Genomic DNA, 56,458 nt, shown 5'->3' with positions numbered 1-56,458 from the left:
CTTTTCCGTCATGGCGATGACGGCGTTCACCTCGCCGTAGCCGATTCTGGCGCGCGGGGTGTGGGCGACGGTCTCGAACCGGCCCATGACGTCTTCGTAGTGGGGGATGGTCAGGGCCACGGAGAACAGGCCCACGGCCCCGAGCACCGCCCGCCGGGATGGGTCCATGTCCGCGCTCCCCAACTCGATCAGTCCCTCCACCGTATCCGCCGGGGTTGCGGACGAGAGGGCGGTTTTCCTCAGGCCGGCCTCCGTGGCCGTCACGGGCCGGTTCAGGCGGCGGGAGAACGCTTCGAGGATCGCGGGGTGGACGCGTTCCCTGGGGTTGGTGCCGGCCAGCCAGTGGCAGACAGCGGAGTCGTCGTACCGAAGGGATAACCCGGTCTCCGTGCCCACTCGGTTGACCGCTCGGGCGAACTCGCCGTTGGTCCACCGCGCCTCACTGATCAGCGCACCCAGAGAATCGTTCGGGGTCCGTGTGCGAACAGTCATGTCATGACCTCCCCTTGAAATTCAAGGATTTCAACTCCCCACCCTGGCACGGCCGTTCCATGCCCCTTAGCGGCACGGTTGACTCGCTGCCGCCGGACCAACGGGCCCCGAACCGCTGATCCGTGCACGTCGTCACACCTGCGCATGTCCCCCGAACGGAGAAGCCCGGTGATCCGACGCCAGGCCGCCAGGTGACGGGTCGCCGCCGCCTGAGACTCCCGCCCCGCCGCGTGCTGAACCGCTCCCGCGCGGCGGGGCACCGCGCACCATCCGAACCGAACACTGGAGGAAGCGTGTTCCAGCATTCCGACCGGCTCCCGACCGGGACGCCGCTGCCCATGGGCCACCACACCGCCGTTCCCTGGGGCGTCCAGCGCATGGCCCCGTACCCGGCCACGGCCCCTGGCTGGACACGGGCCGAGATCGACCCGGACAGCCAGACCGCCCGCTACTTCGACGCCGCCGGCCAGGTCATGGAGATGCCCGGCCACGGCACCAGCTCCGGAACCAACCCCAGCACCAACACCGGCAACCCGTCGGACGGGTCCAGCGGCGGCGGCTCCGGCGGCGGGGACTCCGACACCGGGAACGACACCGACCAGTGACCGGGGTCGGCCCGGTGCTGGTCGTCACCATGATCGACGACCCCACGGCCGACCTGGTGATGAGCGAGCTGCACGACCGGGACGTCCCGGTCGTGCAGCTCGACTCCGGGGACTTCCCCGCCACCTTGTCGTTCGCGGCCACTCTCACGCCTCACGGCATCGAAGGCTCCTTGTCCACCCCGACCCGTACCGCTGACCTCTCCCGCGTCCGGTCGCTGTACTACCGGCGCCCGTCAGGATTCGCGTTCACGCACCTTGACGAGCAGGACACCCGCTTCGCCGTCACCCAGGCCCGCTACGGCCTCGGCGGCGTCTACAAGCCGCTGTCGACGCCCCTGTACCGGGTCGACGGCGTGTCCTGCACCGTCGAAGTCGCGGAGGTCACGGCGGACCAGGTCGACGACCGGGTGGCCGGCACCGCCCACCTGTTCCAGCACCGCGTCGACAAGGTCGCCGATGTGCGCGTGACGGTGATCGGCCGGGAGGTGTTCAGCGTCCGGATCGACTCCGATCTACTCGACTGGCGCACCGACTACGACCGGCTGACCTACAGCGTGGTCGAGCCGCCGCCCGGAATCACCGACGCCCTCCACCGGTACCTGGACCACTTCGGGCTGGTCTTCGGCGCATTCGACTTCGCGGTGGACCGGGCGGGGGCATGGTGGTTCCTCGAATGCAATCCGTCCGGCCAGTGGGCGTGGATGGAACCGGAAACCGGACTGCCCATGGTCGCGGCCATGGCCGACCTCCTCGAACGGAAGACCGCGTGAGCGACGACAAGACCCTGCGCGAGGCCTTGGCCGACCGGCTCGCCGCCGGCGGTCACCTGCGCTCGCCCCAGTGGCGCCAGGCCGTGATCGACACTCCCCGCCACGAGTTCCTTCGCGGTGGTTACTTCCGTCGAGTGGACGGCAGCCGCCCGACCGGCTGGGAGCCGGTCATGCCCGACGATCCGGCATGGCTCCCCGGCACGTATGACGACGACTCGTTGGTGACCCAGGTCGCCGGCACCATCGCGCCCGCCGACATCCAGGGCCGGATCTTCCGGACTCCCACCAGTTCCAGCACGCTGCCGAGCTTGGTCGTCCGGATGCTCGAAGAGCTCCACGCGGACGACGGAATGAGGGTCCTGGAGATCGGCACTGGCACCGGCTACTCGACCGCTCTTCTCTGCCACGGCCTCGGCGACGACAACGTGACGTCGATCGAGGTCGACGAGGGCGTGTCCACCCGTGCCCGGAATACCCTCGGTGCCGCCGGGCACCACCCGCGGCTCATCGTCGGGGACGGCCTCGGCGGAGACCCGGACGGCGGCCCGTACGACCGGATCGTGGCCACCTGCGGAGTCCTGGACATCCCGCCGGCCTGGCTCACCCAGACCCGGCCCGGCGGCCAGATCCTTGCCACCGTGTGCGGCTGGATGTACTCCTCCGAACTCACCCGCCTCACCGTCGACGACGGCGTCGCTCACGGCAGGCTCCTGGGCGGCCAGATCTCCTTCATGCTCGCCCGCCCTCACCTCCCACCCCCGCTAGGGATGGTGCCCGACCTCGACGACGGCGAGGAACGCGAAGCCGTCATCGGCGCTGACGCCCTGGACGACTGGACCACGCGGTTCGTCGCCCAGATCGCCGCTCCCCGCACCCAACGCATCCAGATCCCCGGCGACGGCGGCGAGACACAGCACGTGTTCCTCGACGTCGACGCCGGATCATGGGCCGCCGTCCACCGCCACGGCGACCACTGGACCGTTCGCCAGGGCGGCCCGGACCGCCTCTGGAACCAGATCGAAGACCACCTGGCCCGCTGGCACAAGGACGGATCACCCGACCTCGACCGCTTCCGGATCACCGTGACCCCGGACGAACAGACCATCACCTGGTCGAACTGACCAACGCACGCTCCCCGGTCAAGGCCCTGGCGACAACAACCCGCCGGGGTCTACCGCTGCCGTCACCGCGCGCCGGACGCGGACGCGGAAAGGTCTGCCCTGTACCGGGGCCGCGACGGCCTGCCGGTACGCCTGCCAGACCTCCCGCTCCTTCGTGTCGAGCCGCGCGCTCACATCTGTCGCCATGTCGTGTCGTCCCCCCGGTCGGTCGGAGCAGTCCAGGCAGCCGTGATCATGAACGTACGAACCCGCCCCGCGCTCGACGCGAGGCGGGACGGGTTCGTCGTACGGGTACCAAGGCGTACGGGCACTACGCGGCGAGAACCGCCGCCGCCTTCTCCGCGCCTTCCTGCACCCGGCGCAGCATGTCCGGGCTCATCAGCGCGTCGGGCGTGGCGACCAGGCCCATGACGCGCATGAAGGTGGCGGTGACCTCGCCGTCGACGGTGGCCGCCGCGTGCAGCGCCCCCATGTACTGACCGGCGGCCTGCCACTCCTCGGTGCGCTCGCCCTCGACCTCGGGGTAGCCGAGGTCGGCGCTCGCGGAGAGCTGCCAGGGCAGCTCGATGGTCTGCGCGACGTCCGCCAGGAACGCCTTCGGGTCGACCGGGCCGCGGCCCAGGTGCTCGCGGAGCACCAGCGCCTCCAGGGCGGAGACCGTCATGCCCTGCCCGTACACCGGGTTGAAGCTGCACGCGGCGTCGCCGAGGACCAGGAAGTTGCCGGGGAAGCGGGACAGCCGCTCGTAGCGGCGGCGCTGGCTGGCCGGGTAGCGGAACACGACGCCGTCGTCGACCGGTTCGGCGTCGTGGATGACGTCGTGGATGTCGGAGACGGGGAGCGTACGGGTCCACTCCAGGAAGCCTTCGAGGTCGGCGGGGGCGCTGTCGCCGAGCACGCCGGTGAGCGAGACGACGACGAGGCCGTCCTCGATCCGGGAGAGGAACGCGCCGCGCCGGTGGCTCGGCGAGGAGACCGGGTTGATCGACAGGTCGCCGTCGAGCACCGACTCGTCGCGCAGCCGGAAGCGGCGCGTGGTGTAGCTGAGGTCGATCCGGATGCGCTCCTCGTCGGGGCGCTCGTAGCCGAACTGCTCCAGCCACAGCGGGGTGCGCGAGCCGCGGCCGGTCGCGTCGACGACGAGGTCCGCCTCGATCGTGCGCTCCTCGTCGCCGTCCTGCTGGCCGTGCACGCGGACGCCGGTGATCGTGTCGCCGGCCTCGTCGGCGACCAGGCCGACGATGTCGGTGCGCTCCAGGAGGGTGACGCCCGGCAGGGCGGCGACCCGGTCGCGGACCCGGCTCTCCAGGACCGGTCGCGTGGCCGAGACGCAGATCAGCCCGGTGGTGCCGGGGGCCAGCTTGCGGCCGTTGAAGAACCAGCGCAGCTCGCCGAGGTCGCCGGTCGGGATGCCCGCCTCGACGGCCTCCGTGGTGAAGCCGGGGAACAGCTCGTCGAGGATCTGCTGCCCGCGGGCCAGCAGTCCGTGCACGTGCCGGCCCTGGCCGACTCCCTTGCGGGCCGTGGTCGTCCCGGTGATCGCGTCCCGCTCGACGACGATGACCTCGTCGTAGGCGTCGGCGAGCACCCGGGCGGCCAGAAGACCCGCCATGCTGGCACCGAGCACGACCGCGCGCTCGCCCACCCTGTTCGTCATGGACTCAAGACCTCTCTCGCGGATCGGGATGCCGTCAGGCGGCGTTGCGGGGGGTGTTCTGGTAGGCGGCGAGGAACCACTGGCCCTCGCGCTTGACGACGACCCAGGAGGCGTTGACGGCACGCTCGGCGCTGGGCTCGGTCTCGCCGGGGGCGAGGATGCCGCCCTCGGTGATGAGGATGCCGGAGTCGCTGGTGGCGAACCGGAGGTCGGCGGGGGTGCCGGTGACGCGGGTGCCCTTGAAGGGGCCCGCGAACGCCTGGGACATGAAGCCGCGGATGGCCTCGCGGCCCTTCTGGAAGACACCCGGGATGATCATGGAACCGTCGGGGGTGAAGACCTCGGCGAAGGCGTCGGCGTCGTGCGCGGCCCAGGCGGCGACGATGCGCTGCGGCAGGGCGGCGATGGCGGCCTTGTCCTCGTCGGTCACGACGACGGGGGTCTCGGCGGTCTGCGTGGTCATGTCTGCTGCTCCTGGTGGGTCGGCCGAGTGGCTCAGATGTAGAGGGTGTTGGGCTCGAGACCGCACAGGACGCGGCCGTACAGCTCGTTGTTGGTGTTCGGGTTCATCAGGGCGTGCAGGCTGACGGCCTGGATGTCGCGGCTGATGCGCTGGATCGGAACGTCCTTGTAGATCGAGGAGCCGCCGGAGGCGGAGGCGAGGATCTCGACGGCCTCCTTGGCGAGGCGGACGACGGCGCCCATGTCGGCGCGGGCGCGGGCCCGCTCCTGGAGGCTGAACTCCTCGCCCGCGACGCCCTTGGCGTCGACCAGGTCGGCGAGCCGGAAGGCGTGGAACCCGGCCTGGTCGATCTTGAGGCTGGCCTCGGCGACCTGGTGGTGGGTGAGCGGCGCCTCGGCCTGGGACTCGTACGCGGTGTAGGTCAGGGTGCGTCCGGGCAGCCGCTCCAGGAACGCGTCGAGCGCGCCGCGGGCGAGACCGAGCACGGTGCCGACCGAGGAGGCGGCGGCGACCGGCAGCAGCGGGACGCGGTAGACGGGGCTGTCGGCGTTCAGCTCGGAGGCGTACTGGCCCTGGAGGATGGCCGGGAGCGGGATGATCCGCTCCTGCGGCACGAACAGGTCCTGGGCGACGGTGCTGACGCTGCCGGTGCCGCGCAGGCCCGAGGTGTCCCAGTCGTCGACGATCTGCAGGTCCGACATCGGGACGAGCGCCATCACCGGCAGGTGCTGGCCGTCGGGCGTCGGCTGGACGGCGATGATCTCCTGCCAGTGGGCGTGCTGGGCGCCGCTGACGAAGCTCCAGCGGCCGTTGACGACGATGCCGCCGTCGACCGGCGCGGCGAACGCCGACGGGCTGAGCGTGCCGCAGATGCGCACGTCGGGGGTGGCGAACACCTCGTCCTGCACGCTGTCGGGGAACAGGCAGGTCATGAAGGTGGGGATCCAGTAGACGGAGGTCGTCCAGGCGGCGGCCCCGTCGGCGCGGCCGAGCTCGGCGGCGACCTCGACCAGGGTGCGGGTGTCGGTCTCGTAGCCGCCGTAGCGCTTGGGCACGCGCAGCTTGAACAGACCCGCCTCGGCCAGCGCGGCGATCGTCTCGTCCTGCAGCCGCCGGTCCTCCTCCGCCCCCGCGGCGTTCTTCTTCAGCAGCGGGGCGAGCTCGCTGGCACGCCGCACGAGGTCGGCGCGGGTGGGGATGTCGGCGGTGAGCATCGTGGGGTCCTCCCGGATGATGACGGAGCGTCGGTCGTCGGTCGGTCACCGCAACGGGACCGTGCCGCCCCCGACGCTCACATCGCGGCCCGCCCCGGAACACCTCCCGGATTGCGCAACTGCCCGCTCGCGACGACTTCGGCAGGTCCACGCGGGGCCTCCGGCGCTGCCGCACGCAGCAAGAAGCCTCCAGGTCGCGCGGCTGCCACGATGAGGCGCATGACGGATCAGCAGCACGCCGGAGCAGGCCAGGAGAAGACGCCGGGTTCGACGCCGGGTTCGCGTCCTCTGACGGGCGACGAGTACGTGGAGAGCATCAGGGACGACCGCGAGGTCTACCTGTACGGGGAGCGCGTCAAGGACGTCACGACGCACCCCGCCTTCCGCAATCCGGTGCGGATGACGGCCCGCCTGTACGACGCGCTGCACGACCCGGCCCGCCGGGACGTCCTCACCACCACCACGGACACCGGCAGCGGCGGCTACACCCACCGCTTCTTCACCACGCCGCACAGCGCCGAGGACCTGGTGGCCGACCAGCGCGCGATCGCCGAGTGGTCCCGGATGAGCTACGGCTGGATGGGGCGCAGCCCCGACTACAAGGCCGCGTTCCTCGGCACGCTCGGCGCCAACGCCGACTTCTACGCCCCGTTCTCGGACAACGCGCGCCGCTGGTACCGGGAGTCGCAGGAGAAGGTCCTGTACTGGAACCACGCGATCGTGCACCCGCCGGTGGACCGCAGCCTGCCGCCGGACGAGGTGTCGGACGTCTTCGTGCACGTGGAGAAGGAGACCGACGCCGGTCTCGTGGTCAGCGGCGCGAAGGTGGTCGCCACCGGTTCGGCGCTGACGCACCACAACTTCATCGCGCACTACGGCGTGCCGGTGCGCAAGAAGGAGTTCGCGCTGGTGGCCACGGTGCCGACCGGGGCGAAGGGCGTGAAGCTGATCTGCCGGCCGTCCTACACGGCGACGTCGGCGGTGATGGGCAGCCCGTTCGACTATCCGCTGTCGTCGCGGCTCGACGAGAACGACACCATCCTCGTCATGGACAAGGTGCTGATCCCCTGGGAGGACGTGTTCATCTACGGGGACATGGCCAAGATCCAGATGTTCTCGGCGCAGTCCGGCTTCCTGGAGCGCTTCACCTTCCACGGCTGCACCCGGCTCGCCGTGAAGCTGGAGTTCCTGGCGGGCGCGCTGGCGAAGGCCCTGGAGATCACCGGCACCCAGGACTTCCGCGGCGTGCAGACCCGGCTCGGCGAGGTGCTCGCCTGGCGCAACCTGTTCTGGGGGCTGTCCGACGCGGCCGCCCGCAACCCGGTGCAGTGGAAGAACGGGGCGGTGCTGCCCAATCCGGAGTACGGCATGGCCTACCGCTGGTTCATGCAGATCGGCTATCCGCGGATCAAGGAGATCATCCAGCAGGACGTGGCGAGCGGCCTGATCTATCTGAACTCCAGCGCCGAGGACTTCAAGAACCCCGAGATCCGCCCGTACCTCGACAAGTACGTGCGCGGTTCGGGCGGGGTCGAGGCGGTCGAGCGGGTCAAGGTCCTCAAGCTGCTGTGGGACGCGGTGGGCACCGAGTTCGGCGGCCGCCACGAGCTGTACGAGCGCAACTACTCCGGCAACCACGAGAGCGTCAGGACCGAGCTGCTGTTCGCGCAGACGGCGAGCGGGCAGATCGACGGCTACAAGGCGTTCGTCGAGCAGTGCCTGTCCGAGTACGACCTGGACGGCTGGACCGTGCCGGACCTCGACTCGTTCTCCTCGCTGCGCGACGCGCGCGGCGGGCTGCTCGGCGGCTGAGCCGGGGCGGGCGGGCGCCGGACGGACACCCGCCCGCGGTCCGCCCGCTCAGGCGCGGCCCAGCAGGTCCGCCAGGAACGGCGCGACCACACCGGGCAGCACCTTGCAGTCCAGGACGAGCGTGCCGGGGCGGCCCGCCGCCTGCCAGTCCCGCACCGCGTCGAGGTCCGCCGTGCGGCGCACGGTCACCGCGGCCGCGCCCAGGCCCCGGGCCACGGTCGCGAAGTCGGTGTCCGTGAACGACGTCGTCGCCGGATCGGCGCCCCGGGGCAGGTACATGTGCTCCTCGAAGCCGTAGGCCGCGTCGTCGTAGACGACGACCAGGGCAGGACGGCCGCTGCGCACCAGGGTGTCCAGCTCGGGCAGCCCCATCAGGGCGCCGCCGTCCCCGGCCGCGACCACCGTCAGCCGGTCGGGCCGCCCCACCGCCGCGCCGACCGCGCCCGCCAGGCCGAGGCCGATGCTCTGGAACGCGGCGCCGGTGAACACGAACCCGGCCGGGTCGGGCACCGGCCAGTACATGGCGGGCCAGGCGATGAAGTGGCCGCCGTCGAGCACCACCGTGCGTTCCTCCGGGAGCAGTTCGGCCAGCGCCCGGGTCAGGGTGCGCGGGTCGATCCGCGCGCCGGTCGAGGCGTCGTCGTGCCGGACCTCCGCCCAGCCCGCCCGCGCCTCGGCGACGGCCCCGGCCCGCCGGTCGCGCCAGTCGGCGGCGGCCGGGCGCCGCTCGCCGACCGCGTCGAGCAGCCGTACCGCCACGGTGTGCGCGTCGCCGCGCACCATCAGGTCGGTGCGCGCGGCCCGCGCGCCCGCGTTCAGGTCGACCTGGACGACGGTGGCCGCCGGGTCGAGGATCCGGCCGCCGTGCAGGGTGAAGGTGTCCAGGCTCGCACCGAACGCGACGACCACGTCGGCCTCGCCCATCAGGGCGGCCGCCCGGGGTGCCGCGAAGCCGCCGCAGACCCCGAGCGACCAGGGGCTGTCCCGGAACAGACCGCCCGCCATGACGGTGGTCGCGAACAACGCGCCCAGCCGGTCGCCGAGTTCGCCGAGCACCTTGCCCGCGCCCGCGTGCCAGGCGCCGAGCCCGCCGAGGATCAGCGGGCGGCGGGCCCGGGACAGCGCGTCGAGCGCCGCCGCCAGCTCCCGCTCGTCGGGCCCGGCCGCGGCCCGCGCCGTCGTCTCCGGCAGGCCCGCCGGGGCATCTGCGGTGTCCGGTACGGGAAGCGGACGGTCGATCAGATCGCCGGGCAGCAGCACGGCGACCGGCATCCGGCGCTCGCGGGCCGTCCGTACCGCCGCCGCCGTGTCCGCGAGGGCGGTCGCCGGGTCGGCGAGCCGGACGACGGCGACGTCAAGCGCCGCGAGCAGCGCGCTCTGGTCGACGTCGTGCGCCCGCCGCCCGGTCAGCGGCGCGTCGCCGCAGAGCAGCACGACCCCGCTGCCGTGCTTGGCGGCGTCCGCGAGCGCGGTGAGCGCGTTGGTGAAGCCGGGCCCGTGCGTGGTGGTGCAGATCGCGACCTCGCCGGTGGCCCGGAAGTGGGCGTCGGCCATCGCCATCGCGCCGCCCTCGTGCCGGGCCGCCGTGTAGTGCACGCCCGCCGCCGTCAGCGCGGCGGTGGCCAGGATGTTCCCGCCGCCCACGACTCCGAAGGCGTGCCGGACGCCGCTGTCGGCGAGGGTCCGGCCGACGGCTTCCGCGAGTGTGGTCATTGCGTGACTCCCAGTTGCGTGAAACAACTTACCGATCATGGAAAAGGGTGCGCCGACGGGCGGCGCGCCCGGGCGGTCACGGTGTTCCGCGACCGCCCGGGGCCTGGTTCGTGCGGCTCAGGCGAGTTCGAAGATGACCTCGCCGACCGTCATCTCGATGCGGTTGGTGCGCACCAGCTCCCAGCCGCCCGCCTCGAAGACGGACTCCCAGTCGTCGATCGTCGGCAGGAAGGTGCCCATCAGGTCGTGGCCGAGCTCGAACCCGAGGGTGAAGACGGGCAGTTCGGTGTCGGGCAGCGAGGTCCTGGTGGCGTCGCCGATCAGCAGCCGCTTGGCCGAGGGGAAGACCTCGCGCAGTCGGCGCAGGGTGGCGACGCAGTTCTCCCGGGGCCAGAAGTCGTGGCCCATCATGAAGCAGGTGAGCAGCTCGATGTCGGCGTACTCGGGGCGGGGCTCCAGGCGCAGCACGTCGCCCTGGAGGAACTCGGCCCGGTCCGCGAACCCGGCCTCGGCGGCCTCCTTGACGGCGACGTCGATGGAGGGCTGGGCGATGTCGACGCCGACGCCGGTGGCGCCGGGGTGCCGGTCGAGGATCTGCATGAGCCGGGCGCCGCTGCCGCAGCCGAGGTCGGCGACCCGGGTGATGGGGAAGTCCACCCGGTCCATCGCGGCCCAGAAGGTGGGCGCGTAGGTGACCTGGTCGATCTCGCGACAGGCGTAGGCGATGGCGGCGGCGTCACGGCGGTAGTAGTCGCCGGTGCGGTTCTCGTTGCGCAGCACGGCGGGGATCTGCTGGAACAGCTCGGCGCTGCCCCGGGTCAGCCAGTGGAAGAACGACTTGTCGCGGTACATGTCGTCGAAGCCGTCCAGGGCGCGCACCACGGCGCCGTCCCGGTGGACCAGGCCGACCGCGGCGAGCGCGCGGAACAGTCCGGTGGTCGACTGCGGGTCGAGTCCGGCCCGTACGGCGAACTGCGCCGTGTCCAGGGTGCGGGCCCGGTGCAGCTCGTCGAGCGCGCCGATCTCCCAGGCGGCGGCGATCGCCCAGGCCGCCACCGCGGAGTTGTAGATGGAGGCAATGCCGCGCGCGTTGCCCTGTGCGATGTCAACAGTCACTGCTCTCAGCACCTCGTCCTCGGGGCGGTTCACCGGTCGTCTCGCGTGGTCTTCCATGCTTCAAGCGGCCGGTGGGCAGGGCATCTCTGACGTTGCTGAGCCCACCGGCGGCGGGTCAGCCGGTCAACTGCCGTTCCAGGGCGAGCTCCTCGGGGGTGAGGGGCAGTCCGGTGAGCCGCTCGGGGTGTCCCTGGGGCGGTCCGTCGGGGGCGGGCTCGTCGGTGAGGGGCACGGTCAGCACGGTGCAGCCGATCCAGACCCAGCCGAAGTCGGAGAGGGACCAGTAGGCGGACCGGAAGAGCCGCCGGGCCAGCCGCAGGGCCGACCCCGTCCTGGGGCCCTCGGGCGGGTGCGGGGAGTGGGTGGTGGTGGTCACCACGTGACCGTCACACCCGGCCCGCGGCCGGCGCATCTCGCGGTGTGCGCAGGTCGTCCCGGGTGTCGTCCAGGGCGGACTGGCCGCGCCTGCCCTGCTCCAGGGTGAGCGCGAGCTCGAAGGGCGCCGAATCGTCGCCCTCGCGCAGGAGGGCGGCGGCCCGGGTGAGCTGCCCGGCGATCCGGTCGAGGACGTCGGCGACCGGCCCGGCGTTGTGGGCGAGGACGTCGCCCCACACCCAGGGGTCGCCGCCCGCGGTGCGGACCGCGTCGCGCAGGCTCTGCTCGGCGAGCCCGAGGAAGGCGGCGGAGCTGTCGGCGAAGCGGCTGGAGAGCACGGCCGCCACCAGGTGCGGGGCGTGCGACAGTTCGGCGACGACCCGGTCGTGGACGTGCGGGGCGAGGTCGAGGCGCTGCGCGCCGCAGGCCGCGAGCAGCGCGTCGAGGGTTTCGAGGGCCCACTCGGGGGTGGTCTCGTACGGGCACAGGACCCAGGTCCGGTCGGCGAAGCGGGCGGCGTCGGCGGCGTCCCGGCCGGCCGCGTCGGGTCCGGCGAGCGGGTGCCCGGGGACATAGCCCTTGAGGTCGCAGCCGCGCAGTTCGGCGTCGGAGGCGACGATCTCCTTGGTGCCCGCGGTGTCGGTGTAGACGTGGCCCAGGCCCCGGCTCTGCGCGCTGTGCAGGACGTCGACGACGGCGGACGGCGGGGTGGCGACGACGACCAGGTCGGCCGGCGGGCGTTCGGGGGTCCAGGGGGTTCCGGCGCCCAGTGCCACGGCCTCGGCGGTGGCGCGCGGGTCGTCGTCGACGAGGGCGACCTCGACGCCCGCGCCGGTGAGGGCGAGGGCCACGGAGGTGCCGGTGGTGCCGCAGCCGATGACGACGGCGGTGCGCAGCGGGGCGGTGGTCATGGGAACTCCTGGCGGCGGTTGCGGGGTGGGGTCTGGGGTCGGTGCCTGGTGGGCCGCGCGGTAAGGCGGTCGGGGTGCGGCGCGGGGCCGCGGGTCGCCGGTCCATGCCGCTCAGTGCTCGCAGTGGGCGTGGGCGAACTGGCCGGGGGTGCGGCCCTCGCCGGCCGGGCCGCGGTAGGCCTGCGCGATGTCGAGCCAGCGGTCGGCCTCCGCGCCGGTGGCGACCAGGGCCAGGTCGTCGCGGTGGCGGCGGCGGGTGACGAGCAGGCAGAAGTCCTCGGCGGGGCCGGTGATCTTGTCGCTGGCGTCCTCGGGGCCGTACGCCCAGAGCTCGCCGTTGGGGGCGGTGACCTCGATGCGGAAGTGCTCGGTGGGCGGGGTCAGGCCGCGCGAGAGGTAGCCGAAGTCCCGGGTGAGGAAGGCGAAGAAGACCAGGTGGCGCAGGCCCTCGCTGGGCTCGCGGCGGATGCCGAGGGCGTCGGCGATGTCCTGGCCGTGGCCGAAGATCTCCATGATTCCGGCGGAGGCGAGGACGGCCGCCGGGAGCGGGTTGACCAGCCACGGCACGACCTGGCCCTCGGGGACGGCGGCGAGCGCGTCGACGGACTTCTGGCCGAGGGCGCGGAAGCGGCCGAGCAGCTGGGCCGGCGGGAAGCCGTTGAACTGCTTGAGGGCGGCGTTGACGGCGCCGTCGAAGTCGCCCGCGGCTCCGGCGGCGAGCTCGGCGAAGCCCTCGGGGTCGGCGGCGGCGGTGCCGGCCAGGTGGAAGATGAAGGTGAGGTGGGCGATCTGGTCCGCGATGCTCCAGCCGGGGGCGGGGGTCGCGGTGTGCCAGGCCTGCTCGTCGAGCGCCTCGACCAGGCGGGCGGTCTCCTCGATGTCGGTGGCGAGGGCCTTCAGGACGTCGTTCGTGGCGGTCATGGTGGTGTCTCCTCGGACGGGAAGCGAAAGGGAAGCGGTACGGGGGGTGGGGGGGTACGGCGGGGGCGGTACGGGTGGGGTGACGCGGGGTCAGTGCGCGGCGGCCGCCGTGGGGTGGGGGGTGCGGCCGGGCGCGGGGAGCCGGGTGCCGATGTCGACGGCGGCGGTGAGCGCCGCCCAGGAGGCGAGCTCGACCAGTTCGCGGTCGCCGGGGTGGGCGGCGCGGAAGTCGGTGAGGTCGGCCTCGGTGATCTGGTGGGGGTTGAGGGCGATCAGCAGGGCGAGCCGCCCGGCGGGCAGTTGGGCCTGGTCGAGCGGGGCGGTCGCCTCGGCGAGCCAGCCGCGGCTGGGGCCGGGCACGGCGCCGTCGTACGAGGCGAGGACGGTGTGCAGGAGTTCGCGGACGGGTTCGGGGATCCAGCGCTCGGCGGCGTGGTCGACGGAGGCGACGGCCCGGCCGAGTGCGTCGGCGATGGTGGGGGTGGCCTTCGCCCAGTCGAGTCCGGCGGGCAGCGGTGCGGCGGGCAGCAGTCCGAGCGCGGCGCCGGGCGTCACGGGTGCGCCGCGGTCGGCCCGCATGGCGCGGGCGACCAGGCGCATCACCGGTCCGCGGCCGGCGGTGGGGGCCGCGTCGGGGACGGGCGAGTCCGGCAGGAAGAGCCGGACCATCCGGTTGAGGTAGTGGAAGGTGACGGCGGTGCCGAGGACCTCGGGGGCGTCGGCCGCGTCGAACGGCGGCTCCGTCTCCCCCGCCTGGCCCCCGATGGCGCCGCTCGCCCAGACGGCCAGCGGCCGGTGGACGTCGGCGCCGGGCAGGGTGGCCCGCTTGGCCTCGTGGACCTCGACGCAGTAGGAGCAGTCGTTGGCCCGGGACACCCCGGCGGCGACGGCCTCCTTGGCGGCCCGGGAGAGCCGGCCGTCGGCGAGGAGGGTCTCGCGGAGCAGCAGCCAGGAGGCGGCGAGCGTCTCGGGGGCCGGGGAGTGCAGGGCCAGCGGCGGGGCGACGACGCCGAACTCCCGGCGGGCCTGGGCGTAGACCTCGGCGACGGTGTCGCGGGCCTGGGACTGCGGGACGGCCGCGATGTGCCGGATCTGCCGGAGCGAGCTCTTCAGCATCAGTCGTACGAGCGGTCGCATCGCCGCCTCCTTCTGCGGGTCCGGGTTGCGTGACGCAACCCACTGGTCATGAATTGAGTTTCGTGAAGCAACTCACTGGTCGGCGAAAAGCCGTCCGAGCGGGTCACACCGTGACGAGGCGCTTCTGCTTGAGCAGCGGCAGGACGCCGTTGCGGCCGCTCTTGTAGCCGGTGGGCGCGGGGGCGCCGTAGCTGACCGCGACTCCCCTGGCCTGGGCGGCGGCCACGATGTGCGGCACCGCGCGCTCGGCGAGGGCGGCGATGGTCATCGCCGGGTTGACGGTCAGGGCACCGGGGACGGCGGAGCCGTCGGTGACGAAGATGCCGGAGTGGCCGCGCAGTTCGTTGGTGTCGTCGAGCGCCGAGGTCGCCGGGTCGTCGCCCATCCGGCAGGACGCCAGCGGGTGGACGGTGTAGGCGCCGACCAGGTCGTTGGTCCACGGCATCACCTTGGCGAGGCCGTCCTTCTCCAGGATCTCCTTCACGTCGGCGTCGGCCTGGTTCCAGCCGTTCCAGGTGTTCGCGGTCGGCTTGTAGGAGAGGTTGCCGCGGCCGAGCATCTGCTGCGAGATGCGCATCGAGTTGCCGGTGGCGGGCGGCGGGCCGAAGACGCCCTCGTTGTCGTCCTCCGTCATGCAGAAGATCGTCAGCCAGGACTTCCAGTTCTTGAGGATCTCCTTCTTCTCCTTGCCGAACCAGGTCGGCCCGGAGGCGTCCGGCACCTGGGCCAGGATGGTGCCGAGGCCCGGCGGGAAGTAGAGCTGCTCGAGGGAGTAGCGGGAGTACTCGGGCAGCGAGGCGTCGAGCTTGTCCCAGCTGGCCACGGTCGGACCCTTGCCGATCGCGTTGGCGCCGTACGGGAGGTTGCCGTCGCCGCGGGTCAGGCCCAGGATCTCGGCGGCCTTGTCCTCGTTGATGATGGCGGTGTTGAGGCGCTCGCCGTTGCCGGAGAAGTAGCGGCCGACCGCGTGCGGCATCTTGCCGAGGTGGGCCTCGCTGCGCTGCAGGATGACCGGGGTGGCACCGGCGCCCGCCGCCATCACGACGATCTTGGCCTCGATGACGCCGGAGCCGGTCTGCAGCCGGTAGTCCTCGTCGTCGACGATGTTGTAGTGCACCCGGTAGTCGCCCTCGGGGGTCCGCGACAGGTGCTGCACCTCGTGCAGCGGGCGGATCTCCGCGCCGTGGGCGAGCGCCCCGGGGAGGTAGTTGACGGTGAGGGACTGCTTCGCCTCGAAGCGGCAGCCGGCCATCATGAAGTTGCAGTTGACGCACTTGGAGTTGTCGATCGCGGCGGCGAGCGGGTTGGCGGTGCGCCCGGCGTGGTCACAGGCCGCGGCCCACAGGCCACCGGCGTAGGAGGCGTCCTCCCAGCCCTGCTTGCTGACCGACAGCGACTCCTCGATCCGGTCGTACCACGGGTCGAGGGTGTCCCGGCTGACCGCCTCGGGCCACATCCGGCGGCCGATGCTGCCGTGCCGGTCGAAGACGAACTTCGGGGCCCGGGGCATGGCCGCGAAGTAGACGACGCTGCCGCCGCCGACACAGTTGCCGCCGAGCACGCTCATGCCGTCGCCGACGACGAAGTCGAAGATCCGGGTGTAGGAGGAGCCGAGCTTGTAGTCGTGCTCGAACTCGTCGTTCTTCAGCCAGGGCCCGCGCTCCAGGACGGTCACCTTCGCGCCGCCCGCGGCCAGGTGGTAGGCGGCGATGGCCCCGCCGAAACCGCTGCCGATGACCAGGACGTCGGTCTTCTCGATCGTGGTGCTCATGCTGGGCTCCCGGAGGGGGTCGTGTCGGGGTGGAGGTCGGCGAGCTGCCGGCCGTAGCCGGCTTCCTGGAAGCGCCACAGTCCGTCGGCGTCCGGGGCGGTGATTCCCATGGCCTGCAGGCCCGGGTGGCCGGCGGCGAGGGCGTCGTCGGTGTGCACGTGGGCGGCGGAGTCGAAGGCCATGTTGCAGAAGAGGGAGAGCAGCACCCAGAAGTCCTTCTCCGGGTGGCCGATGGCGGTGAGTTCGACGATCAGGGCGACCCGGTCGTCGTAGTCGAGGGCGACGAAGGCCGGGACGTCGGTGTCGAGCGTCAGACCGGTCTTGGCGGCGTAGACCACGGCGTGCTCGTTGACGAGCTTGGCCAGGTCCTCCAGGCCGTCGTGGATGCCGGTGGCGTCCCAGCGCAGCAGGTCCAGCGCACCGCCGGTGACGGCGCCGCCGCCGGTGCTGACACCGGCGATCGCCCGGTCACCGGGCCAGCGCTTCTCACCCGGGACGATGGTGTCCGCGTATGCCTCGAGGGTCTGGGTGGCTTCTTCCCCGATGTCGACCCTCCGCTCGGGGATTCTCCGTGCTCTGTGCAACTCGTGCTCCGGTGTCTCGGGGTTCCTGGTGGCGTGAGAAGAAAGTTAGAAGCGCCAGGTCTTTTCAAACAACCAACCCGATCGGCGTTCGCCCGAACGTCAGTCCCTTGATGCAACTAGCCGGAGTCGCATTGTCTCCGTACGGGCCCGCCGAAAAAAAGAGGTCGTTCACTATGCTCGTCCCGATTGCACAGTTCTCTGCGGTGGTCCGGGCCATTTCCACGGAGTTTCGGGGGGCGGCCGGACACACCTCGATCTCGCCGGAGAGGAAGGGGAGAGGTGGACCGCGACGAAAGAACTCTGACGCTGCCGGCCCGCTTCACCCACCGGCTGCCGATCGAGGCACTGCTGCCCGCCGACTCGCCGCGCCTGAACGGCCTGGACGAGGAGCACGTGCGGCGCCTGGTCGGCATCTACGACACGCTGCCGCCGGTCCTCGTGCACCGCACCACGCTGCGCGTGGTCGACGGCATGCACCGGGTCGCCGCCGCCGCGCACCAGGGACTCACCTCGGTGGAGGTGCAGTACTTCGACGGCGCCGATGAAGAAGCGTTTCTTCGGTCGGTGACCGCCAACATCACCCACGGGCTCCCGCTCTCCGTGGCGGACCGCAAGGCGGCGGCCGAGCGCATCCTGCGCTCCCGGCCCGACCTGTCGGACCGGTCCGTCGCCGCCTGCACCGGCCTGGACGCCAAGACGGTCGCCGCGATCCGTCCCCGTTCGACCGCGGACAATCCGCGCTCGAACATCCGGATCGGCGCCGACGGCCGCGCCCACCCGCTGGACCGCACCGCCGAGCGGCTGCACGCCGCCGAGCTCATGACCCGCCGCCCCGACCTGCCGCTGCGCGCCATCGTCAAGGAGACCGGACTCTCCCTGGGCACCGCGCACGACGTGCGCCGCCGGCTGCTGCGCGGCGAGACCCCGGTGCCCGAGGGCCGCCGGACGGCGGCCGACCGCCGCGCCGCCGCGCGCACCGCGCCCGCCGCCGGACCGCCCGCGCCCCGGAACCCCGCCGCCCACTCCCCCGGCCCCGTCGGCGCACCCGCCGCCCCGGCCGCCACCGACCCGACGGTCACCGACCCGGGCGCCCCCGACCCGACAGCCGCCGCCGGCCGCTCCCGCGGCTCGATGGAGCTGCTGCGCCGGCTGTCCGGCGACCCGTCGCTGCGGCACTCGGAGTCCGGCCGGCACTTCCTGCGCTGGCTGCACACCCACGTCATGGTCGACGAGGCATGGCGGCGGCAGGCCGCCGTCGTCCCGCCGCACTGCACGGACACCGTCGCGGAGCTGGCCCTCCAGTGCTCGCACGTGTGGAAGAGGTTCGCCGAGGACCTCGCCCGGCGGCGGCTGACCGACACCACCCCCGATCCGTCCCGGCACGCGGCTTCCGCCTCTCGGCAGGGAGCATGATCCAACGACAGGGAGAAACGGTGACCACCACCGCCATCGAAGCCGCTGTCCTTCGAGTGATCGATGAAATGCATGCGAATCTCGGCCAGGAACTCACGATCGACGACATGGCCCGCACCGCCATGTTCAGCAAGTTCCATTTCACCCGGGTTTTCCGGGACGTGACGGGCACCTCCCCCGGTCGTTTTCTCTCCGCCCTGCGACTTCAGGAGGCGAAGCGCCTCCTCCTCGAAACCGAATTCAGCGTCGCCGACATCAGCAGCCAGGTCGGATACAGCAGCGTCGGCACCTTCAGTTCCCGATTCAAGTCCTGTGTCGGCGCCTCGCCGAGCATGTTCCGGGAATTGGACGGATTCATCCCCGAGCTCGGCCCCGCCCCGGCCGCCGCGGCCGAGGTCCCCACCGTGCACGGCACCCTGCGCGGCCGGGTCCACCTGCCCGAGGACCGCGAGCCCGGCCACTGCTTCGTGGGCCTCTTCCCCACCCCCGTCCCGCAGGGCCAGCCCGCGCGCTGCGCCGTCCTGGACGGACCCGGCTCCTTCGAGCTGCGCGACGTACCGGTCGGCACCTGGTACGTGCTCGTCCACTCCGTCCCGTACGGCCGTGAGCACCTGCCGTCCGGCACCGGCGACGCGGACATCGTCTCGGTCGGCAGCTACGGGCCGGTCACCGCGCACGAGGACACCCTGCTGATGCCCGCCGAAATCACGCTGCGCCCGCTGGACGCGCTCGACCCGCCGATCCTGATGGCCCTGCTCGACCTGCGCACCGGCGCGTTCGAGCGCATCGCGGGCTGACCCGGCCCCCGGGCCCGTACCGCCGCACACCCCGCACACCCCGCACACGAAGAGGGCCGGTCACGCGTCCGCGTGACCGGCCCTCTCGTCGTGCCTCTTGTCGTGCTACTCGTCGTGCCCTTCGTCAGACCCCGACGGGCGCCGCCGCCCGGTCCACCTGGCGGACCGTCATCGGCAGTCCGCCGCGCATCCGCAGCGACATCATCGGCTCCGCGACGCCCTCGTGCCCCGGCTCCACGGCCAGGTCGAGGTCCCGGGTGACGAGCGCGGTCACGAACACCGCCTCCATCATCCCGAGGTTGCTGCCGACGCAGAACCGCGGCCCCGCGCCGAACGGGATGTACGCGTAGCGCGGCCGGTTCGCCACCCGCGACGGGTCGAAGCGGCCCGGGTCGAAGGTCTCCGGGTCGTCCCACAGGTCCGGGTGCCGGTGCATCGTGTACGGGCAGACCAGCACATCGGCCCCGGCCGACACGGTGAAGCCGCCGACCTCGTCGGCCGCCTGGGCGATCCGCGGCAGGATCCACACCGGCGGGTACAGCCGCATGGCCTCCTGCACCACCTGCGTCGTGTACGACAGCTTGTGCAGGTCCTCCGCCTCCGGCAGCCGGCCGCCTTCGAGGACCGCCCTGGCCTCCTCGCGCACCAGGTCCCGCACCCGCGGATGACGGGCGAGCAGCAGCAGCGTCCAGCCGAGGGTGCTCGCCGTCGTCTCGTGCCCGGCCAGCAGCAGCGTGACCAGCTCCTCCTGGAGCAGCCTGCGTCCGGTGGCCGGATCCGGGTGGGCCCGGGCGGCGAGGATCATCCGCGCGAACGCGTCGTCCGCGCCGTCGCCCTCGCTCATCCGGGCGCTCCGGTCGGTGACCAGCGCGTCGACGGTCCTGGTCAGCTCCGCGCGGGCGGCCCGGAACCGGCGCTGGGTGCCGAACGGCACCCAGGTCGGCACCAGGCCCTGCGTGACCATGTCGAACATGGCCTGGTCCTGCACCGATTCGAAGGCGTGCGCGATGCCGCCGTGCCCTTCGAGGGAGGTGTCCATCAGGGTCCGGCCGAGCACCCCGAGGGTGAGCCCGGTGATCTCCTGGAGGACGTCGACCGGGGTGTCCCCGGCGCGCCCGCGCAGCAGCTCCACGAGCCGTCCGGACTCCTCGGCCACCGCACCGGCCTGGGCGGCGACCCGCCCCGGCTTGAACGCGGGCTGCACGGTGCGGCGTTGGGTGCGCCACAGCTCGCCCTCGCTGGTGAGCAGCCCGTCGCCGAGCACCTTGCGGGACTCCACCAGGCCGATGCCCTTGTGGTAGTTGGCCGCGTTGTCGGCGAGGACGTGCTTGGCGTAGTCGGGCCGGTTGAAGATGTAGAGCTTCTTCGGGCCCATGTTCACCCGCACGGCGTCGGCCAGCTCCGCCGCGTCCCGCATCATGCCGAGCCGGTCGACGGCCAGCTTGCGCAGCAGCCCGGGCAGCGCCCAGACGGGTGGGCCGGGCGGGTGGACGCTCATCGTCGGCCTCCCGGCTGCGGGACGGGGCGCGCCACGGGCTGCGGCACGACCTGCCGGAACCGGCCGCCGTGGAACACCAGCGGCTCACGGCCCGGCAGTTCCTCCAGGTCGAGCACCCGGCCGACGTGGATGGTGTGGTCGCCGCCGTCGTACGTACGCCAGCGGGCGCACTCGAAATGGGCCGCCGCCCCCGCGATCACGGGGGCGGCGGTGGTCCGGCCGGGCAGCCAGTCGACGGCGTCGAACTGGGCCGCGCCGAGCGGCCGGGAGCGGTCGGCGAAGTGCCGGGACACGTCCTCCTGCCCGGCGCCGAGCACCGACACCGCGAAGGTGTCGGCCTCGGCGAGGACCCGGTTCATGACGGCGTCGTTGCCCACGCACAGCAGCACGAGGGCCGGGTCGAGCGACACCGACGTGAAGGAGTTGGCGGTCATGCCGCGCGGGACCGCGCCGCCGACCGTCACGACCGTGACGCCGGTGGCGAAGGACCCGAGGGCCCGCCGCAGCCGCGCGGGATCGCCGGTGACGGCGTCCCGCGGCGGCGCGGCGGTCAGGATGCTCATGCCGCCCGCCCGGCCAGCGCCCGGCCCTGGGCGCTGTACGGCTCCAGGGCGCGGGCGAGGCCGTCCGGGATGCGCACCGGCACCGTGTTGGTGTTCGGGCCGCGCATGCACGCGATCCGCTGCCGGCCGCGGGCGATGAGCACATCGGCCCCGCCGGTCACCTTGACGTAGTCGAAGGTGAACTCCAGCTGGGTCTGGCCCAGCTCCGAGAGCCGCATCCGGATGGACAGCTCGTCGAAGGCGGTGATCTCGGCGAAGAACTCGCAGTCCACCTTCAGCGTGAACAGCTTGAGGTCGTCCTGGACCTCGGCCAGCACGTCCGGCGCCTTCTGCTGCAGGAACAGCTCCCGGCAACGGCCCTGCCAGCGCAGGTAGTTCACGTAGTACACGTTGCCGACGAGGTTGGTCTCCTCGAAGCCCACCGTGTGCCGGTACTCGAAGTAGTCGTCCGACATGGTCTAGGACCGCCCTTCGGGAAGAGGTGTCTCGTGGGTGAGGAAGGCGAAGACCGCGGGCTCCAGGGCGTCCCGCAGCGCGGTGACGAACGTCGCGATCCGCAGGTCACCGGCGGCGAACACCACCCAGGCGTCCTTGCGGCGCGGCAGCACCGTCAGCGGGGCGCCCGCCATGATGCCCGCCTTGCGCAGGCACTCCACGGCCCCCCACACGCGGGTGGCGGCGGTGTCCGGCGCCTCGCCGGTCTCCTTGGCGACCAGTTCGGCGACCGGCGCGTGGTCGCCGAGCAGCCCGCGCCACTCGTGCGCGGAGCGCATGCTGACCGCCTCGATGTCGCAGGCGACCTCGGTGTCGGAGACGGCGCTGAGGGTGACCCCCAGGCCGTGCGCCGCCGACATCGACATGTGGCGGCCGGGCTCCAGTTCGGGCCGCCCGTCCGGCCGGTGCCGGACCGCGACCGGTCCGCCGAGGGCCCGCGCGGCGGCGTCGGCGGTGAAGCCGCGCCGCTGGGCGACGGACCCGGCCGGGGCGTCCCCGTGCGGCTCGACGGCGACCGCGATCCGGCTGCCGACGACGTCCTCCAGGGACCGCTCCAGGTAGGGGCCGAGCAGCGGCGCGACCCACGGGCCCGACCCGTCGGTCTTGCGCACCGCGTGCAGGGTCAGCCCCTCCCAGCGCTCGACGACGGTGCCGTCGGCGTCGCGCACGGCGATGTCGTACACATAGGTGTCGCCGTCCCGGCTGCGCTCGACCGCGGTGTAGCGCAGCTGGTCGGGGACGTGCGCGCCGGAGCCGAGGGCGTGGATCCGCTCGACGCCCGAGGGCAGCAGGGTGGCGTCCGGGACGCACACCTGGTTGCCGTGCATGAGCGCGTCGCGCATGCCCGGGTCGGCGAGCAGCAGCTCGCCCGGCAGGAAGCCGGCGAACCAGCCCTCGGGCTGCTGCTGGACGGCGACCTCGGCGTCCACGTGCCGCGCGGCGGCCCGGTGGAAGCGGCGCAGCCGCTGGAAGCGGGCGCCCTGGAACAGCACCCCGCCGTACAGGTCGGTGGCCGGGTCGAGCGGCACCACCGGGGTGTCCTCGGGCACCTGGAGCGGCGGGCCGTCCGGCGCCGGGGTCCCGCCGAAGATCAGCCGGGCCCGGAAGTGCTCGGCGACGAAGCCGGTGTCCTCGGCGTGGATGGCCACGTCGACGGTGTCGGTGTCGGTGACGGTCGCCGCGATCCGGATCCGGGTGCTGCCGTTCGGCGGCACCACGATCGGGCGCAGGAACCTGGCGCCCTCGATGACCGGGGCGGTGCCGGTGCGGCCGGTGACGGCGGACGCGACCTGGGTCATCGCCTCCATGCCGATGACGGCGGGCAGCAGCAGGTTGCCGTCGAGCAGGTGGTCGGCCAGGTACGGGTCGGTGCCCGCGTTCAGCTCGACCTCGGTGACCAGCTCCACGCCGTGGTAGCGCACCAGCGGGTCGCCGGTGAAGCGCAGCATCGGCATCGGGGGCAGGTCGCGCCGTACGGTGTCGATGCCTTCGGTACGGCCGCTGATGACCGTGACGACGGGCGCGTCCGGGTCCTCGATCAGCCGCAGCAGGATCGCCACGCCCTGGTCCGGGGAGACCGGCACGATGCCCTCGCGGGAGAGCGACTCGACGACGGAGAGCTTCTCGCCCATGCCGACGCCGGACCACACCGACCACTCCATGCAGCGGGCCCGGAGGTCGGGGTGGGTGCGGGCCACGTCCTCGGTGAGGTCGGCCAGCCACTCGTTGGCGGTGGCGTAGTGGGCCTCGCCGCGCAGTCCGGCCCGGCCGATGATGCTGCCGAAGCTGACGAGCAGCTTGAGCCGCTCGGGGCCGACCGCGTCGAGGACCGTGCGCAGCCCGTCGACCTTGGGGGCGAAGGTGCGGTCGAAGTCCTCACCGGTGAGCCCGGTCAGCGCGCCCGGCCGGTTGAGCCCGGCGCCGTGCAGCAGACCGGTGATCGGGCCGAGCGCCTCGGTCAGTTCGGTGACGGCGGCCGTGACCTGCTCGGTGACGGTGACGTCGGCGCGGGCGTAGTGCACCCGCACGCCGCTGCCGCGCATCCGGTCGAGGTTCTCGGCGAGTTCGGCGTCCTGGGCCGGGTCGGACCGGCCGAGCACGGCGAGCGCGGCGCCGGTCTTCTGCGCCACGGCGAGGGCGCACTCGGCGGAGATGCCCTTGCCGCCGCCCGTCACGAGCAGCACGTCGGTGCCGTCGAGCGGGACGTCGGTGCGCTCCGGCTTCACGGGCAGCGCCCGCAGCGTCGGCACCCGGCGCGCCCCGGCCTGGTCGTAGTGGACCTCGGCGAACCGGGTGGTCGCCGCCACCTCGGCCACGACCCGCTCCACGACGTCCTCGGTCTGCGGGGTGTGGACGACGGTGGTGCGCAGGTGCGGGGCCTCCAGGTGCAGCGTCTTGACCAGTCCGGCCGCGCCGCGGCCGTCCTGGACGAGGACGAAGCGGCGGGCCCGGTCACCGGCGAGCGCGCTCTTGGCGGCGGCCAGGACCTGCTCGACCTCGGCGCGCGGGCAGCCCTTGGCGAGGACGGCGAGCACACCGGAGCCGAGCCCGGCAGCGGCGAGCGCGGTACGGAGCTGCTCGGCGTACGGGTGGCCCGCGGAGCCGAACAGTTCCCAGGCGCCGTCGGTGCCGTCGGTGACGCCGTACGGCCGGGCGACCTCGTCGAGGTCGACGGCGAACGGCCGGGCCCACGGGGCCGCGCCCGCGACGACCGGCGTCTCGGACTCGGGGGCGGCGCCGCCGGTGCTGACCAGGGTGTCCAGCGCCTCGGCGAGTTCGGCCAGGGTGGCGGTGGCGAAGTTGGTCGGCACCTGGGCGGCGGCGATCCCGAGGCGGGACGCCGCCTGGTTGACGATCTGGCCGACGGTGATGGAGCTCATGTGCAGGTCGTCGAGGAGACGGCTGTCCGGGTCGACGAGGTCGGCGGGCAGCTCGGCGCGCTCCGCGACGAGCGCGCGCAGCACCTCGATGGCGTCGCCGCCCTCGGCGCCGTCGGCGCCGTCCGTCGCGGGCTCCGCGGCGGCGGCCGGGGCCGTCTGCGCGGTGTCCCGGGCGGCGGCGGCCTGGGGCGCCGCCTTGGCCGCGGCCTTCACGGCGGCCAAGGCGGCCCGCTCGGCGCGCGGCGCGCGCTCGGTCTGCGGCAGGTCGCGCGGGGCCTGCTCGCAGGGGTTGGCGAGGAAGGAGAACTCCTGGCCGACCTCCAGGGGCCGGATCAGCCGGTCCTGGAACAGCCGCTCCAGGTCGACCGGCGCGCCCGCGACGTACGCGGCACCGGCCACCTGCAACAGGCTGCGCAGCGACTCGTCGTCGGTGTTGAGCGCGACGGCCGGGACGCCGGTGGTGGCGCGGGCCAGCGAGCTGAGCACCCGGCCGGGGCCGACCTCGACGAACAGGTCGATGCCGCGGGCGGCTTCGCTGACGGCCTGGGTGAACTTGACCGGGCCGGTGATCTGCTCGGCGAGCAGCGCGGCCAGGTCGGTGGCGGGGGTCAGTTCCTCACCGGTGACGGTGGAGACGACCCGGCCGGCGACGGTGCCGACCTCGGCGTCCGCGAGCCAGCCGCCGAAGGACGCGGCGGAGGCGGCGACCAGCGGCGAGTGGAAGGCGTGCGAGACGTTCAGGCGGGTGCAGGGGATCTCGGACCGCTCGGCCCTGCGCTGCACCTCCTCGATCTCGTCGACCGGTCCCGCGACGACCGTCTGCTCGGGGCCGTTGTATCCGGCGACGACGACGGACAGGCCCTCGATGAGCTGCTCGGCCCGCTCGGGCTTGACGCTCAGCGAGGCCATGGTGCCCGAGGCGCTGTGCTCGGCCATCGCCTTGCCGCGGACCCGGGCGGCCGCGAGGAGGGTGTCCTCGTCGAGGGCGCCGGACCAGTGCAGGGCGGACAGTTCGCCGAGGCTGTGGCCGACGGCGACGGCGGCGTCGAGGCGCAGCGCGTCGAGCACCCGCAGGCCGGCGGCGGAGCCGGTGGCGATGCGCGGCTGGGCCACGTCGGTGGCGACCATGTCGCCGGTGGTGGGCAGCGCGGCCCGGTCGAAGACCTCGGCGGCCTCCGGGAAGCGCCGGCGCAGCGCGCCGCCGCCGGTGCCGGTGCCGGAGCCCTGGCCGGGGAAGAGGAAGCCGATCCGGGCGGGCCCGGTGGCGCGGCCGAGGAAGCTGCGGCCGTCGGCGGCGGTGTACGCCGTCTCGCCGGACTCCAGCAGCCCGGCCAGGTGGGTCAGGCGGCGCTCGGCGTCCTCCGGGGAGGTGACGACGACGGCCGCGCGGTGCGCGAGGCCGCGCAGTTCGCGCTGCAGGGTGGCGGCGAGGTCGGCGACCTGGCCGTAGGAGACCTGCGCGGCGAAGGCGGCGACCTCGGTGAGCCGGGCGCGCAGCGCCTTGGCCGAATCGCCGTCGACGACGAGGAGTTCGGCGTCCTGGAGGGCGTGCGCCAGGGTGGCGGAGCGACGGCTCGGGGCCGTACGGCGCCGTCCGGCGGGCTCGTCGAGGACGACGTGGGTGTTGATGCCGCCGAAGCCCATGGCGGTGACACCGGCGCGCCGGGGGGCGTTCTCGGGCCATGCCTCGGCCTTGCGCAGCGCCTTGAGGTTGGCCTTCTCCTCGCCGAGCAGCTCGTGCGGGTCGGTGGTGCCGATCGCGGGCGGCAGGGTCTGGTGGTTGACGGCCATGGCCGCCTTGATCAGACCGGCGACACCGGCGGCGGCCTTGGTGTGGCCGATCATGCCCTTGATGGACGTGATGGCCGCGAGCGGCGCCTCGGGGTCGGCGGCCCGGCGGGCGCCCATGAGGGCGGTGAGCTCGGTGGCGTCGCCGACGGCGGTGCCGGTGCCGTGGCCCTCGAAGAGCCGGACGGTCTCGATGCCGAACCCGGCCTTGTCGTAGGCGCGGCGCAGGGCCAGCTGGTAGCCGCTGACCTCGGGGCGGGTGATGCCGCCCTGGCCGTCGGACGAGACGCCCCAGCCCGCGATGGTCGCGTAGATGCGGTGGCCGGCCGCGAGCGCGTCCGCCTCGCGCATCAGCACGATCATGCCGCAGCCCTCGCCGGGCCAGAAGCCGTTGGAGCCGCGGTCGTAGAGCTTCATCTCGCCCTTGGCGAGGGCACCGGTCTTGGCGAAGCCGATGATCTCGAAGGGGTCGATGGACAGGTCCACGCCGCCCGCGACGGCGACGTCGAGGTCGCCGTTGAGGAGCGCGGTGCCCGCGGTGGTGACCGAGAGCAGCGAGGACGAGCAGGCGCCGTCGACGGTGTAGCCGCCGCCGTTCAGGTCGAAGTGGTTGCAGATCCGGCCCGCGATGGTGTTGGCGAGGCCGCCCGCGAGGGTGTCCTCGTCGATCGCCGGGAACGGCTCCTTGTACGCGTGCTCGACGTCGTCGAGGAACTCGGCGATCCGCTCGTCGTCCCAGACGTCCTGCTCCTTGAGCGCGGACGCCATCACCCGGCGGACGTACGGCCAGCGCAGCCGCATCACGTTGGCGCGGGAGAACTCGCCGGTGAGGGTGTTGCCGACGACGACGCCGGTGCGCTCGCGGGGCAGGCCCTCGCCGCCGGCGAAACCGGCGTCGGCGAGCGCGCGGCCCGCGGTGTCCAGGGCGAGCCAGTGGGTGAGGTCGGTCGACCGGAAGGTGCTGCCCGCGATCTTGTGGGCGATCCGGTCGAACTCGTAGCCCTCGATGACCGCGGCGTTGCGGGCGTAGAAGGTGTCGGGGGTGGTCGGGTCGGCGTCCCAGTAGTCGTCCAGGTTCATCCGGACGTCGGGCAGCCGGCGGAACGCGCGCCGTCCGGCGACGGCGTTGTCCCACAGCTCATGGGGGTTGGTGGCGTCGGGATAGCGGCAGGCCATGCCGACGATGGCGATCCTGGTCATGCGGTCACCGGTATCTTCTGGGTCTCGGTCTCGGCGGTCGCGGGGGCCGGGCAGGCGCAGGCGCCGGCGGGGCAGGCGCAACCGGCCGCGTCGGCGGCGGTCGCCTCGGACGTCCCGGCCTCGGTCTTCGCGGCCTCGGCGGCGGCGTCGGCCTGGGCGACGGAGTGGGTCACGGCGGCGAGCGCGAGGGCTTCCTCGGCGCGCTTCTTCGAGACGATGTCGGCGGTCCACAGGAACGCGCCGCGGACGGCGCAGACGATGGCGGTGGCGAAGAAGATGCCGTACGCGACGCTCATCGCGGTGAGCACGCCGTACATCGCGGCGACACCGCCGCCGAAGGCGATCTGGCCCCACTTGGACGACGGCGTGGTGCCCGGGTCCGTGATCATGTAGTTGGTGAACAGGACGAAGGCGACGCCGGTCATCATCGCGAGGCCCGCGGGGATGGACGTGTCGAACAGCACGCCGCGGACGACGGCCTGGAGGGCGAAGCCGCCGACCCAGGCGAGGATCAGCCACATGCGCTCGGTCAGCTTGGCGTTGAGCATCGTGCCGAGGGTGAGGATGACGGCCGGGACCAGCCAGTCGAAGCCGCCGTCGAGGTACTCGGTGAAGTGGTACGGCGGGGCGATCGAGGCCCACGGGAACACCAGGAGGATGACGGCGATGCCGAAGTTCGACGGGTTCATGAAGTGCCGCAGGCGGCCCTTGACCGGGGCGCGCAGCACCCACTTGGTGCCGACGGCGACGAGGACGCCGAACACCATGACCCAGACGAGGTCGTTGACGTAGGTGAGCATGTTCACGGCGAGCGAGGTGATGTGCGCCGGGAGCAGGAACTCCATCACGCCCTTGGCGCCGCCGCCGAGGAAGCGCGGGGTGCGGCCCTCGGCGCGGGCGCCGAGCAGCTCCAGCAGGATCTCGAAGGTGTAGCCGGTGGCGAGCGCGATGAACGGCCAGGTCCAGGGCTGCTCGAAGCCGAGGACGGTGTAGCCGACGATGTTGAGGACGGAGATGGAGATCGCGAACCGGCGGAGCGCGGTCACGACCTTCGGGTTGTGGCGCGGTGCGGTGGTCTTCTGCGCGGACATCGTCACTTCTCCTTGACCTGGGTGCCCAGCTCGAGGCTGTGCCAGCCCGGCGTGAGCTTCAGCTTCTGCTCGTGGATCTGTCCGTCGCGGTCACGCCAGGTGATCATCGCGGGGACGGGGCCCTTGACGTCCTTGCCGAGGCCGAGGTGGATGTCGGTGGCGCGCTTGCCGGAGTGGCCGCCGCCGCCGTCGAGGCGCGTGATGCGCTTGGAGCCGTCGGGGAGTTCGACGCAGAGCTCGGCGCCGACGACGGGGGCGCCGTCCGGGTGGGTGAGCTTCAGGCCCAGGTAGGAGCCGGTGTTCTTGGCGACGTTGTGCAGGAAGACCGGCTCGCCCCACTGGCGGGCGACCGCCAGGTCGAGACGGCCGTCGCCGTCGGCGTCACCGGTGGCCAGGCCGCGGGTCGGGACCGGCTCGCCGATGCCGAGGGCGACGGAGAGGTTGTGGTACTCGCCGGTCTCGGCGTCCTTGGCGAAGAAGCGCATGCGCTGGCTGCCGGCGAGGTCGTCGCCGTGCTTGACGTTCGGCCACCACAGCGGGTTCGGGACCAGCGCGTCGTTGGCGGTGGCCAGCTCCTGGAGCTGCGGCCAGCGGTTGGTCTTGCCCTTGACGAAGCCGAGCGCCTGGGTGATCTCCAGGTCGCCGTTGTTGTCGAAGTCGCCCATCTTGACGTCCCAGCCCCAGCCGGACCAGGCGAGCTTCAGGTCGGTCGAGCGGTCCTTGAACGGCGCCTCGCCCTGCTTCAGCTTGGCCTGGACCTCGGAGCGGGACTCGGCGGTGTCGATGAACGCGAAGTTCGACTCCTGGATGCCGAAGGAGGTCGTGATGTTGCTGACGAACATGTCGTACAGGCCGTCGTTGTTCAGGTCGCCGAAGTCGACGCCCATGCCCTTGAAGGAGCTGCGGCCCATTTCCTTCGACTTCGGCACGGTGCCGCTGTGCACGGCCTTGACCTCGGAGAACTTGATGTTGCCCGGCGTCGAGGTGTTGTAGAGCAGCGCGGAGGTGCCGAAGTCATGGGCGAGGAACAGCTCGGGCAGCCGGTCGCCGTCGAGGTCGGCGGCGGACGCGCCGAGCGACCAGCCCTTGTTCAGCTGCTGCGGGATGGCGCCGTCGACCTTCTCGTAGCCGTCCTTCGTCCACCGGAAGATGTGGGCGCCGCCGCCGTTCTGGGCGTGCGAGAGCGACGCGTTCATGGTGACGTCGCCGTCCTTGGACGGGTCGAGGACCGGGCTGTCCGGGAAGTAGTTGCCGACCAGGATGTCGTTGTGGCCGTCACCGTCGAAGTCGGCGACCGCGGCGGAGTTGGAGTTCCACAGCGGGCCGGTGTAGGTGGCGCCGGGCTTGCCGGGCATCAGCTCGGTGGGCGTGAAGGAGGCGGCGGTCAGCGGCTTCCCCTTCTCCCCCTTGTTCACGAAGATGACCGGGGTGCGGCCCCAGTAGTAGACGAGGAGGTCCATGCGGCCGTCCTCGTTGTAGTCGCCGGGCATGCAGCCCATCGGCGCCATCGTCTTGCTGGTGCCGAGCGGCCCCGGGTTCAGCGCGAACGGCGCGTACTTGTCCTTGCGGGTGGGTGCCGGGGTGACGACCGCCTGGTCGATCCGCACGTCGTTCACGCACAGGTCGTTGTCGAGACCGTCGCCGTCGAGGTCGTTGATGGCGATACCGGCGCCGACCGAGGAGATCCACGCCTCGATGTGCTGGTACGCCTTGTTGACCTTGCGGACCTCCTGCTTCTCGAATCCCGCGGGCATCGCGATCGACATCGGCTCGAAAGCGAAGTTCTTCGCCAGCTTGTCGATCTCGGCGGCTGAGGAATCAGGCAGCCGGACGCCGTAGAACGTGCCCACCATGACGGCGAGTGCGACGATTCCCGGTGAATTCCTGCGAAGCCAGTTCTTTGTGACCGTCACTGGTCGGCACCTTTCGAAATGAGCGAGTCGGAAGCGAGTGCGGCGGCGATGTCGAGCCGCCATTTCTCGTAGGCCGGGGAGGCTCCCCCGACGGCCTGGGCGGGCCGGGTCTCCCGGCACAGCTCCGAGGCCCGTTCGGTGGTCGTGCCGCACACGACACGGGCCGCGAGATGGGTGTGGTCGATGACCGTGCCGGCCTTGACGCGGGCCTCGGTGGCGAAGGCCGCCCCCTGGGCGAGCGCCCAGCGGTGCTCGCCCGCGCCCTCCACGAAGCGGGCGAGCTCGTCCTCGGTGACCCCGCCCGCGTAGGAGCAGGCGAGCCCGGCGCCCGCGTACAGGTCGCTGTGACGGCGCTCGTCGTAGGACCGGATCAGCTCGGTGACGACGTCGGGGTCGGTGCCGCCGACGAACCACAGCGCCCGGCCGATGCCCTGGTCGACGGCGTTCAGGGTGTAGTGGTTGTGCCCGCCGTTCCAGCGGAACGGGTGCTGGATCTCCGGGGTCCGCACGTACGAGGCGGTCTTGAAGTACGCCTGGTGGAAGCCGTACCCGTCGAGCGCCAGCCAGCGCAGCAGCGGGTCGGTGGTGCGGATGTCGGGCCACAGCGGCTTCGGCAGCCGGGCCATCGCCCAGCCGACCCCGACGTAGATCATGTAGTCGTGGTGGGCGCCCGCACCGGCCAGCAGACCGGCGAGCCGGCCGCCGTGCCCGGGCAGCGAGTCGTAGACCGCCGCGCCCATGCCCGCGCCCTCGTAGGCGAAGCCGCGCACGTCCCGCGGCACGGTCTCCAGGAGTTCCTCCGCCTCGGCGGGCGACCCGGCCTCCACCGCGTACGCGTACCCCTGGAGAAATACCTCCCCGATGTGCTCGAGCCTGGCCTTTGCTTCCGCATTCTTCACATGAAAGCCACGGACTTCCATGGTCGTCTCGGAAACAGGCGGTGTGAGCAATCGGCGTCGGAATGCACCAAAAACACTGGACACGGCAGTAGACCGCCCCTCTCGAATCCCTCTCGAATCCCTGAATTTCCCCCAGCGAATCGAATCTAGCCAGCGGGCCCGGAGGGGCGTCTACTTCAGATGTGCTCAAACAACGAGGGCACCGGCACCGAGTTGCGTCCGCACATTTCGCCGCCACACCTCGTAGGCCGGTCCGGCACCCGCCTCGGGGGCGTCGGCCGCGCAGTCGTCGGCGAGCCGGGCGACGGCCTCGACGGTGCGCCCGGTGAACGCGGCGACGGCCGCCTCGCTGTGCTCGGGCACGAACCCGGCGTGGTGCCGGGCCTTGGCCGCGAACACCGAGCCCTGCGCCAGGTGGTCGGCGTGCTCGCCCGCCTCCGCGCGCAGCGCGGCCAGGTCCGCGGGGGTGCTGCCGCCCGCGAAGGTGGCGGCCAGGCCGACCCCGCTCCACAGATCGGCCCTGCGGTCACCGGCGAACGCCCGTACCGCCGCGGAGACATGACCCACGTGCCCGCCGTGGATGAACCACAGCGCGCGGCCGACGCCCTGGTCGAAGGCGCGCTGCCAGTAGGAGGCGTCGCCGTCCCAGTCGTAGGGGGTGTCGAGCCGCTGCCCGCCGACCCAGGTCTCGGTGTCGAAGTAGGCCCGGTCGAAGCCGTAGCCGTCGACGCACAGCCAGCTCATCGCCGGGTACAGGTCGGGCTCGGTCAGGGTGGGCACGAGCTTCTTCCACAGCGGCCTGGGCAGCTTGGCCATGGCGAAGCCGATGCCGATGTAGTTGAGGAAGATGTGCGGCCGGCCGCCGCCGCGCAGCAGGTCGGCGGCGCGGTGCCCGGCGGGGCCCATGGTGTCGCGGATGGCCGAGGCCATGGTGGCGCCCTCGTAGGCGAAGCCGCGGTTGAGCGGGTCGACCAGCGCGAGCCTGCGCTCGGTGGTGGCCAGGTCCTTGTCCTCGATGCCCCACTCGAAGCCGGTCACGACGGCCTGCGGCACGGCCTCCAACTGCCGTGTGAGCGGGGTCGGTTCGACCGTGAAGCCACGCCCGGCGAAGCTCACGTCGTCCAGGGACGGGGCCATCAAAAGCCTGCGCAGCGCTCCCAGTGCGGGCACGGACGCCTCCTCGTACGCGCCGCTTTCGGTCAGGGCGGCGGGGGCTGTCATCGTGGGCGCGCCGGATGTCCGGCGGCATCTTCCCCGTTGCCCTCCCGCCCCGGTGTTCAGCGGATGCGGCGCACGTCCACTTCCTCGTCGTGCACGGCCCGCCCGCAGGAGCCGCAGTGCAGCTCGACGTGGACGCTGCCGTCACAGCCGATGTGGTCGGCCCGGCGCGGCGGGCCCAGCTCCTGCGGCAGGTTGCGGTCGCCCCACTGCATGAGGGCGATCACGGCCCGGGTCAGGTCCCGGCCGACGGGGGTGAGCCGGTACTCGTAGCGCACCGGCTTGTCCTGGTACGGCACCCGCTCCATGATCTCCTGCTCGACCAGCCGGGCCAGCCGGGTGGAGAGCACGTTGCGCGCGATGTCGAGGTGGGCGAGGAACCCGTCGAAGCGCGAGGTGCCGAGCAGCGCGGAGCGGATGATCAGCAGGGTCCAGCGCTCGCCGATCACCTCGAGCGACCGGGCGAGGTTGCAGTCCTGTCCCTCGTACGTGTGCTTCAGCATGCGCTCACTCTAGGGCGGGGCGGGTTGCGTGAAGGAACCCGAGTTGGCGAAGTCGTCCCGGGTTCCTTCGGCAATACGAGCGATGCGAATGAGGCGAGCGGTACGGATGAGGCGGGCGGTACGAACAGGGTGGGCGGGCCGGACGAGCCGGACCGGACCGCCTGCCCCGCCGGACCGCCCGCCGGGTCAGGCGGCGGCCGCCAGCATCCGCTCGCCGCCACCGGTCGGCGGCTGCCCCCGGTGCAGGCTGTTGTAACCGTACGTGGCGGACACCAGCGTCATGTGGTGGTGCCAGCCCGGGAAGGACCGGCCCTCGAAGTCGAGCAGTCCGAAGTCCTCGCTCATCTCCCGCACCGACTCCCCCGCGTGCGCGAGGGTCCTGGTCAGCGCGAGCACCGACTCCATCCGGGCGTGGGTGAGGCTGGTCAGCCACAGCTGGACCGGGCGGCGGCCGTTGTCGGGGCGGACCGCGAACAGCCGGTAGGTGCGGTGGATGCGCTCCCCGCCCGGGCCGGTCTGCGGCAGCCGCACGAAGCTGGACATGACCGTGATGTGCCGGCCGCGCCCGTCCCAGGAGGCGACGTTCTCCATCCGGGTCAGGGTGCCCGCGTCGAACTCGAAGAGGTTGCGCGCCGCGAGCACCAGGCCCTGGGCGTCGCCGCCCGCTTGCGGACGCTGCACCCGCAGGTGACGGCCGACCGCGACCTGGAGCGCGTCCGGGACGGCGACGACGAAGTCACGGCCGCGCAGCGCCAGGCCCTGCACCAGGGCGGTCGCGCTGGTGCCGCCGAGCGCGTCGAGGTCGGCGACGACCGGCAGCGGGGTGGTCCTGCTGACGTCGGCGAGGGTGTCGACGAGGTCGAGGGCGTGCTGCTCGACGGTGCGCGGGCCGACCTCGGCGGGGATCCGGGCGCGCTCGCGCCGCTCGGGGTCCTTCGCCCAGGAGCCGGGCAGCAGCAGCCGCCAGTCGACGGGCTGCGCGCGGTCGTAGGAGGAGAGGAACATCCCGACGCCGACCTGGCAGGTCACCGAACGGCCGGTGGAGGCGAGGAACCGGCGGTGCACACCGCAGGAGTGCTCGCCGCGCTTGCGCAGCACGGCCTGGCTGATCACCCAGGCGCGCGGGGCCATCTCCTGCTCGGCCCACCGGGTGAGCTCCGCGCGGACCGGCATCCAGTCCCAGGGGCTGGCGTTGACGAACTGGTGCAGCGACTGGGAGGCGGCCGGCGAGGCCGAGACCGCCGCGGCCAGGTTCCGCACCGACTTCTTGCCCGGCGTGGTGAGCAGACCCTGCATGTACGTCTGGGCCCAGCGGCGCTGGTCAGCCCTGGGCAGGCATTCGAAGATCCTCTCGGCGAACACCGGCACCGGCGTGCGATGCGTCGTCAGAGCGTGCACGGTCATGGCTCGTTCCCTCCCCTGCTCTCGGCCTGCGGCTGCTGACCACGCTAAAATAATAGCGAACGCCCTCTTTTTTTTGCGACTCAGGAGAGTTGCCGCATGCACTTCGGCAAGTCGGTCCCACCGCCGCTCGGCGGCTTGATCGTCCGCACCGCTGTGACCTGCGGATATCCAAGACACCTTGGGCAACTCGGCCTTGTCCGGCCCGACAGAAAGAGGCAACCCTTGGACAGGAAGGTGGTCGTGAGTCCCCCACGAGACAGCCCTCTTCGGGAGATGGTGTGGTGAAACAGGAGAGGGCCGTGCGTACGCGCCAGGCCCTGATGAAGGCGGCGGCGGAGGAATTCGACCGTCTTGGGTACGACGGCACCTCGCTGTCGGCCATCAGCAAGGCCGCAGGCATGTCGATAGGCGCGGTGACCTTCCACTTCCCGACGAAGGCCGATCTGGCCGACGCCGTGCAGGAAGAGGGCAGATCGGTGACGGTGGCGACGCTCGAACGCCTGGCGGCCGAGCCGATGACACCGTTGCGCATGGTCATCGATCTGACGCTGGAGCTGACCCGGCTGATGGAGCAGGAGCCCCCGGTGCGGTCCGCGATCCGGCTGAGCCGGGAACGGCCGGGCACGGAGTCCTGGTCGGACGCCTGGCTGCCGACCGTACGCAGCCTGCTCGACCGGGCATATGAGAGCGGGCAGCTCCACACGGACGCGCTGCCCGCGGACGTCACGACGCTGGTGGAACACCTGACCAGCGGCGCCGAGGCGTACCTGCGCAGCCGGATGGGTTCCGACCCCGCCTTCGAGAGCGCGGTCGCCCAGCTGAAGCGGGTATGGCGACTGGCCCTCGCGGGCGTCTCCGCCGAGGGAGCGACCGTCCCGAAGCAGCCCGGCGCTCCGGAGAGCCCCGCGCCGACGAGCTGAGCACGCGGACACGAAGGGGCGGGCGGCCATGTCAGGCCGCCCGCCCCTCGTCGAGCAGGTCCCGGTACCACGGCGCCGCCGCGGCCAGCCGGTCCACCGGTCCTGGGCCCGCGGGGCAGCCGGCGACCCGCCAGACCTCCTCGCTGTCGAACCAGAAGTCCTCGGCGAACAGCGAGAACTGACGTGGACTCAGCCGGGTTCCCGACGCCCGCAGTCGCTCCAGGCACGCCGCCAGCGGCAGCGCGCGCTCCGGCGCCGTCACGACCCCCGCACGGGCCAGTACGCCGACGAGCTCGGCCAGCCTCACCGGCTCGGGATGACCGGCGTGCCAGACCCGGCCGCCGGGCAGCGCGCCGCTCAGTCCGGCGTGCGCGATCAGCCGGGCCAGGTCCTCGACCGCGACGAGCGACAGCATCGCCCGCCCGCCGTCCCACAACGCCGGTACGGCGCCCAGGAGTTCGGCGAGCGCGGGCACGGCCCACCGGTCGCCCGCCCCGACCACGAGGCCGGGCCGCAGCACGCTCGCCCCGGCCGCGAGCGCGTACGCCTCGCCCGCCAGCCGGGTCCGGCTCGCCGGGGAGACCGGCGCGGGCACGACCTCGTCGACGGCGATGCCCCGGTACGGCCCGAGGCCGTAGACGGCGGCCGTCGACAGGTGCACCGACCGCCGCACCCCGGCGCGCGCGGCCTCCGCCATCAGGGCCTCGGTCCCCCGTACGTTGACCGCGGCGCACGACTCCTGGTCCGCGGCGACGAGCGCGGCGAGGTGCAGCAGCACGTCCGCCCCCGCGCAGACCCCCGCGAGCGAGCGCGGATCCGTCAGGTCGGCGTCGGCCCACTCGTCGGCACCGGCCGGACCGGCGGGCGCCCGCCGTCCGACCGCCCGCACGACGAGGGCCGCACCCCGCTCCTCACGCAGCCGCCGCAGCTCCCGTAAGACGGCCGATCCGATGAACCCGGTGGCCCCCGTCAACACCACACGGGTCGGTCTCACGCTGCGAACTTCTGTGCGTCCTGGGGGAATCGGAGCCCGGCGATGGCCTGCGGAGTGGCGATCGCCGGCAGCAGGTACCGCCACATCGAGCGCAGCCGCGAGGGGAGGTCGGCGCGCCCGGAGGCGACGTTCGAGAACACCTGGATACCGCTGTAGGCGCCGACGAGGACGTTGGCGAACTCCCGCTCGTCGACGCCCGGCAGCAGCTCGCCCTTCTCGCGCGCCGCGACCAGCAGTCCGTAGAACTGTTCGACCCACTCCTGATAGGCCGTGTCGTCCCGCATCCCGAAGTCGCCCTGCTCGACGGCGAGCCGGACGCTGGCCCGGAAGACCACGTTGGTCTGCAGCTCGCGGGCGAGGAAGAAGTTGAGGTCGATGAGGAGCTGCAGACCGTCGTGACCGGTCGGCGGGAAGTGCACGAACTCCTGCTGATGGGCCAGCACCGCCTGCGCCAGGCCGAGCTTCGACTTGAAGTGGAAGTACATCCCACCCTGCGTCACCTGGGCGCGCTCCATGATCTTGCTGATGCTGGCGCCGCTGTAGCCGTAGGTGTCGAACACCTCGGCCGCGGCATGCAGAATCGCCTCCCGCGTCTTGACGGCCCGGTCCTGCTTCGGCTCGTCCATCGGACTCGACCTGCCTCTCTCGACAAAAAAAACGAACGCCCTTATTTTACAAGTCGGCTCCAGCAACCGAAAGACCGACCCGGAGCCCTTCACATACGCACGCCCCAGGGGAGAGGCATGCTCATCACATCGGAACGTCCTGTTGTGACACGTCCCGCGCTGACCACGACGGTCGCCAAGGAGTACGTGCACCGCGCAGCACTGTCAGAGGTGTTCCTGACGGGATGGAACAAGGTCGGCCAGGACACCTTCACCGTCAGCGCCCAGTGGCCCCGCAGCCACAGCTTCTACGTGAACGAGCACGGCATGCACGACCCGCTCCTGCTCTGCGAGACGGTGCGCCAGACGTTCCCACTGTTGACGCACGTCGCCTACGACGTCCCCTTCGGCTACCAGCTCAGCTGGTCCCGCCTGCAGTTCGCGGTCAACCCACAGGCCCTGCGCATCGAGCGCACCCCCGCCGACCTGCAAATACACGCGGTGTTCTCGGACATCCGCTACCACAAGCAGCTTCCGGCCATGATGACCATGCACCTGGAGGTCGTCCGCAACGACTCCCTGGTCGCCATGGTCACCACCCGGTTCGGCTGTCACTCCCCCGCCGTCTACCAGCGGATGCGTGCCGGACGCAGCGACATCCCGGAGATCTTCGCGGCCGCGCCCCAGCCGCCGGAGCCCGTCTCGCGCAGCAGCGTCGGCAGACTTCGCCAGCAGGACATCGTCCTGTCGCCGACCGAGGAGAACCGCCGCTGGCAGCTCCGCGTCGACACCAGCCACCCGGTCCTGTTCGACCACGCCGTGGACCATGTGCCGGGGATGCTGCTCCTGGAGGCGGTCCGTCAGGCGGCCCACGCGTCCCAGCCGGTGGGCAGCGCCGCGATCCCCACCTCGATGGACATCTCCTTCAACCGCTACGTCGAGTTCGACCAGCCGTGCTGGATCGAGGCGGAGCCGGTCGACAACAACGATGCTTCCCCCGGCCGCCGTTCGATCCGTGTGAACGCCCTCCAGGGCGACACGTTCGCGTTCAACGCCACGACGGAGGTCATGGACATCACCACGCTCTGAGCGCCGGTGACTCACATCGGAGAAGGAAGGGTGAAAAGAGGGCTATAACAGGAGACGCGATCAACACCCCCTCCTCAGTGAGCCACCACTGAGGACCGGGAGTTGTCACAACACCGCCCGCCGAGCGCCAACTCGACGGGCGAGGCCCGTTCTGGGTGCCACCCCAGATCCGAGCCGTACCAATCAGGTTCTGCCAGAACCACCAAAGAGAAGAGCCGCTACCAACGGCTCACTACCTACCGCCCCAGAAAGCGAGGAGGTCGCCTACCACCCACCGAAGAGAGGCCACCTGTCCCCGAAGGGAGAGGCCGCCCACCCCCCGAAGGGAGAGGCATCGACAGCTCGATCTCGATCTCGACCTCGATGAAGCCCGATCTCGATGTAGAGCCGCACACGTCTCTGAGGAGAGACACCCTCATGATGAAGCAAAACGCTGTGATTCTCCAGCCCTCAGCGGACCTTTCTGCTCACGAACACACCTTTCGTGGCCAAATCTCCCCCATCGATTCCGGCCAAGTTTCGCCGGGAATCGCTCTTGCCATCCGTGAGACCATCCCTGACCTCCTCCTCCGCGGCCGGGTCAAGGTGCCGATGAGGCTCGTCGCTTCGACGTACTACTCCGACGCCGCCCTCGCCGTCTACATGAAGCTCAAGGCCCTCGGCCTGCGCCCGGAGGGCTGCACCGCCAGCCTCGCCACCCTCGCCCGCTACCTCGGCCTGTCGGTCTCGACCGTGCAGCGCGGCATCGCGGAGCTGCGCTCCAAGGCCCCCGACGGCATCGTCGAACTGCCCGAGAGCCGCCGCAGGACCCTCCGCGGCGGCACCGGCACCACAGCACGCCGCAGGGTCCGCGAGATGCGGCCCAGCGAGCGGTTCGTCTGGCTGCCCGTCGTCGCCTGCGAGCGGCTGCGCCCCCGGCTGCTGCGCGCCTACGCCGTCATCTCGTTCGCCATCGTGCAGAACATCCCCCTGACCGAGGGCGAGCTCGCCGGCCACCTGCTGCACCGGTCAGGGCCCAATGTCGGCCGTCCGATCACCACCGAGGCGGCCGGGCGCCTGATCGACGAACTGGCCGAATACTGCTGGATCTCCGTCGACCGAAGGGCCGGAGTACGGGGGCGCCACCTCTTCAGCGTCCCCGTCGAGGAGGCCGTCGAGGAGACCCTCGCGACTCCCGATCCTGATGACCGGTCCGGTTCCGATCCTGATGACCGATCCCTCGCGACTGAGGAAGACACTAAGACTTACCGACATGAGAACGAGGCACCGCTTTTTCCATCCGCCGTAGGCGAACTACCGGTAGTCGAGCCCGCGAACGAACTCGACGGGCAGCCTGCCGGAACGGCTGGCCCCGACGCGACCTCGCGTGATCGCGCGCTTCGCGCGGGCGGCGAAACCCCCGGCTCCCCCACGTCCGACAGCACCGAAAGCACCGAAAGCACCGAAAGCACCGACAAGCCGGCGTACCGGGGCCCGCAGTTGACCTTCAGCCCCCGGTTGCACGCCGTCCTGGAACCGGTACGGTTCCTGCTCAGCGGACTGGGCGCCTACGTGCAGCGCCGCATCGGCCAGGAGATCTCCCGGCAGCTGGACGACGGAGCCGAGGTCCCCCGCCTCCAGTCGCGCCTCACCCACCGCCTGGCCCGGACCCTGGTCGCCGACATCCGGGACCCCGGCCGCTGGCTGCTCGGCGTCGCACTCCCCCGCTGGGGCTGCGCCGACCCGGACTGCGAGACGGGCGTGCTCTGGTCGACGGGCGCCAGGTGCCGGGCCTGCCAGGAGGTGATCGCGGAGCGCAGGGCCGCCGAGCCGCCCGCCCAGTCCCCTGCCGAGCCGCCTGCCGAGCCGCCCGCCGAGGTCCGACTCCACGATGTGGAGTGCTGTCCGGAGTGCGAACGGCCCCACCTCCGGGGCAACACGGGCCTGTGCGCGGACTGCCGCCCCCGCCCCGGACTGACCCTGATCCCCGCCCCCGCCGTACCGGTCGGCCTCGGCTGCCGGGGCCTCGACGGAACCTGCGGCCGCCCGGCACCACGAGGTCTGTGCTGGCGCTGCCGCGCCGAGGAGAGAACCCGGCTGCCCGAGCACGACGGCGAACGCGTCCCGGTGGGCGCGCCATGAGCCCGGCCCCGCGCGGAACGGGCATGCGCATCGGCGAACTCGGCCGCGCCTGTGGCGTGTCCACGGCCACGATCAAGTACTACATCCGCGAGGGCCTCCTCCCGGCGGGCCACCTGACCAGCACCAACCAGGCCCGCTACACCGAGGACCACCTTCACCGACTGCGCCTGATCAGGGCGCTGCTGGAACTCGGCGGCCTGTCGGTGGCGAAGGTCCGGGCGATCGCGAGCGTGCTGGACGAGGGGGCGGACCTATCACGCCGTGATAATCCGGGGGCCGGAGCGGACCTGTCACGCCGTGATGATCTTGCCGTGGGGACGGACCTATCACGCCGTGATAGCCGCGGGGCCGGAGCCGACCTATCACGCCGTGATAGCTCAGGCGTCGGGTCCGACCTATCACGCCGTGATAACTCGGGCACCGAGCTCCACCCATCACGCCGGGATCATCGCAGCGCCGGAGCCGACCTATCACGCCGTGATAGCTCAGGCGTCGGGACGACGGACCTATCACGGCGTGATAGCCCGGGCGCCAGGGCAGCGGACCTATCACGGCGTGATAATCCGGGCCTCCCGGAGGCGAACCCATCACGGCGTGATGATCTTGCCGTCGGGTCCGACCTATCACGCCGTGATAATCCCGGCGCAGAGCCGGACCTATCACGCCGTGATAGCTCGCCCGCGCGGCCCGACCCACGCGCCCCACTCGCCCCACGCAAACCACTCCCCGAGCTCGACCCCCTCGCCGAGCTGGAGGCGCTGACCGCCCCCGCCCCGCAGGGCGGACCCCTCGCACTCCTCGCGGCGAACCCCCGCACCCTGGCCCTGGTCGACGCACTCGCCGAACGCCGCGGCTGGCAGGTGCCCGTCGACAGCCCTGAGTTCGCCCGGGTGGTCGAGGTCCTGGACACCCTGGGCGAACTGGACCAGCACCACTTCACCGACCGGCTCGACGCCTACGCCGACGCGGCGGAGCGGGCGGCGGCCGCGGACCTGGAGCTGCTGCGCTCCCCCACCGGAGGCACGGGCTCGGCGGAGCGCCTGGTCGTCGCGGCCGTCCTGGGCGACCAACTGCTGTCGGCGCTGAGGAGGCTGGCCCGTACGACGACCACGGCAGCCACGGCACCCACGACGGAAAAGGGGAGGGGGCCGCACTCCGGGTGCGACCCCCTCCCCCACGCTTCGGTCGGCGCGCGCTACGAGCGGCTCACGAGCTCCCGCTCACGCTCGGGCTCCGCTTCCTGAGCGGACGGGTCGGCGGTGCCGAGGGACGCGGCGGGAACGAGGACGCAGTCCTCGCCACCGGCAGCACCCGCACCGGCACCGGCACCCGCACCGGCGCCACCGGCCGCGGACTCGGGCAGGTACCCGTCCTTGACCGCCTTCTTCTCCTTCCACAGGTGGAAGAGGGAGACGGCGAGGATGATCGTGCCGATCAGGTTGGCGACGAAGTGCCACCACACGCGGTACGTGACGAGGGCCGGGCCCGGCTCGATCGCGCCGAACCAGGTCGACAGGCCGATGGCGCGGCTGGCGCCGAGCGCGACCGACGCGGTCAGGACGATGTGCTCGATGCCGTGGATGCCCTGCATCCAGACGCCCATCTTGGCCCACTTGCGGGACTTGAGGGCGCCGGTGGCGCGGCGGGTGATCTGGACGATGCCGACGAGTCCGGCGAGGAAGATGAAGTTGCCGGTGAGGTGCAGGATCTCCATGCCGAGGGCGGGCTTGCTCGGGTCGACCTGGCCCATGCCCTTGGCGAGGCCGGTCGCCCACGGCGTCATCCAGGCGGGGGAGTACGGGTTGGCGACCCAGTAGCCGGCCTGCAGGACGTGCTCCTGGAAGTGGCCTATCTGTCCGATGACGCCGAGTCCGATGACGCCGACGGCGGTCTTGTACAGCCAGGGCCGTACCGGCCCGCGGTTGGCGTAGGCGAGTACGGCGACGGCGAGCCACATCGCTGCTGCCCAGCCGATGAAGAGGAGGGCGCCCGTGGTGTCCAGGGTCGATACGGCACCTCCCATGTCGTGGCCGCCGTGCGCTCCGGGCGCGTGGTCCATGGTCGGGCTCCTTCTCCGGGATGCCGAGTGTCGAGTCGAGGGGTGTCCTCCGTGACGCTTCGACCACGCTAGGAACCCGGCAGCAGGGTAGCTACTTCCAAATTGCTGACTTGCCAAGAAGGCCGCGTCCGGCGGAATACCGGACGCGGCCTGGGGGAGCGGAGTGCTCCAGGGGTCAGTTGGTGGGGGCGGCGGAGCGCGCGGAGAGCAAGCGCTGCAAGAGCACTTCCTGCTGTTCGCGGTCCATCTTCCGGGCCACGAGATCGGCGACGGCACTCCCGTCGTGCCAGGGCATCTTTGTCACCTTGGCGAGCGGAACCAGCCCGGACTCCCCCGGCGCGAGCTGCCCGACCTCGGTCCGCTGCCCGGGCACGTCCTCGGCGGCGTCCGACCTATCACGCCGTGATAGGTCGGCCTCGGCACCCGAGTTATCACGGCGTGATAGGTCGGCGTCGGAGCCCGGCTGCTCACGCCGAGCGGGATCGCCCCCGGAGCCCGACTGATCACGGGGTGCCGGATCGGCCCCGGAGCCCGGATTATCACGCCGTGATAGGTCCGCGTCGGAGCCGGAATTATCACGCCGTGATAGCTCCTCGCCGCCACCAACGCCAGCGCCCTCACCCAGGCCAGCGCCCTCACCCAGGCCAGCGCCGCCGGCGACAACGCCCCGCTGCCGCCCACTCCCCGCCTCGGCCCGCGCGTCCGCCTTCTCCCGCTGCTCCTCCGCCGTCAGCTTCGACAGGTTCCGTACGTGCTCGATCCGGCGCCGCCCGGCGACCAGGTCGGCCTGCAACTCCTCGTCGAGGTCGAGCACGGACAGCTTCGACGAGATGGTCGACTGCCCGATCCCGAGCCGCTTCGCCGCCTTGCTCTGGGACCCGTAGAACTCCACCAGCCGCTTCAGCGCGTGCGCCTGCTCCAGCGGGTTCATGTCGTCGCGGTGCACGTTGGCGACGAACGCCGCCTCCAGGAGCGACTGGTCGGTGCCGACGAGTTCGTCGTTCACGCTGACCCGGATCTCCGTCGCACCGGCGAGCCGCGCGGCCTCAAGACGGCGGTGCCCGTCGACGACGAGGAAGCGCGCGCCCTCGTCCAGCTCGCCCGCCCGCTCGGGCCGGTCCGCCAGATACGCGTCGACCGTGGCGACGGTGATCGCGTTGATGAGGCCGATCTCGCGGATGCTCTCCGCCAGTCCGGCGAGCTCGCGCAGCTCCTCGCGGGGGTTGTCGGGGTTCTGGCTGATCTGGGTGAGCGGCAGCTCGGTGGGGACGGGGACGCCTTCGGTGGGCGCCCCGGTGGCCGCGCCGATCGCCGCGCGGCGCGCGCTGATGGGCCGGGCCTGCGCGAACGAGGCCCCGGTCCCGAGGTTCTTCGCCTTGCTCACTTGCTGATCTCCCGGGCGAGGGCGCGAAGGGCGACGGACTGCTCGCAGCGAGGTGCGTAGGCGAGGAGCGGCCGCTTCGCGCGTACGGCTTCCTTCTGTTCCTTGAGGTCGCCGATGACACCGACGACCCGCGGATCCTTTATGTCCATCCAGGACTGGAGCGAGGAGGTCGCGATGTAACCGCGGCGGGCGTCGTAGTGGTTGACGACGAGCCCCAGGTAGTCGATGTCGAGCGCGAGGTCGCCGCGCATGTCCTCGATCTGGGAGGTGAGCAGGCCGTAGGCGTCGGCGCTGCTGTCCTCGGCCTGGACGACGATGAGGACCCCGGAGTTGCCCGCCTCCTCGCCGGTCCTGCGGTGCCCGAAGTAGGCGGCGGCGTCCATGCTGATGCCGAGGCTGGGCGGGCAGTCGATGAGGATGACGTCGAAGTCGGCCTCGATGGGGGCGAGTGCGCGCTCGAGCGCGGCCTCGCGGGCCCGTACGGAGGCGAGCCGGACGTCCAGGAGGAAGGCGTCGGTGCAGGCGGGCAGCAGGTGCAGCCGGTCGCCGAACCGCTCCTCGTCGACGGTGACGATGACGTCGCTCAGGGCGCCCTTGGGGTTGCCGGCCATGTGGTTGGTGAGCGAGTCGCCGTCCATGGGCAGCGGTTCGTGGCCGAGCTGCTTGGTGAGGTGTCCCTGGGGGTCGAAGTCGACCAGGAGCACCCGCTGGCCGAGCCCGGGCAGGTCCTCCAGGGCCAGCGGGTCCTCGGCGCGCTCGTCCTCGTCGAGCAGGGCGGCGAAGTGCCGGGACACCCGGACGGCCATCAGCCGGGCGGGGTCCTCGGCGAGGGCTTCGCCGAGGCCCGCGGTGATCGCGGTCTTGCCGACCCCGCCCTTCTGGTTGCACACCACGATGCGCCGGGTGGTCGAGGGACGGCGCACCTCGGGCAGCGGGTTGTTGTCGAGCCAGAGCCGCACGGACTGGGCGAGTCCCTGGGTGAGGGAGACGCCCCGGCTCTTGCAGTCGTCACGGAACCCGCCCCACAGCCCGGCGGGCAGGAAGGTGGAGTACGTCTCCGAGCCGGCGGTGTCGAGGGCAGTGAGGTTCGAACCGAGGCTCCGCCAGGCGGTGATGCCCTGCTCGACGGCGTCCTGCATGTCGAGCCCGTGCAGCGCGGCACGGACCTTGAGCTCCTGCCGTAGGCCGCTGGTGAGCTTGGTGACGACCTTCTCCCGGTCGCCATTGGTGTCAGACGAGGTCATGACCGTCACTCTACTAACGCCGTAGATCAAAAACAGTCAGCGACACGTTAGGAAAGTTACGAACTCCGCTCGACCTATCACGCCGTGATAGGTCCTCAGCGCGCTCAGCGCCTCGGCGGCTCCGGGTCGGAGCTCTTGCCCGCAGATGCAACGGGGGAGTGGCACCGGAGAGTTGTACGGCTGCGGCCAGGGAAGTTGGGTATCAGCGTGGTTGCTGTCGGGGCGGGTTGCCCGAGGCACACGCGTGCGTGAGCGACCGCGTCACCGCATCGTCGTGGCTGACTTTCGGTGGCTGAGGTCAGGACGGCGCAGCGTCATCGGGGCAGGGGAGAGGGGCCGACGGACGGGACTGCCGACGGGCCTCTCTTTTATAAGAGGGACTTTCGCAAAAACCCCCTCTGACCTGCGGCTTTACGAAAGCAAATGTCGGCGGCCACCGACATTACGGCTCCTCCAATGTCGGTGGCCGCCCACATTAGGGGTCAAGACATGCGGGCATCCGCAAGTTTCATGTACAGCGACCTCAAGACATGCGTACAAACGCAACTTTCGGTGGCGACGTTTGCTCCAGGCCCCCACCGGGCCCATCCCTGATCCGCTCCCGATCCGCTCGCGGCCCGCTCCCGGTCTCCCCGAGGCTCACCGACCGACCCCGGAACGAACGTCGGCGGCCACCGACAAAAACTTGCGAATGAAGGCAAGACTCCGGCGCGTAACATGCTTCTACCCGCAACTTTTGCCGTACAGTGCAGCCACCTGTACGCGAAAGGATCATGAGCATGGGCGAAGCAGCTCGACCGTTCCGCACCCGGCACCGGGGCCCCACGCCCGCGCCGGCCTCCGCACCGGCCAGGCCCCGGCTCCGGCCCGCGGGCCCCGCCGACACCAGCGACCTCGCCCGGATGATCGCGGAGACCCTCGGCGGCGCGGGGCCCATCCACGAGGTCGAGCTGAAGGCCACGGTCCACCGCCGCCAGGCGCACGACTTCCTGGGGCAGGACGGCTATTCGCTCGTCAGCAACTACTTCCTGCGCCACATCCTGCCCAAGTGCCTGACGCAGCACCTGATCTCCCCGCTCCAGGGGGCGATCCTGTCCAACATGATCGGCCGTCAGAAGCGCGGCCAGATCCACGCCACCCACGCCGAGCTCGCCGACGAGTGCGGCGTCCAGCGCACCAGCATCGGTTCACCGCTCGAATCTCTTTGCGAGATGAATCTGATCCTGAAGGTCAAGCGCAGCACGTATCAGTTGAACCCCAGGGTGGCGTTCAACGGCAACGGCGACGAACAGGCCGATGTCCTCAGCCAGCTGCGAGCTGCCAAACTGGAGTCCAGGTTCCCCGACGAGCTCGGCGGGCCGCTCACGCTGTTTTCCTGGTCCGACGTCGGCTGATCGGAGGCACCCACCATGCTGATGACCACCACCGCCCTGCTGGGCCTGCTGCACCGGCTCCAGCTCACCCCCACCGCCATCGACGTCCTCAGCGTCATGTTCGCCCACTCCGAGGCCGGGGGAGACGTGAACATGAAGCAGAGCGAGATCGACGAGGTGCTGGGCGTCGGGCAGTCCTCGATGAGCCGCGCGATGGCCCTGCTCGTCGACCGCGGCCTCGTCCTGCGCTCCGGCAACGGCCGCGGCCACCGGTACGCGCTGAACCCCGCGATCGCCGGGTACGCGTCCGAGGACCAGATGAAGCAGGAGATGAGCAACCAGCTCGCCGTCGGCGGCCCGCCGCCGATCGTCGTCCCCGAGTACAGTCGCCGCCCGCCCAAGCGGCCCTCCGGCGGACTGCACGCCGTCGCCTGACGCGAGGAAGAAGCGAGGGGAAGGGCCGCCGGGGCCGGGAAAGCAGCAGGGCCCCGGCGGGATTGCCGAGGGCCCTCTGCACCTGTACGCGAAAGCGTGCCCCCAGTATGCCCGGACCGGCCGCACCGTGCCAGACGGTCCCCGGCCGCCGACCTCGGCCGCCGACGGCCCGACCACCCGGTGACCACCCGCTGACCGCCCAAAGGTGCAGCGAACCCGGCCCGCGCCCTCCCCACCGCCCCCGGGCATCTCGTACGGTCGCCCGAAAGCGACGACGCGCGCCGACCAGGACCGACGACGCGCGCGGACACCGAGCGACGACCCCCGGGGGAGAGGACGACCACCGTGCACCAGGACTGGGTCCGGGAGGCGGCCTGCCGGGCCACCGACGCCGAGAACCTCTTCGTGGAAGGCGCCGCCCAGCACCAGGCCAAGGCCGTCTGCGGCGGCTGCGCCGTCCGCACCGAGTGCCTCGCCCACGCCCTCGACCACCGGATCGAGCACGGCGTCTGGGGCGGTACGACCGAGCGCGAACGCCGGAAACTGCTTCGCGGCCGCCCCGCCGTCACCTCCTGGCTCGACGCGCTGAAAACCCCCGAACAGGTTAAATGCCTGAGTAAAACTCAGGGGTAAGCCCTGGTAGCCTCCGGACTGGAGGGAGCACCATGGCATCTGAGGAAGAGCTGTTCGCGTCGGTGGACGCGCTGCTGGAGGAGGAGCCGCAGCTCCCGCCCCCGGCCGAACGCGCCCGGCTGCGCGAGGCCGCCGGCATCACCCAGGCACGTCTCGCGACCGCGCTGAAGACCTCGACCCAGACGGTGAAGAACTGGGAGAACGGCCGCTCCGAGCCGAAGGAGCCGCGCCTCTCGGCGTACCAGCGGCTCCTGAACGGCTGGGCGGAGAAACAGCGCAGCACCGCGGCGGCGGAACCGCCCGCGCAGCCGCAGGCCCTCCGCGAGCCCGCCGAACCGACCACGACGGGCCCGGACACGGCGGCGGATACGGGTGCGGGCGCAGCCACCCACCCCCAGCACCCCCCGACCACCGACCCCGGCACCGTCGGCACGGGCACCAGCCCCAACCTCAGCCCCACCCTCAAGCCCGCCAGTTCCACCCCCAGCTCCGCCCCCAGCCCCTATCCCCCCACCCCCAGGCGCAGGCCGACGCCTACCCCCGCCCTCCCCGCCCAGGACGGCCGCTTCCCGCACGGCCCGCTCGCGGTCCTCGACGGCGACGGCACGGCGTACGCCACCGGCGGCATCGTCCTCGACTGCCCGGCGACGACCGTCCCGGAGCTGGTCGAGTGGACCCTCGCCGAGTCCGGTCTCGGCGCACCGCGCCTCAACCGCCACGGCAAGGACTCCGACCCGCTGATCGTGCTCACCGCGAGCGCGGCCGTCCGCCTGGGGCTGCCCGAACGCCTCGAAGGCCATGAGCAGCGCCGCTCGCTGCGGCTGCCCGCCGACCACCCGGTCGTGCAGCAGGTGGTGAAGGCGAAGTGGCAGCTCACCCAGCGCGGATTCGGGCCCTGGGCCCGGATCTACCGCAAGGCGCAGGGCCGCGAACGGCAGTGCGTGCAGCTGGCCGTGCTGTCCTGGGACGCGCTCGACGCCCGCTCCTGGCCCGGCGTCCCGGACATGGAGCCGGCCGACATCGCCCGCGTCCTCGGCGTGTACGCGCAGCGGGTCATCACCCCACGCGGCTCCACCGCCGTCTCCGGCCTGGAACTGATGACGGCGCTGCGCCCGCCCACGAAGGCGGTGCAGGACCGGCAGACGGGCAACTGGCTCAGCGGCCACAACGTCGGCTCCCTGGGCGGCGAACCGATGGACCCGGCTCCGCCGGAGGCCACCCCGGAACACCCCGTGGTGGTCGACTCCGGCTGGACGGGCGGCTTCCTGGACGAGGAGGCGTACCAGTGGGTGCGGGCCGTGGACACCCTCGGCGACGAGGAGTGCCTGCTGCCGTACGCGGTGGGGCTCGACCTGAACACGGCGTTCCTCGCGGCCGCGGCGCGCCTGGTGGTGGGCCTGTCGGCGCCCGACCACTTCCATGGGCCGGTGTTCAACCCGAAGATCCCGGGGTCGTGGCTGGTCGACCTGTCCCACGTACGGCTCGACCCGCGCCTGCCCAGCCCGTTCACGCCCAGCGGCACGGCGCCGACCGGGCCCGCGTGGTACCAGACGCACACCGTGGCGTACGCGCAGGAGCTCGGCTACGACGTGCACCCGATCGAGGGGTTCCTGCGCCGGGAGACGGGGGCGTACCTCGACCCGTGGCACGACCGGCTGAAGAACGCGTACGTCGACACGCTCGCGGACCTCGGGGTCACCCGGGAGCTGTCGGACGCGGAGTTCCTGGCGGCGATGGAGCACCACAAGCAGGTCGATCCGGCGTTGAACGCGGTGCTCGCGGCGATCAAGGCGACGGTCAAGGGGGGCATCGGCAAGCTCCGCGAACGTCCGCAGGGCCGCGGCTACCGGGCGGGGGAGCGCTGGCCGGCCCTGGAACGGCCGACGTGGCGGCCGGACATCAGGGCGGCGGTGATCAGCAAGGCGCGGGTGAACATGCACCGCAAGCTGCTGAACATGTCGCGCATGACGGGGCTTTATCCCTTGGCGGTGCTGTCGGACTGCGTCGTCTACCCGGCGCCGAGCGCGAGCCCGCTGGACTTCCTGCCGTACGCGGCCTCGGGCAAGCCGCAGCCGGGCGGCTTCCGCCTCGGGCCGAGCCCGGGCCTGGCGAAGCTGGAAGGGGTTCAGCCGATGCTGTGGGCGGTCGATCTCATGGAGCAGGGACTCAATCCGGCGCGTCACATCAAGGGTGACGGGCACGACGCCGTGATGGACGAAGGGGAGTAGCCGATGGGTGAGATCGACGACGCCCTGGGCCGCGCGGACCGGGAGCACTTCACCAGGGAGCCGCCCAAGACCCTCAAGGGGCGGATCAACTTCCTGCTGAAGCACCTCACCGCGCGGCAGGTCGGCGAGGAGATCGGCGTGACGGCCGACTCGGTCAACCGCTACCGCCGGGGCACCCGCAAGAACCCGCCGCCGGAGGTCGCGGCCCGCATCGAGGCGGCCGTACGGGCCCGCTGGCAGCCGCAGATCCGCAAACGCCGCCGCAAGCAGGCGGCGACGAGCACGGGCATCACGGTGGAGACGCGGGCCCGGTTCGGCTACACGGCGCCGATCGGCACGACGGACGACGGCCGCTTCCGCCGCCTGACCATCCACCTGCCCCCGGCGTACGCCCAGCGCCTGTTCGACGCCGGCGACCAGGACGCGCCCGACCACCAGATGCGCCAGATCATCGCGGACGGGTTCCGCGACATCTACTTCCAGGACGGCGGCACCCGGGCCACCGGGCTGTCCGACGTGGCGATCAACGACATCGACTACCTCGACCTGGACTTCTGAAGTGATGGACGCCTTCTTGGCCGACGTGGCGACGACCGGCACGGTCCTCGGCGCGGGCCTGGACCGCTCACCGGAACAGTGGCAGCAGACCCTCGGCGGCGCGCCGCTGTGGGTGGGGGAGACGGCGCTGGGCCTGGTCCAGGACTACGGCCTGCTCGAGATCCACCACCTGCGCGGCGAACAGGCCGGCACCTGGCGCCCCTTCGGCTTCGTCATCCGCACCGACCGCGCCGAAACCCTCACCCCCACCGACGTCCCCCCATCCCTCGCGACAACCTACGGCCCCCACCCGGGCCCGGCGTTCTTCGCGCCCCTGCGGGCCGCCGTCGAGTCCGCGGGACACACCCTCGACCCGTACGTCGAGTTCGACAGCGACACGGAGGCGGGCATCCTCCGCCACCGCGTCCGGAAGACCGGAGTGGGCATCACGGTGATCGCCCGAGCCGAGTCCCACGGGGGCTTCTCCGACGACCAGCTCTACCGGGTGAGCAGGTTCCTCACGAACTGACGCGGCGTCCCGCTCGGGGTCGAGGCTTCCCTGGACTGCTGGAAGTCCGTGGTCACGTTCTGACGGCCACCTGCGCCGTGAAGTCCACCCGGCGGATCGCGTGATGCCAGGCGGCGTCCCGGACCTGGCAGAAGCGGACGATGCGCTCGGCGTCGTTGTTGGTGGCCGCCGAGGCGAGCAGGTACAGCTGCTCGGTGGTCGGCGGCTGGTCGACGACGCGGACGCGCTCGAACCGCTTGCCCTCGGCCGTCTGGCGGCGGACGTTCGCGCACCACGGTCGCTCGGGCTCGTCCGGCACCGTGCCGGTCTCCTGGAAGTGGCGATACTTCGGGCCCTCTCGGTCGGAGCCGTACCCGCTGCGGGTCTCCAGGCGCCACGCGGTGTGTTCGAAGTCGGCGAAGAAGGCGCCGAAGGCCGAGTCGTCGATGAACTGCGGCACGTGCACTACTCCTCGGGGTCGGTGTCGCTCTGGTCCGCGAGCAGTCCCTGTACGAGGACTTCGCGGGTGCCGAGGTCCTCGTGCAGGGTGCCGTCTTCGCCGGTGGTGCCGTATGCGAGGGCGGCGAGGATGTTCAGGGCGATGAGGACGTACAGCGTCTGCCGCCAGAACTCGGTCACGGCATGTGGGTGTGGACGGGCGGGTGCTGCTTGGTGGTGCGGTGTTCGCGGATGGTGGTGAGCATGTCGCGGGCGGCTTGGGCGAGGTGGCGGGCGTACGACCAGGTGCCGAGGGGCCCGGAGTCCGGTCCGCGCTCGACGAGGTCGGTCCACACCTCGGCCGCGGCGGCGCCCCGGCGGGGTCGCTGCCGCTCGGGGATCGCCTTCACGCCGAAGGTCAGGGACAGGCCGTGGGAGATGAGGTCGTCGATGAGCAGCGCGAGGGCGACGTCGCCCGGGCGGTGTTTGTCGAGGTGCAGGGCGTAGGAGATGCGCTGCTCGGCTTGTTCTTCGGCGTGCTTCTCGACAGGTCCGACCATCTGCGCGAGCGCGGCTCCGAGGTTCACCTCGACGGTTTCTTCGGCCCTGCCGTGCTGGGGCTGCTCGTCCATGCTCCGCTCTCTCCTTGTCGTTTCGGCGACCGATGCGGAACCAGGGTGGACGCATGACAAGGCCCCGGCTGCCACCACTTGGTGACAGCCGGGGCCAAGGGATGACACGGCGTCAGACACCCAGCCAGGTGCCGTACGACAAGAAGGAGCCCGGTAGCTGACGGTGCGCGGCCTCCAGCCCGGTGTACGTCTCCCGCACCGTGGCGTGGTAGCGGGCCTGCTGCGGTGCCGACTTCCGGGCCTTCAGCAGGTTCTGGAACGAGCCTTCGAGGTCACCGGTCCACATCTGCGCCCGTGCCAGCTCCGCGTAGTGGTGCGAGCGGCGGGACGCCGGCCAGTGCTTCGGGATGCTGACCTGGCGGCCTTGCTCCGCTGCGCGGTCGTACTTGTCGAGTTCGGCGAGAACGCTGGTTCGGTGGACCTGTACGTTCGTCGGCCCGAAGGCGAGGTAGTGCACCTGTACGGCCTCGCCCGTGGCCGTTGCGATCCGTTCGGCCTCGTCGAGGTGGCTGTCCGCACGGCTGCCGTCCTGGGAGCGTGCTGCCATGACTGCGGCCCCGAGATGCAGCTGCCCGGTGACCACGTCGCGTTCCCGGCCGGGCTCAGCCTGCTCGATGATCCGCAGGCCGAGATCGGTGAGGCGTTGCCCCGTCCGGTACTGGCCCTCGCGGAGGTAGTTCAGAGCGCGGAAGTACCTGAACATGCCGCCCCACGCCGCGGACGATCCGCGTTCGGCGGCCCATTCCAGGCGGGCCAGGGCGATGGCGGACAGGTCGCCGTAGCCGAGCTTCGACGAGACGTCGTACGCCGAACGGTAGGTGGACGCGAGGAGCTGCCACAGCTCGTCTCGTGGCGTGGCGTGGGCGGCGGTCGTCACTTCCTGGATCAGTCCCGGCAGCTGGCTGGCGGCGTTCTTGATCTCCCCGGCGCGTACGGCGACGAGCAGCGATTCGGCGTCTGCGGCGAGGAGTTCGTACGGGCGCGGAGCGATGTCGGGATCGGCGCCGAGGTCGTAGACGTCCAGGGCCTCGCGGATCGGCCGGATCAGGACGTCGAGTTCGTCCACGCGGAGTTCCTCGGTGTACGGCTGGCCGATGACGGTGGCGACGCTGAGGCGTAGTGCCTCGGCGATGCGGCTGACGGTGTACGGCGAGGCGGGCTTGGTGCCCTGCTCGGCCTTGACGATGGTGCTGTAGGAGATCTGGGAGAGGTCGGCGAGGGCCTTCTGGGTGAGGCCGTACTGGAGGCGCAATCGCTTGATGCGCGCGCCGGTGTGGTCGTGAGGGAGAGCATGCATACTGGGCTCCGTTCTGACTCGACACCGGAACAGTAGCCGGAGACGGCGAACTCGCCCCCTGCGTGACCCCCGACGTCGGGGATCGAGCAGGGGGCGACTCCGTTCCGGGGCACGACTGATCGAGGGGAGTTGATGATGGGCGTGCCTGTGCCGTTGTCCGAGGAGGAGATCGCGGCCCGGCTGGGCGGGTTGCCGGGGTGGGAGCGTGAGGGGGATGCGATCAGCCGTACGTATCCGATCCGGTATCACGCGGCGGTGGCGGCGATCGTGACGATCGCGGACCGGTCGCGGCGGGTCCAGCATCATGCTGACCTTGACCTGCGGATGGAGAGTCTGCGGGCGTCGATCACGACTCATGACGCCGGTTATCGGCTGACGGTGGCGGATTTCGACTTGGCCGCGCGGATCGATGCGATCGTGGCGGCGCACCAGGCGCTCCCGCTCGACTGACCTCGGGCACGACGAAGGCCGCCTTCTGCCGCCTGTTGTTACGGGTGGCGTGCGAGGAGTTGGAGCAGGCCGGTGACGGCTACGCCTGCGACGATTTTTCGGGTGTCGATCATGTCCTGGATCGTGTTGAGGTCGATCCATTCGATGCGGTCGGCTTCGTGTGTGTCGATGGGTTCGGCTACTTGCCGGGCTCCTTTGGCGAGGTAGATGTGGTGTCGTGCGTTGCACATGCCGCCGATGGGTTCGTTGTAGGCGAGCGGGGTCAGTTGCTCGGGCGTGATTTCGTATCCGGTTTCCTCCAGTACTTCGCGGAGCGCCGCGGCCTCGGGTGTTTCGCCGTCGTCGACGATGCCGCTCGGGATCTCCCATGACCATGAGTCGGTGGCGAAGCGGTGGCGCCACATGAGGAGGACGTGATCGGCGTCGTCGAGGAGGACTACGGCGGCGACCGGGGCGAGTTTGATCAGGTGGTGCTCGTATCGATCATGTCCGGGTGGCTCGACGTCGACGAGGTCGAGGCTGACCCAGGGGCTTGTGTAGATGGGTCGGGCGCCATGCACTGTCCACTCACTCATGGGGCCACCTTCGCACGCACCGTGATCGTCCGGAACGGCGATGGTGGTGGGGACCAGTCGGTGGATCTGCTCGTTCCCGATCTTCTTCGTGGGCTCCGGCTACCCGATGTCGACGAGTTCGTGCCGGGTGCGGGGTCGGGTCGCCCGGTTCTCGAAAGGTTTCTGTTCTGCTCCGCCAGAACAAGCCGGTTTACCTAGTGCTACCGGGTTGGGTGAGGCGGGCATGAAGAAGGCGCCGCACGGGGAGTGTGGCGCCTTGGGGTCTTCGCGGGGCCAGGAGACCGCTGGACGGGCCTCGGTGGGGTTCGCTCAGCCGGTGGGGGCGAGGTTGGCCGTTTGGGCCGCGAACCGGGCCCGGCGTTGTTCGGTGAAGCGTCCGGGTTCAACGGCCTTGATCTCTGGGACCTGTATGACGGGGGAGGAAACCGCGCCGCCGGTGAGCAGGGGGTGCAGCTGGTAGAGCCCGTCTTCCAGGCTCCAGGCGAGTCCGCACTCGCGGAGCTCCCTGAACCCGCGGTTCACGGTCGGCTTGCTGGCACCCAGCTCGCGTGCCATCTCGTTCTGGCTGATCGCGGCGGTGCCGTTCTCCGGGTCGCTGAGGTACAGCAGTTCGTCCAGGACTCGGCGGCCGGCGGTGGAGACGTCGACCAGGGCCAGCAGGCGCAGGACGGCACGGGGGATCGTGACGGGGGCCTCTGTGGGAGGGCTGGGGACGTAAGAGCTGCTCACGGAGCCTCACCACTTCCGATCAGGTCGGGACGTTGTATCGAGGATATGCCGCACGAGGTCATGCGCTCGCCTTGCGTACAGGGCGCCGCTGCCGGATCGTGACGACCTTCTCTTTACGACGGGTGGCCTCGGCGGCCTTCTTCTCGGCCTCGCGCAGCTGGCGCCACTCGGTGGGGTAGTCGGCGTGCGGGATGAGGCAGGCCGGGCCCTCCGCGCTGTTCCAGAGCGCCTGCCACTTCTCCTGTTCCCCGGAGGTGCCGGCCACCGTGAGCCACGGGTTTAGCTGGAGGACGCCGCGTTTGGCGGTGCGCATCCAGCCGATGTGCGCGAAGAACTGGCTGGCCTCGTTGACGGAGGACGCCGACAGGTTGCAGCGGGCCTGGAGGTCGCGCTGGTTGGTCTTCACGAAGCCTCGGGCAGCGGCCCGAGTCTGGTCGTCGGCGCGGTTGGCGTTCTGCAGCGCCACGAGCTTGCACCAGACCTGGAACCAGGAGCCGGGCATCTTGAGGCTGCCGAGCACGTCCATCAGCAGTCGGGCGTCAAGCACGTAGCCGCTGCACTCCGCGCTCGCGGCAAACTCCCGCCCCTTGATCTTTTCCACGCCCAGGATCAAGCCGCCCTTGCCGTCTGATCGCGCAACAACGCGCTCGCCGGGGCGGACGATCGGCAGCTGGTCCATCCGCAGAGCCCTCCAGCTGATCAACGTTTCAGCCTGAACGGTAGCACTAGGTAAACCGACTTGTTCTGGAGAGACAGAACAAGCCGTGGCTCACAGTCAGCTGATGACACGTCAGGTCAGAGAGTCGTTTGTTCTGGATTTCCAGAACACCCAGACAGAGTTTGTTCTGGAAATCCAGAACAAACGATTTCGTATCACCGCAGGTCAAAGCTGGTTTCAGCCTGGAACGCTCTTATGTGTCACTAGAGGTGGCTCCACCCGAACCCTGCCCACCACGCTCCCGCGTGGTTCGGCACAGGCCGCTGATGACGGCGGGTGTGTCGCCATCGACAACCACCGGATCGTGTGACCTTGCCTCTGTGGCTCTGCTCTGATTCGGCGTGCCTACCACTGTGCTAAGTGATCCGACTCCTGAGTCGGGTTGCGCTGCGGGCCGACGGCTTCGCCGCCGGTCCTTGGGGTGACCGTTGGGGCTGGTTCTCCAGTGCGGGGCCTCCGGGGCTGGGGAGGGATCGACAGGGAGGCGTGGTTGATGCCGGTGGGTGGTTGGGGTGGCCTCCGGATGTCGGGGTGTTGGTTGCGGGGGTTTGGGGGTTGCTGTTCTGTGGTTGGGGTCTGGGAGGCGGGAAGTGAGGGCGGACCCAGTTCGTACACAGCTGGTGTGGTGATGCATTGGGTTCGTGTGTCTGTTGTACGGGGTTGGGGTCGCCGCTCGTGGGGGTACCGCGGCCTCAGCTGGCGAGCCAGGCCGCGGCACGCATCTGGGTCTTGTTGTTGCTGTGGTTTTGGCGAAGCTGTTCCCCTTCAAGCTGTGGTGGGGGTGGGGTTTGGGCTGGAGCGCAGCGGAAGCCCTTCTGTGCAGGCGCGCATAGGCTGAAATCTCCTTGTCGTAGGTGTAGTTGGTGGATTCTGCTGTGAGGTTGGGCATGCCGGGGGTTGCTGTCGGAGTGTCAGTGGAGGTGTTCGCCTGGCGGCTCGCCGCCAGGCCCTCCGTTCGGCGCGCTGCGCCGGCACCCCGGGCCGCGCAGCGGCCCGGACTCACTGCCCGGCGGCTTGCCGCCGGGCTCCCCTCGGCGCTGCGCGCCGAGGCTCGCTCCTCAGGCGCGCAGCGCCTGAGATCCCTAGGCCCGCGACGCGGGCCGCCGTCGAGCGCAGCGAGACGGTTCACTCCTACGCGCGCAGCGCGTAGGATCCCGCTCCGCGGG

General features: G+C 71.5%; 52 protein-coding genes (1 of these 52 cut by a window edge). 18 read left to right on the top strand and 34 right to left on the bottom strand.

The features are described from left to right. Positions 1-492: the start of a tetratricopeptide repeat protein gene (locus tag ACIPXM_RS31735; RefSeq protein WP_401662663.1), read on the bottom strand. Its footprint begins 894 nt before the window's first position; only the first 492 of its 1,386 coding nucleotides appear in the window; its start codon is at positions 490-492; its stop codon lies beyond the left edge, outside the window. A gap of 293 nt (positions 493-785) precedes the next feature. On the opposite strand from ACIPXM_RS31735, the gene tgmA reads away from it, so the two are divergent. From tgmA to tgmC, 3 genes are read left to right on the top strand one after another with little or no spacing between them, the layout of a single operon-like run. Next, the gene (gene tgmA / locus ACIPXM_RS31730; RefSeq protein ID WP_401662661.1) at positions 786-1,097 is read left to right on the top strand and encodes a putative ATP-grasp-modified RiPP; all 312 of its coding nucleotides are present in this window, start codon (positions 786-788) and stop codon (positions 1,095-1,097) included. Beyond that, complete coding sequence (locus tag ACIPXM_RS31725; RefSeq protein ID WP_401662659.1) at positions 1,094-1,867, top strand: MvdC/MvdD family ATP grasp protein; 774 nt, start codon at positions 1,094-1,096, stop codon at positions 1,865-1,867. Before tgmA ends, ACIPXM_RS31725 begins: the two co-directional genes overlap by 4 nt. After that, positions 1,864-2,988, top strand: coding sequence for an ATP-grasp peptide maturase system methyltransferase (gene tgmC / locus ACIPXM_RS31720; protein WP_401662657.1), 1,125 nt, complete (start codon positions 1,864-1,866; stop codon positions 2,986-2,988). Before ACIPXM_RS31725 ends, tgmC begins: the two co-directional genes overlap by 4 nt. A 310-nt stretch (positions 2,989-3,298) precedes the next feature. Here tgmC and ACIPXM_RS31715 read toward each other — a convergent pair whose 3' ends face one another. From ACIPXM_RS31715 to ACIPXM_RS31705, 3 genes are read right to left on the bottom strand one after another with little or no spacing between them, the layout of a single operon-like run. After that, complete coding sequence (locus ACIPXM_RS31715; RefSeq protein ID WP_401662655.1) at positions 3,299-4,645, bottom strand: FAD-dependent oxidoreductase; 1,347 nt, start codon at positions 4,643-4,645, stop codon at positions 3,299-3,301. Positions 4,646-4,679: 34 nt separating this feature from the next. Beyond that, positions 4,680-5,108 (bottom strand): SgcJ/EcaC family oxidoreductase, encoded by a 429-nt coding sequence (locus ACIPXM_RS31710; RefSeq protein ID WP_401662653.1) that lies wholly within the window; start codon positions 5,106-5,108, stop codon positions 4,680-4,682. A gap of 32 nt (positions 5,109-5,140) precedes the next feature. Then, positions 5,141-6,322 carry an acyl-CoA dehydrogenase family protein gene (locus ACIPXM_RS31705; RefSeq protein ID WP_401662651.1) on the bottom strand — a complete coding sequence of 394 codons (1,182 nt, stop codon included), beginning with the start codon at positions 6,320-6,322 and terminating at the stop codon, positions 5,141-5,143. Between the two features lie 219 nt (positions 6,323-6,541). On the opposite strand from ACIPXM_RS31705, the gene ACIPXM_RS31700 reads away from it, so the two are divergent. Further along, entirely contained in the window at positions 6,542-8,134 is a 1,593-nt protein-coding gene (locus tag ACIPXM_RS31700) for a 4-hydroxyphenylacetate 3-hydroxylase family protein (protein ID WP_401662649.1), read from the top strand. A gap of 48 nt (positions 8,135-8,182) precedes the next feature. Here the strand turns inward: ACIPXM_RS31700 and ACIPXM_RS31695 are convergent, their stop codons facing one another. From ACIPXM_RS31695 to ACIPXM_RS31660, 8 genes are all read right to left on the bottom strand, one after another. Beyond that, complete coding sequence (locus ACIPXM_RS31695; RefSeq protein ID WP_401662647.1) at positions 8,183-9,847, bottom strand: thiamine pyrophosphate-binding protein; 1,665 nt, start codon at positions 9,845-9,847, stop codon at positions 8,183-8,185. 117 nt (positions 9,848-9,964) lie between these two features. Further along, entirely contained in the window at positions 9,965-10,963 is a 999-nt protein-coding gene (locus ACIPXM_RS31690) for a class I SAM-dependent methyltransferase (RefSeq protein ID WP_401662645.1), read from the bottom strand. 115 nt (positions 10,964-11,078) lie between these two features. After that, positions 11,079-11,339: a DUF6059 family protein gene (locus tag ACIPXM_RS31685; RefSeq protein ID WP_401662643.1), complete on the bottom strand. Its 261-nt coding sequence runs from the start codon at positions 11,337-11,339 to the stop codon at positions 11,079-11,081. Positions 11,340-11,349: 10 nt separating this feature from the next. Then, entirely contained in the window at positions 11,350-12,249 is a 900-nt protein-coding gene (locus ACIPXM_RS31680; protein WP_401662641.1) for a prephenate dehydrogenase/arogenate dehydrogenase family protein, read from the bottom strand. 111 nt (positions 12,250-12,360) lie between these two features. After that, the gene (locus ACIPXM_RS31675; RefSeq protein ID WP_401662638.1) at positions 12,361-13,170 is read right to left on the bottom strand and encodes a TIGR03084 family metal-binding protein; all 810 of its coding nucleotides are present in this window, start codon (positions 13,168-13,170) and stop codon (positions 12,361-12,363) included. Between the two features lie 90 nt (positions 13,171-13,260). Further along, entirely contained in the window at positions 13,261-14,307 is a 1,047-nt protein-coding gene (locus tag ACIPXM_RS31670) for a carboxymuconolactone decarboxylase family protein (RefSeq protein ID WP_401662636.1), read from the bottom strand. A gap of 103 nt (positions 14,308-14,410) precedes the next feature. Next, entirely contained in the window at positions 14,411-16,078 is a 1,668-nt protein-coding gene (locus ACIPXM_RS31665; RefSeq protein ID WP_401662634.1) for an FAD-dependent oxidoreductase, read from the bottom strand. Next, positions 16,075-16,662 (bottom strand): DUF5987 family protein, encoded by a 588-nt coding sequence (locus ACIPXM_RS31660; RefSeq protein WP_401662632.1) that lies wholly within the window; start codon positions 16,660-16,662, stop codon positions 16,075-16,077. Before ACIPXM_RS31660 ends, ACIPXM_RS31665 begins: the two co-directional genes overlap by 4 nt. Before the next feature lie 306 nt (positions 16,663-16,968). On the opposite strand from ACIPXM_RS31660, the gene ACIPXM_RS31655 reads away from it, so the two are divergent. Together ACIPXM_RS31655 and ACIPXM_RS31650 are read left to right on the top strand one after the other, a co-directional pair. Beyond that, positions 16,969-18,075, top strand: a complete 1,107-nt coding sequence (locus ACIPXM_RS31655) for a ParB/RepB/Spo0J family partition protein (RefSeq protein ID WP_401662842.1) — start codon at positions 16,969-16,971, stop codon at positions 18,073-18,075. 20 nt (positions 18,076-18,095) lie between these two features. Beyond that, entirely contained in the window at positions 18,096-18,872 is a 777-nt protein-coding gene (locus ACIPXM_RS31650) for a helix-turn-helix domain-containing protein (protein ID WP_401662630.1), read from the top strand. Positions 18,873-18,996: 124 nt separating this feature from the next. Here the strand turns inward: ACIPXM_RS31650 and ACIPXM_RS31645 are convergent, their stop codons facing one another. From ACIPXM_RS31645 to ACIPXM_RS31600, 10 genes are all read right to left on the bottom strand, one after another. Beyond that, positions 18,997-20,370: a cytochrome P450 gene (locus tag ACIPXM_RS31645; RefSeq protein WP_401662628.1), complete on the bottom strand. Its 1,374-nt coding sequence runs from the start codon at positions 20,368-20,370 to the stop codon at positions 18,997-18,999. Further along, a complete protein-coding gene (locus tag ACIPXM_RS31640) occupies positions 20,367-20,933 on the bottom strand; it encodes a flavin reductase family protein (RefSeq protein ID WP_401662626.1) in 567 nt (188 codons plus the stop codon). Before ACIPXM_RS31640 ends, ACIPXM_RS31645 begins: the two co-directional genes overlap by 4 nt. Next, the gene (locus ACIPXM_RS31635) at positions 20,930-21,388 is read right to left on the bottom strand and encodes an acyl-CoA thioesterase (RefSeq protein WP_401662624.1); all 459 of its coding nucleotides are present in this window, start codon (positions 21,386-21,388) and stop codon (positions 20,930-20,932) included. Before ACIPXM_RS31635 ends, ACIPXM_RS31640 begins: the two co-directional genes overlap by 4 nt. Positions 21,389-21,391: 3 nt before the next feature. Continuing rightward, positions 21,392-27,295 (bottom strand): type I polyketide synthase, encoded by a 5,904-nt coding sequence (locus ACIPXM_RS31630; RefSeq protein WP_401662622.1) that lies wholly within the window; start codon positions 27,293-27,295, stop codon positions 21,392-21,394. Continuing rightward, complete coding sequence (locus ACIPXM_RS31625; protein WP_401662620.1) at positions 27,292-28,386, bottom strand: enediyne biosynthesis protein; 1,095 nt, start codon at positions 28,384-28,386, stop codon at positions 27,292-27,294. The genes ACIPXM_RS31630 and ACIPXM_RS31625 overlap by 4 nt, the downstream gene beginning before the upstream one ends. Before the next feature lie 2 nt (positions 28,387-28,388). Beyond that, positions 28,389-30,239, bottom strand: a complete 1,851-nt coding sequence (locus tag ACIPXM_RS31620; RefSeq protein ID WP_401662618.1) for a CRTAC1 family protein — start codon at positions 30,237-30,239, stop codon at positions 28,389-28,391. A 56-nt stretch (positions 30,240-30,295) separates the two neighbouring features. After that, entirely contained in the window at positions 30,296-31,282 is a 987-nt protein-coding gene (locus ACIPXM_RS31615) for a DUF1702 family protein (protein WP_401662616.1), read from the bottom strand. 102 nt (positions 31,283-31,384) lie between these two features. Then, on the bottom strand, positions 31,385-32,368 hold the full coding sequence (locus ACIPXM_RS31610; protein WP_401662614.1) for a DUF1702 family protein: 984 nt from the start codon (positions 32,366-32,368) through the stop codon (positions 31,385-31,387). Positions 32,369-32,475: 107 nt separating this feature from the next. Beyond that, on the bottom strand, positions 32,476-32,919 hold the full coding sequence (locus tag ACIPXM_RS31605) for a winged helix-turn-helix transcriptional regulator (RefSeq protein ID WP_401662612.1): 444 nt from the start codon (positions 32,917-32,919) through the stop codon (positions 32,476-32,478). Between the two features lie 186 nt (positions 32,920-33,105). Next, positions 33,106-34,323: an IS701 family transposase gene (locus tag ACIPXM_RS31600; protein ID WP_401662610.1), complete on the bottom strand. Its 1,218-nt coding sequence runs from the start codon at positions 34,321-34,323 to the stop codon at positions 33,106-33,108. Positions 34,324-34,622: 299 nt separating this feature from the next. Between ACIPXM_RS31600 and ACIPXM_RS31595 the strand changes: the two genes are divergently transcribed. Next, a complete protein-coding gene (locus ACIPXM_RS31595) occupies positions 34,623-35,243 on the top strand; it encodes a TetR family transcriptional regulator (protein ID WP_401662608.1) in 621 nt (206 codons plus the stop codon). A 31-nt stretch (positions 35,244-35,274) separates the two neighbouring features. Here the strand turns inward: ACIPXM_RS31595 and ACIPXM_RS31590 are convergent, their stop codons facing one another. Together ACIPXM_RS31590 and ACIPXM_RS31585 are read right to left on the bottom strand one after the other, a co-directional pair. Then, positions 35,275-36,237: an NAD-dependent epimerase/dehydratase family protein gene (locus tag ACIPXM_RS31590; RefSeq protein WP_401662606.1), complete on the bottom strand. Its 963-nt coding sequence runs from the start codon at positions 36,235-36,237 to the stop codon at positions 35,275-35,277. Then, entirely contained in the window at positions 36,234-36,863 is a 630-nt protein-coding gene (locus ACIPXM_RS31585) for a ScbR family autoregulator-binding transcription factor (RefSeq protein WP_401662604.1), read from the bottom strand. The genes ACIPXM_RS31590 and ACIPXM_RS31585 overlap by 4 nt, the downstream gene beginning before the upstream one ends. Before the next feature lie 144 nt (positions 36,864-37,007). Here ACIPXM_RS31585 and ACIPXM_RS31580 point away from each other — a divergent pair, with 144 nt between their 5' ends. The 3 genes from ACIPXM_RS31580 (at position 37,008) to ACIPXM_RS31570 (ending at position 41,296) form a co-directional block, all read left to right on the top strand. Next, positions 37,008-37,931: a ScbA/BarX family gamma-butyrolactone biosynthesis protein gene (locus ACIPXM_RS31580; RefSeq protein ID WP_401662602.1), complete on the top strand. Its 924-nt coding sequence runs from the start codon at positions 37,008-37,010 to the stop codon at positions 37,929-37,931. Positions 37,932-38,522: 591 nt separating this feature from the next. Further along, the gene (locus ACIPXM_RS31575; RefSeq protein ID WP_401662600.1) at positions 38,523-40,052 is read left to right on the top strand and encodes a helix-turn-helix domain-containing protein; all 1,530 of its coding nucleotides are present in this window, start codon (positions 38,523-38,525) and stop codon (positions 40,050-40,052) included. Between the two features lie 23 nt (positions 40,053-40,075). Next, positions 40,076-41,296, top strand: coding sequence for a MerR family transcriptional regulator (locus tag ACIPXM_RS31570; protein ID WP_401662598.1), 1,221 nt, complete (start codon positions 40,076-40,078; stop codon positions 41,294-41,296). Here ACIPXM_RS31570 and ACIPXM_RS31565 read toward each other — a convergent pair. The 3 genes from ACIPXM_RS31565 to ACIPXM_RS31555 form a co-directional block, all read right to left on the bottom strand. Beyond that, positions 41,248-42,111 carry a DUF6008 family protein gene (locus tag ACIPXM_RS31565; protein WP_401662596.1) on the bottom strand — a complete coding sequence of 288 codons (864 nt, stop codon included), beginning with the start codon at positions 42,109-42,111 and terminating at the stop codon, positions 41,248-41,250. The genes ACIPXM_RS31570 and ACIPXM_RS31565 overlap by 49 nt on opposite strands. A gap of 175 nt (positions 42,112-42,286) precedes the next feature. Further along, positions 42,287-43,495 (bottom strand): ParB/RepB/Spo0J family partition protein, encoded by a 1,209-nt coding sequence (locus ACIPXM_RS31560; RefSeq protein WP_401662594.1) that lies wholly within the window; start codon positions 43,493-43,495, stop codon positions 42,287-42,289. Continuing rightward, entirely contained in the window at positions 43,492-44,739 is a 1,248-nt protein-coding gene (locus ACIPXM_RS31555; RefSeq protein WP_401662592.1) for an AAA family ATPase, read from the bottom strand. The genes ACIPXM_RS31560 and ACIPXM_RS31555 overlap by 4 nt, the downstream gene beginning before the upstream one ends. A gap of 779 nt (positions 44,740-45,518) precedes the next feature. Between ACIPXM_RS31555 and ACIPXM_RS31550 the strand changes: the two genes are divergently transcribed. From ACIPXM_RS31550 to ACIPXM_RS31525, 6 genes are all read left to right on the top strand, one after another. Further along, positions 45,519-46,133, top strand: a complete 615-nt coding sequence (locus ACIPXM_RS31550) for a replication/maintenance protein RepL (protein WP_401662590.1) — start codon at positions 45,519-45,521, stop codon at positions 46,131-46,133. A gap of 15 nt (positions 46,134-46,148) precedes the next feature. Further along, on the top strand, positions 46,149-46,547 hold the full coding sequence (locus tag ACIPXM_RS31545) for a hypothetical protein (RefSeq protein ID WP_401662588.1): 399 nt from the start codon (positions 46,149-46,151) through the stop codon (positions 46,545-46,547). A 345-nt stretch (positions 46,548-46,892) separates the two neighbouring features. Continuing rightward, positions 46,893-47,180 carry a WhiB family transcriptional regulator gene (locus ACIPXM_RS31540; RefSeq protein WP_401662585.1) on the top strand — a complete coding sequence of 96 codons (288 nt, stop codon included), beginning with the start codon at positions 46,893-46,895 and terminating at the stop codon, positions 47,178-47,180. 32 nt (positions 47,181-47,212) lie between these two features. Beyond that, positions 47,213-49,408 (top strand): telomere-associated protein Tap, encoded by a 2,196-nt coding sequence (gene tap, locus ACIPXM_RS31535; protein WP_401662583.1) that lies wholly within the window; start codon positions 47,213-47,215, stop codon positions 49,406-49,408. A 3-nt stretch (positions 49,409-49,411) separates the two neighbouring features. Beyond that, positions 49,412-49,966 (top strand): telomere-protecting terminal protein Tpg, encoded by a 555-nt coding sequence (gene tpg / locus ACIPXM_RS31530; RefSeq protein WP_401662581.1) that lies wholly within the window; start codon positions 49,412-49,414, stop codon positions 49,964-49,966. 4 nt (positions 49,967-49,970) lie between these two features. Then, entirely contained in the window at positions 49,971-50,474 is a 504-nt protein-coding gene (locus tag ACIPXM_RS31525) for a hypothetical protein (protein ID WP_401662579.1), read from the top strand. A gap of 52 nt (positions 50,475-50,526) precedes the next feature. On the opposite strand, the gene ACIPXM_RS31520 is transcribed toward ACIPXM_RS31525, so the two are convergent. The 4 genes from ACIPXM_RS31520 to ACIPXM_RS31505 all read right to left on the bottom strand — a co-directional run bounded on the left by ACIPXM_RS31520 (position 50,527) and on the right by ACIPXM_RS31505 (position 52,820). Next, positions 50,527-50,913, bottom strand: coding sequence for a DUF6879 family protein (locus ACIPXM_RS31520; protein WP_401662577.1), 387 nt, complete (start codon positions 50,911-50,913; stop codon positions 50,527-50,529). A gap of 5 nt (positions 50,914-50,918) precedes the next feature. Next, positions 50,919-51,092: a hypothetical protein gene (locus ACIPXM_RS31515; RefSeq protein WP_401662575.1), complete on the bottom strand. Its 174-nt coding sequence runs from the start codon at positions 51,090-51,092 to the stop codon at positions 50,919-50,921. Further along, positions 51,089-51,523 (bottom strand): hypothetical protein, encoded by a 435-nt coding sequence (locus ACIPXM_RS31510; RefSeq protein WP_401662573.1) that lies wholly within the window; start codon positions 51,521-51,523, stop codon positions 51,089-51,091. The genes ACIPXM_RS31515 and ACIPXM_RS31510 overlap by 4 nt, the downstream gene beginning before the upstream one ends. A 112-nt stretch (positions 51,524-51,635) precedes the next feature. Beyond that, the gene (locus ACIPXM_RS31505) at positions 51,636-52,820 is read right to left on the bottom strand and encodes a helix-turn-helix domain-containing protein (RefSeq protein WP_401662571.1); all 1,185 of its coding nucleotides are present in this window, start codon (positions 52,818-52,820) and stop codon (positions 51,636-51,638) included. Between the two features lie 132 nt (positions 52,821-52,952). Between ACIPXM_RS31505 and ACIPXM_RS31500 the strand changes: the two genes are divergently transcribed. After that, on the top strand, positions 52,953-53,270 hold the full coding sequence (locus ACIPXM_RS31500) for a 4a-hydroxytetrahydrobiopterin dehydratase (RefSeq protein ID WP_401662569.1): 318 nt from the start codon (positions 52,953-52,955) through the stop codon (positions 53,268-53,270). 38 nt (positions 53,271-53,308) lie between these two features. Here the strand turns inward: ACIPXM_RS31500 and ACIPXM_RS31495 are convergent, their stop codons facing one another. From ACIPXM_RS31495 to ACIPXM_RS31485, 3 genes are all read right to left on the bottom strand, one after another. After that, positions 53,309-53,845, bottom strand: coding sequence for an NUDIX hydrolase (locus ACIPXM_RS31495; RefSeq protein ID WP_401662567.1), 537 nt, complete (start codon positions 53,843-53,845; stop codon positions 53,309-53,311). Between the two features lie 309 nt (positions 53,846-54,154). Continuing rightward, a complete protein-coding gene (locus tag ACIPXM_RS31490; protein WP_401662565.1) occupies positions 54,155-54,574 on the bottom strand; it encodes a helix-turn-helix domain-containing protein in 420 nt (139 codons plus the stop codon). 58 nt (positions 54,575-54,632) lie between these two features. Next, positions 54,633-55,253: a hypothetical protein gene (locus ACIPXM_RS31485; protein ID WP_401662563.1), complete on the bottom strand. Its 621-nt coding sequence runs from the start codon at positions 55,251-55,253 to the stop codon at positions 54,633-54,635. A gap of 103 nt (positions 55,254-55,356) precedes the next feature. Here ACIPXM_RS31485 and ACIPXM_RS31480 point away from each other — a divergent pair, with 103 nt between their 5' ends. Continuing rightward, positions 55,357-55,602, top strand: coding sequence for a hypothetical protein (locus tag ACIPXM_RS31480; protein WP_401662561.1), 246 nt, complete (start codon positions 55,357-55,359; stop codon positions 55,600-55,602). Positions 55,603-56,458 lie beyond the last annotated feature (856 nt).

This window comes from Streptomyces sp. NPDC090025, assembly GCF_044748125.1.
In the GTDB taxonomy this organism is placed as follows: Bacteria; Actinomycetota; Actinomycetes; order Streptomycetales; family Streptomycetaceae; genus Streptomyces.
This window is presented reverse-complemented; position numbering and strand designations above follow the sequence as displayed.

Bases quoted from the DNA above. Each gene is read 5' to 3' on its own strand.
- ACIPXM_RS31705 (WP_401662651.1), bottom strand. From the start codon at position 6,322: ATGCTCACCGCCGACATCCCCACCCGCGCCGACCTCGTGCGGCGTGCC.
- ACIPXM_RS31645 (WP_401662628.1), bottom strand. From the start codon at position 20,370: ATGAGCGTCCACCCGCCCGGCCCACCCGTCTGGGCGCTGCCCGGGCTG.
- ACIPXM_RS31680 (WP_401662641.1), bottom strand. From the start codon at position 12,249: ATGACCACCGCCCCGCTGCGCACCGCCGTCGTCATCGGCTGCGGCACC.
- ACIPXM_RS31600 (WP_401662610.1), bottom strand. From the start codon at position 34,323: ATGACCGTGCACGCTCTGACGACGCATCGCACGCCGGTGCCGGTGTTC.
- ACIPXM_RS31715 (WP_401662655.1), bottom strand. From the start codon at position 4,645: ATGACGAACAGGGTGGGCGAGCGCGCGGTCGTGCTCGGTGCCAGCATG.
- ACIPXM_RS31700 (WP_401662649.1), top strand. From the start codon at position 6,542: ATGACGGATCAGCAGCACGCCGGAGCAGGCCAGGAGAAGACGCCGGGT.
- ACIPXM_RS31625 (WP_401662620.1), bottom strand. From the start codon at position 28,386: ATGTCCGCGCAGAAGACCACCGCACCGCGCCACAACCCGAAGGTCGTG.
- ACIPXM_RS31585 (WP_401662604.1), bottom strand. From the start codon at position 36,863: ATGGACGAGCCGAAGCAGGACCGGGCCGTCAAGACGCGGGAGGCGATT.
- ACIPXM_RS31550 (WP_401662590.1), top strand. From the start codon at position 45,519: ATGGGCGAAGCAGCTCGACCGTTCCGCACCCGGCACCGGGGCCCCACG.
- ACIPXM_RS31670 (WP_401662636.1), bottom strand. From the start codon at position 14,307: ATGCGACCGCTCGTACGACTGATGCTGAAGAGCTCGCTCCGGCAGATC.
- ACIPXM_RS31695 (WP_401662647.1), bottom strand. From the start codon at position 9,847: ATGACCACACTCGCGGAAGCCGTCGGCCGGACCCTCGCCGACAGCGGC.
- ACIPXM_RS31605 (WP_401662612.1), bottom strand. From the start codon at position 32,919: ATGCTGAAGCACACGTACGAGGGACAGGACTGCAACCTCGCCCGGTCG.
- ACIPXM_RS31635 (WP_401662624.1), bottom strand. From the start codon at position 21,388: ATGTCGGACGACTACTTCGAGTACCGGCACACGGTGGGCTTCGAGGAG.
- ACIPXM_RS31575 (WP_401662600.1), top strand. From the start codon at position 38,523: ATGAGGCTCGTCGCTTCGACGTACTACTCCGACGCCGCCCTCGCCGTC.
- ACIPXM_RS31510 (WP_401662573.1), bottom strand. From the start codon at position 51,523: ATGGACGAGCAGCCCCAGCACGGCAGGGCCGAAGAAACCGTCGAGGTG.
- ACIPXM_RS31545 (WP_401662588.1), top strand. From the start codon at position 46,149: ATGCTGATGACCACCACCGCCCTGCTGGGCCTGCTGCACCGGCTCCAG.
- ACIPXM_RS31665 (WP_401662634.1), bottom strand. From the start codon at position 16,078: ATGAGCACCACGATCGAGAAGACCGACGTCCTGGTCATCGGCAGCGGT.
- ACIPXM_RS31485 (WP_401662563.1), bottom strand. From the start codon at position 55,253: ATGGACCAGCTGCCGATCGTCCGCCCCGGCGAGCGCGTTGTTGCGCGA.
- ACIPXM_RS31710 (WP_401662653.1), bottom strand. From the start codon at position 5,108: ATGACCACGCAGACCGCCGAGACCCCCGTCGTCGTGACCGACGAGGAC.
- ACIPXM_RS31480 (WP_401662561.1), top strand. From the start codon at position 55,357: ATGACACGTCAGGTCAGAGAGTCGTTTGTTCTGGATTTCCAGAACACC.
- tpg (WP_401662581.1), top strand. From the start codon at position 49,412: ATGGGTGAGATCGACGACGCCCTGGGCCGCGCGGACCGGGAGCACTTC.
- ACIPXM_RS31555 (WP_401662592.1), bottom strand. From the start codon at position 44,739: ATGACCTCGTCTGACACCAATGGCGACCGGGAGAAGGTCGTCACCAAG.
- ACIPXM_RS31675 (WP_401662638.1), bottom strand. From the start codon at position 13,170: ATGACCGCCACGAACGACGTCCTGAAGGCCCTCGCCACCGACATCGAG.
- ACIPXM_RS31505 (WP_401662571.1), bottom strand. From the start codon at position 52,820: ATGCATGCTCTCCCTCACGACCACACCGGCGCGCGCATCAAGCGATTG.
- ACIPXM_RS31495 (WP_401662567.1), bottom strand. From the start codon at position 53,845: ATGAGTGAGTGGACAGTGCATGGCGCCCGACCCATCTACACAAGCCCC.
- ACIPXM_RS31640 (WP_401662626.1), bottom strand. From the start codon at position 20,933: ATGAGCATCCTGACCGCCGCGCCGCCGCGGGACGCCGTCACCGGCGAT.
- ACIPXM_RS31620 (WP_401662618.1), bottom strand. From the start codon at position 30,239: ATGGTGGGCACGTTCTACGGCGTCCGGCTGCCTGATTCCTCAGCCGCC.
- ACIPXM_RS31565 (WP_401662596.1), bottom strand. From the start codon at position 42,111: ATGGACCACGCGCCCGGAGCGCACGGCGGCCACGACATGGGAGGTGCC.
- ACIPXM_RS31570 (WP_401662598.1), top strand. From the start codon at position 40,076: ATGCGCATCGGCGAACTCGGCCGCGCCTGTGGCGTGTCCACGGCCACG.
- ACIPXM_RS31525 (WP_401662579.1), top strand. From the start codon at position 49,971: ATGGACGCCTTCTTGGCCGACGTGGCGACGACCGGCACGGTCCTCGGC.
- tap (WP_401662583.1), top strand. From the start codon at position 47,213: ATGGCATCTGAGGAAGAGCTGTTCGCGTCGGTGGACGCGCTGCTGGAG.
- ACIPXM_RS31500 (WP_401662569.1), top strand. From the start codon at position 52,953: ATGATGGGCGTGCCTGTGCCGTTGTCCGAGGAGGAGATCGCGGCCCGG.
- ACIPXM_RS31630 (WP_401662622.1), bottom strand. From the start codon at position 27,295: ATGACCAGGATCGCCATCGTCGGCATGGCCTGCCGCTATCCCGACGCC.